The organism is Ruthenibacterium sp. (assembly GCF_017421385.1).
In the GTDB taxonomy this organism is placed as follows: Bacteria; Bacillota; Clostridia; order Oscillospirales; family Ruminococcaceae; genus Ruthenibacterium; species Ruthenibacterium lactatiformans.
In genome coordinates this window covers 113260-170212 of sequence record NZ_JAFOIN010000081.1, presented here as the reverse complement: position 1 = coordinate 170212, position 56953 = coordinate 113260, and the positions used below count along the sequence as shown (strand labels likewise).

Annotated in this window: 52 protein-coding genes (2 of these 52 running past the window's edge); 25 read left to right on the top strand and 27 right to left on the bottom strand. The window is 59.3% G+C overall.

All coding sequences use genetic code 11. The features are described 5' to 3' along the window. Window positions 1–1277, top strand: the 3' portion of a protein-coding gene (locus IIY41_RS09865; RefSeq protein WP_009324110.1) for an MFS transporter. The gene continues 34 nt to the left of window position 1, outside the view; 1277 of the gene's 1311 nt are visible here — the last part of the coding sequence; its start codon lies off the left edge, out of view; its stop codon occupies window positions 1275–1277. Between the two features lie 85 nt (window positions 1278–1362). Next, window positions 1363–2313 carry a GNAT family N-acetyltransferase gene (locus IIY41_RS09860; RefSeq protein ID WP_205485768.1) on the top strand — a complete coding sequence of 317 codons (951 nt, stop codon included), beginning with the start codon at window positions 1363–1365 and terminating at the stop codon, window positions 2311–2313. A 290-nt stretch (window positions 2314–2603) separates the two neighbouring features. On the opposite strand, the gene IIY41_RS09855 is transcribed toward IIY41_RS09860, so the two are convergent. From IIY41_RS09855 to IIY41_RS09840, 4 genes are all read right to left on the bottom strand, one after another. Beyond that, window positions 2604–4160 carry an IS1182 family transposase gene (locus IIY41_RS09855; protein ID WP_154522292.1) on the bottom strand — a complete coding sequence of 519 codons (1557 nt, stop codon included), beginning with the start codon at window positions 4158–4160 and terminating at the stop codon, window positions 2604–2606. 215 nt (window positions 4161–4375) lie between these two features. Further along, on the bottom strand, window positions 4376–5668 hold the full coding sequence (locus tag IIY41_RS09850; protein WP_055080207.1) for a type II restriction enzyme: 1293 nt from the start codon (window positions 5666–5668) through the stop codon (window positions 4376–4378). Beyond that, a complete protein-coding gene (locus IIY41_RS09845) occupies window positions 5661–6497 on the bottom strand; it encodes a DNA adenine methylase (RefSeq protein ID WP_055080208.1) in 837 nt (278 codons plus the stop codon). Before IIY41_RS09845 ends, IIY41_RS09850 begins: the two co-directional genes overlap by 8 nt. Before the next feature lie 411 nt (window positions 6498–6908). Beyond that, a complete protein-coding gene (locus tag IIY41_RS09840; RefSeq protein ID WP_287400543.1) occupies window positions 6909–8117 on the bottom strand; it encodes an MFS transporter in 1209 nt (402 codons plus the stop codon). 145 nt (window positions 8118–8262) lie between these two features. Between IIY41_RS09840 and IIY41_RS09835 the strand changes: the two genes are divergently transcribed. After that, window positions 8263–9192, top strand: a complete 930-nt coding sequence (locus tag IIY41_RS09835) for an L-lactate dehydrogenase (protein WP_055080209.1) — start codon at window positions 8263–8265, stop codon at window positions 9190–9192. A 545-nt stretch (window positions 9193–9737) separates the two neighbouring features. Here the strand turns inward: IIY41_RS09835 and IIY41_RS09830 are convergent. From IIY41_RS09830 to IIY41_RS09820, 3 genes are all read right to left on the bottom strand, one after another. After that, entirely contained in the window at window positions 9738–10382 is a 645-nt protein-coding gene (locus tag IIY41_RS09830; protein ID WP_287400541.1) for a cytidylate kinase-like family protein, read from the bottom strand. Further along, window positions 10370–11704, bottom strand: coding sequence for an MATE family efflux transporter (locus IIY41_RS09825; protein ID WP_287400539.1), 1335 nt, complete (start codon window positions 11702–11704; stop codon window positions 10370–10372). Before IIY41_RS09825 ends, IIY41_RS09830 begins: the two co-directional genes overlap by 13 nt. Window positions 11705–11965: 261 nt before the next feature. After that, on the bottom strand, window positions 11966–12133 hold the full coding sequence (locus IIY41_RS09820; protein WP_009324104.1) for a hypothetical protein: 168 nt from the start codon (window positions 12131–12133) through the stop codon (window positions 11966–11968). Between the two features lie 80 nt (window positions 12134–12213). Here IIY41_RS09820 and IIY41_RS09815 point away from each other — a divergent pair, with 80 nt between their 5' ends. Further along, entirely contained in the window at window positions 12214–13275 is a 1062-nt protein-coding gene (locus IIY41_RS09815) for a hypothetical protein (protein ID WP_287400537.1), read from the top strand. 115 nt (window positions 13276–13390) lie between these two features. After that, on the top strand, window positions 13391–14380 hold the full coding sequence (locus IIY41_RS09810) for a S66 family peptidase (protein WP_117460024.1): 990 nt from the start codon (window positions 13391–13393) through the stop codon (window positions 14378–14380). A 29-nt stretch (window positions 14381–14409) separates the two neighbouring features. Here IIY41_RS09810 and IIY41_RS09805 read toward each other — a convergent pair whose 3' ends face one another. Then, the gene (locus IIY41_RS09805) at window positions 14410–15222 is read right to left on the bottom strand and encodes a MerR family transcriptional regulator (protein ID WP_117460022.1); all 813 of its coding nucleotides are present in this window, start codon (window positions 15220–15222) and stop codon (window positions 14410–14412) included. 83 nt (window positions 15223–15305) lie between these two features. On the opposite strand from IIY41_RS09805, the gene IIY41_RS09800 reads away from it, so the two are divergent. Further along, window positions 15306–15959, top strand: coding sequence for a GNAT family N-acetyltransferase (locus IIY41_RS09800; RefSeq protein WP_009324100.1), 654 nt, complete (start codon window positions 15306–15308; stop codon window positions 15957–15959). 123 nt (window positions 15960–16082) lie between these two features. Here the strand turns inward: IIY41_RS09800 and IIY41_RS09795 are convergent, their stop codons facing one another. From IIY41_RS09795 to IIY41_RS09780, 4 genes are all read right to left on the bottom strand, one after another. Further along, complete coding sequence (locus IIY41_RS09795; protein ID WP_055080216.1) at window positions 16083–16844, bottom strand: MerR family transcriptional regulator; 762 nt, start codon at window positions 16842–16844, stop codon at window positions 16083–16085. A gap of 146 nt (window positions 16845–16990) precedes the next feature. After that, entirely contained in the window at window positions 16991–17617 is a 627-nt protein-coding gene (gene udk / locus IIY41_RS09790) for a uridine kinase (RefSeq protein WP_009324098.1), read from the bottom strand. Window positions 17618–17721: 104 nt separating this feature from the next. After that, window positions 17722–18171 (bottom strand): NanQ anomerase/TabA/YiaL family protein, encoded by a 450-nt coding sequence (locus IIY41_RS09785; RefSeq protein WP_050005201.1) that lies wholly within the window; start codon window positions 18169–18171, stop codon window positions 17722–17724. 139 nt (window positions 18172–18310) lie between these two features. After that, window positions 18311–19711, bottom strand: a complete 1401-nt coding sequence (locus IIY41_RS09780; RefSeq protein ID WP_009324095.1) for an ROK family protein — start codon at window positions 19709–19711, stop codon at window positions 18311–18313. Between the two features lie 268 nt (window positions 19712–19979). Between IIY41_RS09780 and IIY41_RS09775 the strand changes: the two genes are divergently transcribed. Then, complete coding sequence (locus IIY41_RS09775) at window positions 19980–20612, top strand: flavin reductase (RefSeq protein ID WP_009324093.1); 633 nt, start codon at window positions 19980–19982, stop codon at window positions 20610–20612. 105 nt (window positions 20613–20717) lie between these two features. Here IIY41_RS09775 and IIY41_RS09770 read toward each other — a convergent pair whose 3' ends face one another. The 5 genes from IIY41_RS09770 to IIY41_RS09750 form a co-directional block, all read right to left on the bottom strand. Next, window positions 20718–22061 (bottom strand): MATE family efflux transporter, encoded by a 1344-nt coding sequence (locus IIY41_RS09770; protein WP_117460010.1) that lies wholly within the window; start codon window positions 22059–22061, stop codon window positions 20718–20720. Window positions 22062–22203: 142 nt separating this feature from the next. After that, window positions 22204–23301, bottom strand: a complete 1098-nt coding sequence (gene mnmA, locus IIY41_RS09765) for a tRNA 2-thiouridine(34) synthase MnmA (protein WP_040910102.1) — start codon at window positions 23299–23301, stop codon at window positions 22204–22206. Window positions 23302–23408: 107 nt separating this feature from the next. Beyond that, entirely contained in the window at window positions 23409–24701 is a 1293-nt protein-coding gene (locus tag IIY41_RS09760) for an O-acetylhomoserine aminocarboxypropyltransferase/cysteine synthase family protein (protein ID WP_009324084.1), read from the bottom strand. 696 nt (window positions 24702–25397) lie between these two features. Next, window positions 25398–27110 (bottom strand): M23 family metallopeptidase, encoded by a 1713-nt coding sequence (locus IIY41_RS09755; protein WP_287400529.1) that lies wholly within the window; start codon window positions 27108–27110, stop codon window positions 25398–25400. Window positions 27111–27134: 24 nt separating this feature from the next. Next, entirely contained in the window at window positions 27135–28436 is a 1302-nt protein-coding gene (locus tag IIY41_RS09750; protein ID WP_154522265.1) for a M23 family metallopeptidase, read from the bottom strand. 590 nt (window positions 28437–29026) lie between these two features. On the opposite strand from IIY41_RS09750, the gene IIY41_RS09745 reads away from it, so the two are divergent. Both IIY41_RS09745 and IIY41_RS09740 read left to right on the top strand, forming a co-directional pair. Continuing rightward, window positions 29027–29269, top strand: a complete 243-nt coding sequence (locus IIY41_RS09745) for a DUF1653 domain-containing protein (RefSeq protein ID WP_009324078.1) — start codon at window positions 29027–29029, stop codon at window positions 29267–29269. A 13-nt stretch (window positions 29270–29282) separates the two neighbouring features. After that, window positions 29283–30446 (top strand): aminotransferase class I/II-fold pyridoxal phosphate-dependent enzyme, encoded by a 1164-nt coding sequence (locus IIY41_RS09740; RefSeq protein ID WP_009324077.1) that lies wholly within the window; start codon window positions 29283–29285, stop codon window positions 30444–30446. A gap of 79 nt (window positions 30447–30525) precedes the next feature. Here IIY41_RS09740 and IIY41_RS14100 read toward each other — a convergent pair whose 3' ends face one another. After that, complete coding sequence (locus tag IIY41_RS14100; RefSeq protein WP_353806321.1) at window positions 30526–30576, bottom strand: hypothetical protein; 51 nt, start codon at window positions 30574–30576, stop codon at window positions 30526–30528. Beyond that, the gene (locus IIY41_RS09735) at window positions 30561–31499 is read right to left on the bottom strand and encodes a hypothetical protein (RefSeq protein ID WP_287400526.1); all 939 of its coding nucleotides are present in this window, start codon (window positions 31497–31499) and stop codon (window positions 30561–30563) included. Before IIY41_RS09735 ends, IIY41_RS14100 begins: the two co-directional genes overlap by 16 nt. Window positions 31500–31767: 268 nt before the next feature. Between IIY41_RS09735 and IIY41_RS09730 the strand changes: the two genes are divergently transcribed. The 10 genes from IIY41_RS09730 (at window position 31768) to IIY41_RS09685 (ending at window position 42023) form a co-directional block, all read left to right on the top strand. Next, complete coding sequence (locus tag IIY41_RS09730) at window positions 31768–32862, top strand: bifunctional chorismate mutase/prephenate dehydratase (protein WP_009324075.1); 1095 nt, start codon at window positions 31768–31770, stop codon at window positions 32860–32862. Between the two features lie 69 nt (window positions 32863–32931). Beyond that, window positions 32932–33948, top strand: coding sequence for a 3-dehydroquinate synthase (gene aroB, locus IIY41_RS09725; RefSeq protein WP_287400524.1), 1017 nt, complete (start codon window positions 32932–32934; stop codon window positions 33946–33948). Next, the gene (gene aroC, locus IIY41_RS09720; RefSeq protein ID WP_287400522.1) at window positions 33945–35066 is read left to right on the top strand and encodes a chorismate synthase; all 1122 of its coding nucleotides are present in this window, start codon (window positions 33945–33947) and stop codon (window positions 35064–35066) included. The genes aroB and aroC overlap by 4 nt, the downstream gene beginning before the upstream one ends. Next, on the top strand, window positions 35051–36301 hold the full coding sequence (locus IIY41_RS09715; protein ID WP_050005193.1) for a shikimate kinase: 1251 nt from the start codon (window positions 35051–35053) through the stop codon (window positions 36299–36301). Before aroC ends, IIY41_RS09715 begins: the two co-directional genes overlap by 16 nt. Then, window positions 36282–36725: a type II 3-dehydroquinate dehydratase gene (aroQ, locus tag IIY41_RS09710; protein ID WP_287400521.1), complete on the top strand. Its 444-nt coding sequence runs from the start codon at window positions 36282–36284 to the stop codon at window positions 36723–36725. Before IIY41_RS09715 ends, aroQ begins: the two co-directional genes overlap by 20 nt. A gap of 108 nt (window positions 36726–36833) precedes the next feature. Then, a complete protein-coding gene (gene aroF, locus IIY41_RS09705) occupies window positions 36834–37850 on the top strand; it encodes a 3-deoxy-7-phosphoheptulonate synthase (RefSeq protein WP_009324070.1) in 1017 nt (338 codons plus the stop codon). 252 nt (window positions 37851–38102) lie between these two features. Further along, on the top strand, window positions 38103–38528 hold the full coding sequence (locus IIY41_RS09700) for a hypothetical protein (RefSeq protein WP_287400519.1): 426 nt from the start codon (window positions 38103–38105) through the stop codon (window positions 38526–38528). Between the two features lie 292 nt (window positions 38529–38820). Then, entirely contained in the window at window positions 38821–40164 is a 1344-nt protein-coding gene (gene aroA, locus IIY41_RS09695; RefSeq protein WP_287400518.1) for a 3-phosphoshikimate 1-carboxyvinyltransferase, read from the top strand. Further along, window positions 40157–41020, top strand: coding sequence for a prephenate dehydrogenase (locus IIY41_RS09690; RefSeq protein WP_155200804.1), 864 nt, complete (start codon window positions 40157–40159; stop codon window positions 41018–41020). The genes aroA and IIY41_RS09690 overlap by 8 nt, the downstream gene beginning before the upstream one ends. A 1-nt stretch (window position 41021) precedes the next feature. Next, window positions 41022–42023 (top strand): pyridoxal-phosphate dependent enzyme, encoded by a 1002-nt coding sequence (locus IIY41_RS09685; RefSeq protein WP_287400516.1) that lies wholly within the window; start codon window positions 41022–41024, stop codon window positions 42021–42023. 284 nt (window positions 42024–42307) lie between these two features. Here IIY41_RS09685 and IIY41_RS09680 read toward each other — a convergent pair whose 3' ends face one another. From IIY41_RS09680 to uxuA, 4 genes are all read right to left on the bottom strand, one after another. Then, the gene (locus tag IIY41_RS09680) at window positions 42308–43762 is read right to left on the bottom strand and encodes a putative bifunctional diguanylate cyclase/phosphodiesterase (protein WP_287400514.1); all 1455 of its coding nucleotides are present in this window, start codon (window positions 43760–43762) and stop codon (window positions 42308–42310) included. A 24-nt stretch (window positions 43763–43786) separates the two neighbouring features. Then, window positions 43787–44572: a hypothetical protein gene (locus IIY41_RS09675; RefSeq protein ID WP_155200801.1), complete on the bottom strand. Its 786-nt coding sequence runs from the start codon at window positions 44570–44572 to the stop codon at window positions 43787–43789. Window positions 44573–44761: 189 nt separating this feature from the next. Then, window positions 44762–45613 (bottom strand): SDR family oxidoreductase, encoded by an 852-nt coding sequence (locus IIY41_RS09670; RefSeq protein WP_050005185.1) that lies wholly within the window; start codon window positions 45611–45613, stop codon window positions 44762–44764. 205 nt (window positions 45614–45818) lie between these two features. Beyond that, entirely contained in the window at window positions 45819–46865 is a 1047-nt protein-coding gene (gene uxuA / locus IIY41_RS09665) for a mannonate dehydratase (protein WP_009324061.1), read from the bottom strand. Between the two features lie 212 nt (window positions 46866–47077). Between uxuA and IIY41_RS09660 the strand changes: the two genes are divergently transcribed. From IIY41_RS09660 to IIY41_RS09650, 3 genes are all read left to right on the top strand, one after another. Next, entirely contained in the window at window positions 47078–47971 is an 894-nt protein-coding gene (locus IIY41_RS09660) for a helix-turn-helix domain-containing protein (RefSeq protein ID WP_009324060.1), read from the top strand. 6 nt (window positions 47972–47977) lie between these two features. Further along, window positions 47978–48835 carry an aldose epimerase family protein gene (locus IIY41_RS09655; RefSeq protein ID WP_050005184.1) on the top strand — a complete coding sequence of 286 codons (858 nt, stop codon included), beginning with the start codon at window positions 47978–47980 and terminating at the stop codon, window positions 48833–48835. A gap of 142 nt (window positions 48836–48977) precedes the next feature. Beyond that, the gene (locus tag IIY41_RS09650; RefSeq protein WP_009324058.1) at window positions 48978–49835 is read left to right on the top strand and encodes a CPBP family intramembrane glutamic endopeptidase; all 858 of its coding nucleotides are present in this window, start codon (window positions 48978–48980) and stop codon (window positions 49833–49835) included. 156 nt (window positions 49836–49991) lie between these two features. Here the strand turns inward: IIY41_RS09650 and IIY41_RS09645 are convergent, their stop codons facing one another. The 4 genes from IIY41_RS09645 to IIY41_RS09630 form a co-directional block, all read right to left on the bottom strand. Then, complete coding sequence (locus IIY41_RS09645) at window positions 49992–50708, bottom strand: P-II family nitrogen regulator (RefSeq protein WP_287400510.1); 717 nt, start codon at window positions 50706–50708, stop codon at window positions 49992–49994. Beyond that, window positions 50705–52240, bottom strand: coding sequence for a DUF1538 domain-containing protein (locus tag IIY41_RS09640; protein WP_055080229.1), 1536 nt, complete (start codon window positions 52238–52240; stop codon window positions 50705–50707). The genes IIY41_RS09645 and IIY41_RS09640 overlap by 4 nt, the downstream gene beginning before the upstream one ends. A gap of 247 nt (window positions 52241–52487) precedes the next feature. After that, complete coding sequence (locus IIY41_RS09635) at window positions 52488–52769, bottom strand: Dabb family protein (RefSeq protein ID WP_009324055.1); 282 nt, start codon at window positions 52767–52769, stop codon at window positions 52488–52490. A gap of 66 nt (window positions 52770–52835) precedes the next feature. After that, window positions 52836–54071, bottom strand: coding sequence for a DNA polymerase Y family protein (locus IIY41_RS09630; protein WP_009324054.1), 1236 nt, complete (start codon window positions 54069–54071; stop codon window positions 52836–52838). A 433-nt stretch (window positions 54072–54504) separates the two neighbouring features. Here IIY41_RS09630 and IIY41_RS09625 point away from each other — a divergent pair, with 433 nt between their 5' ends. The 3 genes in view from IIY41_RS09625 to hisS are tightly spaced (at most 19 nt apart) and all read left to right on the top strand, a layout consistent with a single transcriptional unit that may run on beyond the window. After that, on the top strand, window positions 54505–55044 hold the full coding sequence (locus IIY41_RS09625; RefSeq protein WP_055080231.1) for a hypothetical protein: 540 nt from the start codon (window positions 54505–54507) through the stop codon (window positions 55042–55044). A gap of 18 nt (window positions 55045–55062) precedes the next feature. After that, window positions 55063–55893, top strand: coding sequence for a putative ABC transporter permease (locus tag IIY41_RS09620; RefSeq protein ID WP_009324052.1), 831 nt, complete (start codon window positions 55063–55065; stop codon window positions 55891–55893). A gap of 19 nt (window positions 55894–55912) precedes the next feature. Next, window positions 55913–56953, top strand: partial view of a histidine--tRNA ligase gene (gene hisS / locus IIY41_RS09615; protein WP_287400507.1) — the 5' portion only. It continues 207 nt past the right edge of the window; only the first 1041 of its 1248 coding nucleotides appear in the window; it begins with the start codon at window positions 55913–55915; the stop codon falls past the right edge of the window.

Sequence of the window (56953 nt, the reverse complement as noted above, 5' to 3'; positions counted from 1 at the left end):
GCTATTCTCTGGCGATGTTCGGTTTGTCTATCGCAGGATACATGTACGTTACTTACGGCACCTTTTTTTACACCGAGACCATCGGCCTTTCCATGAAGCTGATCGCGCTGGGCAATGTGCTGTATGCGGTTTGGGACGCTTTCAACGACCCCATCGCGGGTTATCTGTCGGACCGCACACGCACCCGCTGGGGACGGCGCAAACCCTGGCTGCTGGTGAGCGTGCCTGTGTTCGTGCTTTCGTCCATCCTGTTTTTCAGCCCGCCCGCATCCCTGGGCACGGGCGTGGGGCTGGCCGTATATTTCACGGTATTTCTGATGCTGACAGAGACGGGCAACACCATCTCCACCGTGAACTACCACTCCCTGCTGCCCGAGCTGTACCGCGATGAAAAGCGCCGCAACCAGGCGAACGCCCTGCGGCAGGCCATGCAGCTGGTGGGCATGATCATCGGCGTTTCGCTGGTGCCCATGATCACTGCGGCCATCGGTTACCGCGCCACGGCGCTGGCGCTGGGGCTGCTCAGCGGCGCGCTCATCCTTTATTCCATACTGGGGTGCCGGGAGCGCAGTGAATTCAGCCAAAGCGAACAGCCCGGCCTGCTGGCTTCGTTGAAAGCTCTGGCCACCAACGCCAATTTCTGGCTTGTGTCCGTCTCCCACTTTTTCTACCAGTCCACCAGCGGGCTGTTGCTGGCGGGCATTCCGTTCTACATCAAGTACGCGCTGCAGCTGCCGGACAGCAACGCCACATTTCTCTCCGCGGCCGTGTTCGTCAGCGCCATCCCCTCGATGTACCTCTGGTACCGCCTTATCAACCGGCTGGGCACGCTTAAATGCTGGCGCATCGCGCTGGCGTGGCTGGGACTTTCGCTGGTGCCGATGTACTTTGTGCACAGCCTGCTGCCCGCATGCCTTGCCGGCGTATTGGTGGGTGTGGGCATCGCGGGCGTGACCGCCAACCTGGACATGGTGAATTCCGTGCTCATCGAGGACGACGCGGCCCGCTATGGCGTGCGCCGCGAGGCCACGTTCTTCGCGGGCATCAGCTTTATCACCCGTCTTTCCAGCCTGACGCGCAGCGGCGTTTTTCTTCTGCTGTTCACGCTGTTCGGCTTTGAATCCGGCGAAAACCCCGGCGCAATGCCCGGCACTGCCGCCCGCTTTATGATGATCGTCTTTCCCATCGCGCTGATGGCGCTCTCTGTGTGCGCCTCTCTGCTTGTGCGCTTCCGCGCTCCCGCCGCCAGGGCCGCAAAGCCCGCAGCAAAGCTGTAGATCCCTCCGCCGCCCGGCGCTTCTGCGCATTTCCGGGCGGCGCTTTTTCTTACCGCTCTTTTCTCCTGCGGGGAAATATGGTACAATGCCCCGCAGAAGAGGCAGCGGCGCACAGGGCCGCCGGGGAAAGGGGAAATGGAGCATGGACTATACGCTCGTCAAGCAGGTGCGGGACAATGCTCCCCTGCGGGAGAGTTTTTTCGCACTGGCCCGGCGTGTGTTCGGCCTTTCGTTCGAGGAATGGCACCGCGCGGGCTGGTGGACGGACCGCTACGTTCCCTATACGATGGTATACCGGGACGGCAGCGCGGCAGCCAACGTCTCGGTCAACCGCATCGACACGGTGTGGCGTGGCGAGGCGCTGCGGCTGGTGCAGCTGGGCACGGTGATGACGGCTCCGGAGCACCGCGGCAAGGGCCTTGCCCGCAGTCTGATGGAAGCCGTACTGGACGACTGGGGCCGCACCTGCGACGGCGTTTATCTTTATGCCAACGGCACGGTGCTGGAGTTTTATCCCAAATTCGGCTTCGTCCCCGCGCGGGAGCATGTCTGCACACTGCCGCTGCCCGCCCGGGGCGCCGCTCCGGCGGAGGGCGGTTTTGCGCGGCTGGACATGGACACGCAGGCCGGGCGCGCGCTGCTGCTGCGCTGCTATGAGCGCTCCAACCCTTTCTCCGCTCTGCCCATGCTGGATAACCCCGGCCTGCTGATGTTCTATTGCAGCGGCTTTTTGAAGGACTGCGTCTATTACTCTTCCGCTTATGATCTGGCCTGTGTGGCCACGGAGGAGGACGGCGTTTTCACCTGCTGCGACTTTTTCGGCACGGGCCGCTGCACGCTGGAGCAGGCAGTGTGCGCCGCTGCCTCTGCCGCTTCGCCCGGCGCGGCGCGGGCCGAACTGGGCTTCACGCCCGCAAGCGCCGCCGCATACGCCCGCGCGCCCGTGCAGGGCGACGACCATTTGTTCGTGCTGGCGGGCGGAGCGAATATTTTTGCGGAAGACCGCGTGATGCTGCCGCTGCTTTCCCATGCCTGAACGCGGCGCCGCAAAACGCCAGAGAAGAGAGGAGGAGGCTAAATGCCAGCGCTACATAGGGAAGTAATTTGGCAGGTCAATGCAATATCAAGAGTTCTTAAAAAATCCTATACAGAAAGGGAGCGTTGCAGAATGAAGAATTCTGCGACGCTTCCTTTTTTGGGTCAGGGCCCTCGTTTTGGACAGGTTCTGTGGAAAAAAAGGCGGGTATTTTGAGTATCTGGGCATAGCGAAGCAGACGTTACCGGGAAAAGTAACGCCAACTGTGGAAGAATTCAATTGTCCGGTTTCTACGCTATCTGGACATCAGAAAGATGGACGCCTAATCTGCCTTTTTCCTGCTTCATCCAGTATTTTTTTAGGTTAAAGCCCAGAGCCAGAAAGAACAATTCCGTCCGGACATTTGCCTTGCCTCTGGTCAAAAACCGGCGGAAGCCAAAGTCATTCTTCAACAGCGCAAAGGCGCCCTCAGACTGGATGGAGCGGCACATCCTCAGATGCACACCATGCTCGGTTCGGATGTTGCGCTCAGAGAAGGCACGCTTTTCCCAAAAGGTCTTTTTCAGCATGAGCTCCTTCGGCTGGTCTGTATCCCTGGCTTTACAGCAGGCTTCTCTGCTGGGACAACCTCTGCAATCCTCGCAGCGATACCATGCCGTTGTCACAAAGCTGCCGTCCTTCTCTTCTGTATATTCCCGACGTAGCAGGAGCTTTCTCCCCTGGGTGCAGGTGAAGCAGTCCTCTTCGGCATCGTAGGTCATATTTTCAATTCGGCCAATCTGCTTCTTGAATTTCTTGCTCTTCTTCTGTTCGTAATTGGAAGGCTTGATAAAGCTGGTCTGGCCGTTTTGCTCCAGATACAGGTAATTATCCAGGCTTTCATAACCGGCGTCCGCTGTCACTTCCTCATACTTTGCCCCATGCCGTTTCTGCATGGTACGAAGAAGGGGGATGAGCGTCCCAAAGTCTGTCCGGTTGGAAAACACATCGATTCCGGTGATGAATTCGCTGTTTACTGCCGCCTGGACATTATACCCTGGTTTCAATTGTCCGTTGCGCATATGGTCCTCTTTCATGCGCATGAAGGTGGCGTCATGGTCTGTTTTGGAATAGCTGTTGCGTCCGTTTCCCATAAGGGACAGAGCTTCTTCATACCCCTCCCACCGCTGCCGCAGTGCATCCAGCTCCTCCCACTGCTTCTGGGCCTCGCTCTTCTTTCGGCCGCTGCCGTGGACGAAGCTTGCCTCTGACGCCCGGGTTTCCAGGTAGCTGTTTAGAGCATTTAGGGATGTAACCCCAATGTACTTCCGCACCTTCTCCTCCAGCTTCGACAAGTGCTTCTCCACGCTTTTTCTCCAGCAGAAGGTGTAGCGTCCGGCTCGGCTCTCCAGCTTTGTGCCGTCGATAAACACCACGGAATGGTCTGTTGCGCCCCATTCCTTCAGCTTTCGGACATACTGGTAGAACAGGTCTTCCACCGCCTCTGCACACCGCCCGGTACGAAACCGGGCCCAGGTGCTGTGGTCCGGCACCGGTTCATCCTCCAGCAGCCACATAAAGTCCACACGGTACCGGCAGGCCTCCTCCAGCTTTCGGCTGGAATAAATCCCGCACTGATACCCATAGACCATTACCTTGAACATCACCCGTGGGTCCACCTTCGATTTCCTCCCTCGGGGAGAATAGGCGCAATACAGTTTCCTGTAATCCAGTTCCTCAAGCTGGGCGCTTGTCAGTCGCACGGGTGCGTTCTCCGGTAATAAAATTTCGTTGTGAATGGCAAGTACCAGTTGACCATTCCGCTCATATACGGTAAACTGGTCTTGCGTTGTTAGGTTTTTCTTCACAAATTAATCTTAACGCAAACAACGAGGTTAGGAAACCCTTTCGGGCTCCTATCCTCGTTGTTTTTTTCAATGCCTATTTTGCAACGGGCCCTTTTGGTTTAATGTCATACTATATATTGTATTTGTAGCAGTGTTTTACCCTTTGCATTTTGTCCTGTCGCTTAAATCCGCTGTACAATATTAAAAGCTATCAAGATATTCTTGCGGTTAATAGATCATTCGTTAATTAGTTCAACAATCCAGTTTATCCAGCCTTTAATAGTGGATGAACGTCGTTCATATGTACTACTGCTATTCACATTATACAAATTGGATTTTTTCATGATTTGTATAATTTCATTTTTGTTCGGCATAGTCCCGGTCTCAAAATATCTTTTTAGGGTATCAGCAAACACACCATGCGATAAAATACAAGTACAAAACGCAAGTTGTCTTTGCTTAAAACTCATATTCAAAATTTTACGTCCTATATCAGACAACCTATACAGCGCTTCGCCGTTTCCCCTGCGCTTATCAATAAGCCCCAGATACCGGGCAGCATCCGTATAATAATTTGTTTGTCTTGCATCAAATGCATATTGTTCCGTTACATCATTTCTGCTTAAATCTTGGTCGTTGAGCAACTCGCATATATTGATAACACGGTCGAATTTATCGGCCTGCGGAAATGGTAACTGCGGCTCTACTTTGCAAATTGAGGAGTGTAGAACCTGTTGAATATCGTCTGTTGTAATTGTAGTGTCCTCTACGGTATAGTTACGCTGCTGGACAAGGACAATAGAACTATAATTGCCTGGATCTGCAAACTTATATTCGTAAATATGGTAAATTCCGTTAGAATACACCAAAAAAAGCGGCCTCACGGGTTTAGTTACACGGTTCTTCCACACTCTGTATGGATAATACAACTGGCGCACTAAAAAATCGTCAGATAAGTCGCGCTTTGCTTCAAACAAGGCGAGACTGCGAATACCCTCATACGCCGCATCAATTTCAATCTGCGAATTGTTCACAGTAACTGTATAGGAAGAATCATTTCCCAGATTGTTAATGCTAAAGTCGAAAACACCCGACCCCATTCTGCCAGAAACCGTAGACACAATTTCTTCATCGCCTAAAAAGTCGGCAATGATACCCGCCACAACAGCACAGTTCAATGCAATGGCTTCGCTTGGTATATTACTACTATCCAAACTCTGTATGTACGCAGGCAACGACACTTTCGTTACAGAAAAATTATTTGGCTCAAATGTATGGTATGCGTCAAAATGGGCAATAACATAATCTCCACGAGTAACGGGCAGAATGGAGAGCTTGTTGTCGGAAAATATCTGCGGCAAATTAATTGTATGGTCGAATTTTGACATTAGACGCGGTTCACGAACTTCTTTAATTTGCTTGGAAGATATTTGAAATTGTCCTGTTCTTTCGATGTGCTTTAGAATATCATACTTTTTAAATAATTGTTCCCATGCAATATCATTAAGGCCTTTCTGACGCTCACTCATAATTACGCACCACCACTTCGTCAACATCTCCACGCTTTGAAGCTATGGCATTAACAGCGCGCTTTGCCTGTACAACTGTAATATTATATGCAGCATACTGCTCCATAATAAAGCCCGTTGCGGAATTGGAAAGCATAAATTTTATGCCGCGGACAGATAGTTCGTCACAGCATTTACGCAATCTAATTTGGTCTGCGCGGGTAAAGCCACATTTAGAATATCCTGTAAAACTGGAGGTTTCTGAAACCGGGTCATATGGGGGATCGAGGTATACAAAAGCTCCTTTTGGTAAGGTTTTCAGAACATCCTCGTAATCAACTGTTGTCATACTAATATCGGCTGTGTTAAAATATGCACTGACTGCACGCAGGACAGGCGCATTAACGATATTGGGATTTCGGTAATTACCAAACGGTGAATTAAACTCCCCTGCGTTATTCACACGGTAAAGTCCATTAAAACAAGTTTTATTTAAATACAGCACTCTCGCCGCTTTTTGGACTTCGGATAGCTTTGCATAATACTCTTTATCACGATCCCAGTCTCTCACGGCATAAAAATATTCGGAAGTGTTTTCGTACTTTTCCAGTTCTGCAATCAATGCTTCCACGTCATTCTTTATTACAGTATAAACACGAATCAACTCCGGATTTATATCATTTATACATGCAACACTTGGTTGGAGATGGAACAACAACGCTCCTCCACCAATAAAAGGTTCACAGTATGTTGTAATTCTGCTTGGCAACAACGGGCGAAAAGTTTCTAAAAGCTGTCTTTTGCCTCCCACCCATTTCAAAACAGGGACTACTAGCTTATTTTTTTTCATGTTGTCAGCCCCTTTCATAGAATTTCATACAAATATACATTATATGTTGTACCATTCTCATTTAAAAAAGTCAATTGCCACGCCGAAAGTTCACAATTGTCTCTCCTACCTTGCCTGTTACAATATAAAAAATATGTCTTGGTTATATAATCCTCATTAGCATTGGCGCGGGTTGTATCGTACAAAATGTCATTACACTGTGCGAGGTGACACTCATTATGTATTGTGTCCTAATTAGTCTCGTTATGTCTCATACTGTAACAAACCGGAAAAACATATTGACGGTTTCATAGAGAAACATGGTGCAGCATCATATCTTTGGTGCTGCACCATGTTTTCTAATAAAATACTTTCTCATCAGGCGCTCTCAAAAGGCATCTCCCTTTTCCCCCTCTCCCGTTACAGGCGCTCTTACAGGCGTTCGCCCTGGGTGGGCTTTAAAAACCATAGGCACACAAAGCCCGCCGCCGTGGCCGCAATGGCAATGAAATGCCGCACGGCCTCGCCTTCAAAGCAGCGGGCCAGCAGCGGGAAGCCTACGCTGCCCACACTCATGCCCAGCGCCAGAAAGCCGTAGTTGATGCCCGCGTTCTTCTGGCCGAACAGGTCTGTTCCGGCCGCGGGAATGACAGCGGCCTCGCCGGAATAGCAGAACGTAAGCAGACTGTACACCAGGATCACCCACCAGCTGCCTGCATAGATGAACCACACCGAAAATCCGCACAGCGCAGCCAGCAGAAGCATGTCGGTATACCGCCGTCCGATCTTATCGCTGAGCCAGGGCATCAAAAGCCGTCCTGCCGCCGAAAAGACCGAGCCCACCACGATGCAGGCCAGCGCCGCCGTCTGCGAAAGCCCGCGCTCCTGTGCCAGCTCCACGATGATGGGGCTGAACAGCAGCACGGCCGGCGTTGCAAGCCCCACTACGGCGAACATCAGCCAGTATTGGTTTGTTTTGAGCATTTCTTTTACGCTGTAGTCCCGCGGCCTTTTGGGTGCCGGTCCTCCGCCGCGCTTCTGCTTCGCTGTTTCCCGGAGCGGCTGCTCCGGGTTTTCCAAAATAGCCGCGCCCGCGCCGCACACCGCCAGCATCAGAAGGCCCAGCACCCAGAACGCGGTGCGGATGCTCCAGGTGCCGATGAGAAAGCGGCCCAGAAACGTGAGCACCGCGCCGGACGCGCCCACCGCGCCGCCAATGACGCCTGTGGCCAGGCCCTTGCGGTCCGCATACCACTTCTGCGCGCAGGACATGACCGAAGGATACAAAAACGCACAGCCCAGCCCCACAGGCATGCTGAACACACCGTAAAAGAACCACGGATTTTCCCCCGGGATGAAGCCCGCGCCGCAGAAGCCCGCCGCCAGCAGCACCGCGCCTGCAAGCCCGGCCGTGCGCGGCCCCTTTTTGTCCTGTAAAAGGCCGCCCAGGATACACCCAATGCCGAAAAAACAAATGGTGAGGCTGAAAATCATGGCCGCGTTCTCTTGCGAAAGGGAATAGCCCTCGCACACGCCGCGCTGAAACACGCCCCAGGCCGCGGGCACGCCCGTCAGGACCTGGATGGCCGCGCCCGCGGCGAGGATCACCCATCTGTGCTGCTTTAAAAACGCCTGCATCATTCCAACTCCTTTGCGGGCGGCGCACGCGGCCCCGCCTCCGGGATAGTATGCGCACAGGCCCGGGGGATTATTTCTCTTTTCTCCGCTTGACGAGGCTCTGGTTTGCGTGTAAGATTTTTTCATAACAGAAAAAGGGATGGGACATATGAAAAAAACGACGAAAATCGGCATCATCGGGGCCGGGCATGTGGGCAGCCACGTGGCCAGCAGCCTGATGACCCAGGGCCTGTGCGATGAGATCGTGCTGCTTGACACAGACGAGGGCAAGGCGCGCCGCCATGCCGACGACATCGCGGACAGCGTGGCCTATATGCCGCTGCCCGCAAAAATATACGCGGGCGGCTATGAAGCGCTGGCGGACGCGGATATCGTGGTGCTCAGCGCGTGCAGCACCATTTTTGAACAGGACCGCCTTCTGGAGCTGGACGCGACGGTCAAGGTCATTGCGGAGATCGCCCCGCAGCTTACCGCCAGTGGTTTTTCGGGCATCGTAGTCTCCATCTCCAACCCCTGCGATGTCATCGCGCAGTATTTTGCCCGCATCACCGGGCTGAACGTGGTGGGTACGGGCACGGCTCTGGACTCCGCCCGGCTGTGCAGACGTCTGGCGGCGATGCTGGGCGTTTCGCCTCACAGCGTCTGCGCCTATGAGCTGGGCGAGCACGGCGACAGCCAAATCGCGGCGTTCAGCGCCGCCACTGTGTGCGGCAAGCCGCTGACGGACTGGATGGCGGAGCAGCCGGACACCCGCGGCCAGGCGGATCTGTACGGAGCCTGGCGCTCTACCGTGGCGGCCGGCTGGGACATCGTGCAGGGCAAGGGCTGCACAGAATTTGGCATTGGTGCGGCGGCTGCGGCGGTCATCAAAGCCATTCTGCACGATGAAAAGGCCGTGCTTCCCTGTTCCACGCTGCTGGACGGACCTTACGGCCAGCACGGCGTGTACGCCAGCGTTCCCTGTATTCTGGGCGCTGCGGGTGTGGAAGAGGTCATCGAACTGACGCTGAGCCGCGGCGAGGCGGAGGGCTTTGCCAAAAGCTGCGCCATCATTCGGGAGCACTGCGAAAAGCTGTAAAAAGCAGCTTGCCGCCATTTGGCAAATGCCGATAAGAAAGGGTAAAAAACGAACCCGGCTTAACAGTCGGCAAACAAATTGCAAAACAAAAAAGCTAAGAGGGCAGCAGCTTTTCCCTCATGCCCGGCGACCATTCAAGGCAGCGTTTTTCCGCTTTGGGGTAAAGATATTCCTTTTGTTGTTTATTCCCTGCAGAAGCGGATCGGGCCAGGGCTCTTAATGTCCCGGATATCCTTACAGACAAGCGAAAAATCCCAAAGCCAAACGCTGTTTTTTAGGGCAGGAATATAAAACCGTTGGCCCGCCGCCTTTCGTATCAGAACCCCATTCAGAAATCCCTTCGGGACCAGAATTTTTTGGGCTTAAAAGCGTGGTACACGACCCTATAATAACAGACAGCGCAAGCATACTTTTGCTTGCGCTGTCCTGATTGCCGCATAAATAGGAATGAGTGGCTCTACTGTACCGGAAACCGTAGAGATTTACGTTTGGGATTAAACAAGGTGACCAGGACCCATTGTGCTTGTCCAGCCGTACTTACCTGCTCATTGGTTTTGACGTTTTCCAATGAATTCGCCGATGGCTGAAGCACATTTTTCAATGCCGACAGAACTATCTATGAGCAAATCGTAGTTATGTCGCTCGCCCCAAGTATTTCCGGAAATATTCTTGTAATAATTGGCGCGGGCGCTATCGGCACGGCGGATATTGCTTTCCGCTTTTTCAGGGCTGTCTCCATATGTTTCCATCACACGCTTTATTCGGAAATCTTTCGGCGCGTAAATGAAGACGTGAATGGCATTGGGATATTCCTGTAAGACATAATTCGCAGAACGGCCAACGATAACGCAGCTTCCGCTGTCGGCGATTTTCCTGATCGCCTTATCCTGTGCAGTGATTGCATTTTGAACGATTTCGGTGGAGAGATACAGATCTTTCATTACAGCGTTTTCATCCGCATTGATGTTTGAGATAAACTCCTTTGCAAGACCGCTTTCTTTTGCCGCTACCGCTACCATTTCCTTATAGTAACAGGGTATCCCCAGCTTATCGGCAAGCAGCTGTCCTATGAGCTTTCCTCCGGAGCCATGTTCGCGGGAAATCGTAATAACAGTACCTTTTTGAGTAGGCATTTGGGGAAGTGTAAATTGTTGAGCATTATTTTGCTCCATCTGATTTATCTTTTCCAAAGCCGGAGCATCACGATCGCCGTCACGACCATTGCCAAAGCATCCGCAATCGGAGCGGCCCAGAATACGCCGGTAACCCCCAGAAGACGGGGCGCAACCAGGGAAATCAAAATCAACAGTACATCACGAAGCGCAGATAAAGGAGCCGCCGCTTTCGCATGACCAATAGACTGAAGAAAGATCGCACAAACCTTTTGCAGGCAGGTAAACAGAATGAGCGAAAGATAGATCCGCAGACAGTTAATGGCAAAATCCAAATACAGTTCGCTGTCCGCACCAAACATAAGAATGAACATTTTGGGGGCTGCCTCAAACAGAGCCGTACAAACAGTACCGACAATTGCAGTCCACTTTAAAACCAGCTTCAAAAGCTGTTTTACTCTGTCATATTGTTTTGCGCCGTAGTTGTAACTGACAATCGGTTGTGCGCCCACCGCAATACCAATAGCGATATTCAGAACGATCTGAAACAGTTTCATAATGACAACGAATGCCGACAATGGAATATCCGCACCGTAAACGGATCGTGCGCCATACTTGACCAGCAGAATGTTGTTGATAATCGTAACAATTACGATAAATAACTGTGTGAGCAAGCTGGAAGTACCGAGGGACATCATTTTTCGGGTAAGTTTGAAATCAGGCCTAAAGCTGTCAAGAGAAATTTTAAATGTTTTGCTTTTTCTAAGATAAGAAATACAGATAATAAAGCTGACAAACTGACCGAAAACCGTTGCGACCGCCGCGCCTTGAATGCCCCAAACGGAAATGCAAAGCGGATCTCCGACAATATTGATAACCGCTCCGACAGTCATGGCAAGCATGGAATATCGCGGGCTTCCATCTGCACGGATGATCGCGGCCAAAGCGTTCTGTACCATGGCCAGCGGCATCATTGCATAAATGATAAACCCGTAGTTATGTGCCATTTGTATATTTTCATTCGTTGCGCCAATGAGCCACAACAAATTATCTCCACAGATATAGCTTATGGCGATAATGGCAATGCCGGAAACAAAAGTCCAAAGCAATCCGTTTCCCACGCTCCGATGAATGCTCTTTGTTTCATTTCTTCCAAGGGAAACAGAAAGAGAAGCCGCAATGCCATCACCAAAGAACAGCGACATGCCCCAGCCTACAACTGTAATCGGGAAAATAATTCCCGTTGCACCGTTGGCCACATAGCCGATCATGTTTCCGACAAAAATCTGATCTACAATGTTGTAAAGACACGAAATGATAAGCGAGCAGATACAGGGAATAGAAAATTGCCGAAGCAGCTTTCCCACTTTCTCATTGCCCAGATAATTACTGTTTTCCATTACATCCTCCTTGGCTCCTACGCTGTATTTTGGGAGTCTTTATCGGAGAAAAGCTTCCTGAAAACTACGAAGAACAAAAAAATAGAAGCGTAGAATCGTCGGTGATTCTACGCTTCTTTCGCTGTTCGACGCTGAAATTATACTATTAAAATCTCCAAAAGTCAATAAGAACAAATTGAAATAAATGCAATTTTCTTTTTGCCGAGTACCAAACAAACCACGGGCGGTGCGCATTGCACCGCCCGCGGTTTTCTGCCTGTGCTACAAATCGTCTGCGTCCTGCACGGGCCTTTCCGTTTCGTCCAGCGGCTTGCCCGTATAGCTGCCGCTGGGGTCCGTCCCGCTGGGCGGCTGCAGCACAATGGCCCGCACCGTTGGGTTCTGGATGCGCGCGGCAGCGTCCCGCTGGGGCTGCGTGTTCTTTTCCATACCGTTCTCCCTCCCGCTTTTTGTATATAAAGTGCGCCGGACGCCCAAGATATATACAAAAAACGGAAGGAGGCACGCACGTGAGCAGAGCAAAAGCGTTCTGGCTGGGGCTGGGCTGCACGCTGGCCGTGCTGCTGCCCATCTATCTGGCGGTAGCCGCCGTCATTTTTACGCGCAGCGCGCCCGCCGACACTGTACAAAGCGGCGTGCCCATTGCGCAGCCCACGCTGGGCGATGAAAAAAACTTTTTGCTGATGACCGGGCCGGAGCAGCCCGAGACCTTTGTGCTGCTGCGCTTCGATGCGCTGGAGGGCAATTTGTGCTCGGTGGCCATCCCCGGCGAGACCGTGGTGCTTGTGAACGGGCGGCCCGCCACGCTGGCAGATGCGGCCGAACAGGCGGGTCCGGCCCAGGCCGCGGCGGCTTTGATGGAAACACTGGACATTGAAATCGACAATTACCTTTACTGCACCGCGGACCGTCTGGTGGATCTTGCGGCGGGCTTCGGTACCGCGCGCATCCCGCTGGCCAATTACATGACGCCCGAGGCCCTGGGGCAGCTGCAATTGGACATCCCCGGGGTACAGACGGTCTCGCTGACGCCGCAGATGCTGGCAGACGTGCTGGCTGCGGGCGCGGCTACGCCGGACATGCAGGCACTGCTGCGCGCGGAGGGGTATCTTGCCTTTCTGCGCATCGGCGGCGACGCGCTGGCAGACACAGTACCGGATGCCGTGCGCGCGGTTCTGGCGCAGAGCTCCACCAACCTGACGGCCACCCAGATCTTCGACTATGAGCGTATTTTCGGTTTCCTGCGCAAGGAGCCTCCCCAATACCGCGCGGGCGTACTGCCCGGCACATGGGCGGACGGGCGCTATGAGCTTGCGGAAAATTCCGTCACTGTCGCGGCGGCCTACTTCAAGCGCGCCTCCTCGTACAGTGCGTGGAGCGGCGACGGCGTATCCGCCGCCCCGGACAGTGTGCCTCAGGGCGCGGCTGGAGACGCAGACGGACAGCCCGTCTCTCCGTCTGCGGCAGGCGGCGGGACAGGCTCCGGCAGCGCGGCGGCGGGCCCCGGCCCGGAAGAAGCAGCGGGCGTTCCGCCGGACGCCGGAGCGGGGCCGGAAGATGACGCCGCGTGACCCCCTGCGCCCGGGCCGCCTTGCCGCTCAAAAGCTCCCCGTGCTATAATATACCGGTTGATGCCTGCCGTCGGCGCGGCACACATTGCATTTTACCGAAAGAGAGGGAATGCTCATGATACCCGCAAAGCTCCGCCCGGGGGACACCATCGCGGTGTTTTCCCCCTCGTCCCCCGCCACGGCGACGGCCGCGGCGCGCTACCGGCGCGGCAAAGAATATCTGGAAGCCAAAGGCTTTCGCTTTTTGGAGGGTTCTCTGACAGGTCGGCGGGATTTTTACCGTTCCGGAACGATCCGGGAGCGGGCGGAGGAATTCAACGCGTTGGTCCGCGACCCGAACGTTCGGTGCATCATGGCGGCCATCGGCGGCAACAATTCCAACTCCCTGCTGCCGTATCTGGAGTATGAGGGCCTGTGCAAAGACCCGAAGATCATCGTCGGCTATTCGGATGTGACGGCGCTGCTGCTGGGCATTTATGCCCAGACCGGGCTCACGACTTATTATGGCCCCGCCGTGGTGGCCTCCTTCGGCGAATTCCCACCGTTTGTGGACGAGACCTATACATATTTTACCGACATTGTAACAGAACGGCTCACCCTTCCTCACACCCTGCCCACGCCCCCGCAGTGGACCGACGAATTTATCGACTGGAATTCCCAGGATAAAGCCAAGAAAGGGCGCGTCAATGCGCTGTTGACGCTGCACCCGGGAGCCGCGACAGGCACGCTCATCGGCGGGAATCTGAACACCATGCAGGGGATCTGGGGCACAAAATATTTTCCGGAGATCACGGACGGAACGATCCTGATGATCGAAGATTCCCTCAAGGACGCGGCCACGGTGGAGCGGAGCTTTTCACTGCTGAAATGCGCCGGCGTTTTTGAACGCATCTCCGGGCTTATTTTGGGCAAGCATGAAAAATTCGACGATATGGGCACGGGCCGCCAGCCCTATGAGATTCTTCAAGAGGTGATGGGAGATGTAGATTTTCCCGTGCTGGCGGAATTTGACTGCTGCCATACCCACCCCATGCTCACGGTCCCCATCGGCGCAAAGGTCCGGCTGGATGCAGACGCGCAGACGGTCACGCTGCTGGAGGAATAGCGCTCCAGCCCCGCTTTGCCGCCTTGCGGTTATACATTTTCCTGTATCAAAATCATGACCTTTGTAATGTATTCGTCTGGGGCTGAGATCATGAATTCATTCATCCCTACCTCGTAGGCATATCCGGAAAGCCTCAGGCCATTTTGTTCTGCATATTCGGTCATTGCCTCGTACAGCAGCGGCAGCCTGCTCCAAACGCCTTTCTGATATCCGCACAAATAGTTCCCCTTTGGGCGCGTCAGGCTGTCCGCCGCAGACGCGCTGCTCAACGCGGGCGTATAGATTCCATCATAAGCCTCAAAGTTTCCGCTGTACACCTTGTCCAGCGAAATAAAACCGCCGATGCCCATACGGATCTGCTCTATGCTCCATTTCTCTTTGGCATGGGCGAACACCCGCTGCATGTCGTCCTCTGCAAAGTCATAGGGCAGTACCAGAAGCCTCTCGGCCCTGCACGCTTCTATTCTGATCTCCCGTTCCCGCAGCTCTCCGCAAAAAGCGGCCTGTTCCCTTTTTGCGCGCAGTACCTTTTGGGCGTGCCGCAGCTTTTTGATCTGCCGGCCGATCTCTTCTTCCTTGGCGGACGCTATTTCAAGAAAGCGGGCGGGTGTGGGCGCTTTGCAGTACGCTGCAATCTCATCGATGCTCATGTTCAGCTCCTTGAGCATGCGGATGTATTCAAAATCCAGGCTTTGGGCGGCGTCGTAAAAGCGGTAACCGTTTTCTCCCTTTGCCCGCGGGCTGAAAAGGCCGATGTCATCATAGTAGTGCAGCGTGCGCTTGTTCACCCCGTGCAGCTTTGCAAACTGGGCCGTTGTCAGGCTTTTAAAACTTTTCTTCATTTGTGCAGCTCTCCCTGTTGACTTTACAGTTACTGTATCCTTTATCTTATAGGATACCGAGATATAAAACAAGGAGGCCCTTCATGCCGCTGCAATTGAGAGAATATCAAAAAAATGACTTTATCGCTTTAAAAAACATCATCCGCAAAACCTGGCGCTACGACGAATTCAGCAGCCCAAAAACCGCGTCCCGGCTGGCCGACGTATTTTTGAGCAGTTGTCTGACCAATTACACATTCTCCCGGGTGGCCGTGCTGAACGGCAAACCCGTGGGCATTATTCTGGTAAAGGATATCGCGCGTCACACGTGTCCGCTTCCAAACAGATTCCGGCAGCTTCGGGCCGTTCTGTCGCTCTATCTCACCAAAGAGGGCCGGGCCGTATCCAAAATTTTTGAAAACGTCACGGGGATAGACAGGGAATTGCTGCGCGAAAGCGGCAAGAACTATCCGGCGGAGCTTGCATTGTTTGTGGTGAGTCCCTCGTGCCGCGGACAAGGCGTAGGCAAAGCGCTGTTTCAGGCGGCTCTCGATTATACCGGCCAACAAAAATTAGACGAAATTTATTTGTTCACCGACACAAGCTGCAACTACGGCTTTTACGAACACCAGGGCATGCGGCGCCGCTGCGAAAAGGAGCATCTGTTCCATATCAACGGGAAAGCCGCTTCCACGCGCTTTTTTATTTACGACTGCAAACGAACAAAAAGCCTGCACGGCAAAGGTGCCTCCACGTAAACAGACGCGCCGTGCTTTCAAACAAAGCGCCCCGGACGCGGCCGGCATCGTTCAGCCGGGCGCCCGGAGCGTTTTTTGCCGCTTTGCGGTTGCTTTTATGCCGGCCTCTGCGGCCGCACCGTCTCAGCAGCCCGTGAAAGCCGCCACCGCGTCCCGCAAAAAAGCCGCGCAGCCCGGCGTTTCAGCGTCGTAGTAGGCAGTGAAGCGTTCGTCCGCCACATACATTTCTGCCAAGCCGAGGTGTGCCTTGGGCGTGTACTTGGGCCAAGTGAAGCACAGCCACTGCTTATGCAGCCCGGCGATGCGCCGCCCCTCGGGCCCGTCCGGCGCTTCGCCCGCGCGCACCGCGGCGGCCAGAGCGGCGTTGATCCGCGCGCTCAGCTTCTGCATCTCGCCGTACTGCTCGGGCGAAAGCCCCATCAGCTTCGCGTTGGAGGCATCCACGGCCGTGTCTCCGTATTTGCCCCTTGCCTCTGCGCCGTATTCGGCCTCGTTTTCCGCCACGAGCTTCTGTTTGAAGCCCTCAAATTTCTCTGCGTCTGTCATCGCACATTTCCCTTCTTCCGTCAAAATGGTTTTGTCCAGCGTGGCCAGCAGGGCGTCCATCTGCGCGCGCCGGCAAAGCAGCGCGGCGCGATGGCTCTGCAAAGCGGCCAGCCGTCCGGCGGAGGCGTCCGCCATCAGCGCACCGATCTGTTTGAGCGGCACGCCAAGCGCCCGGTAGAACAGGATGCTCTGCAGCGCATCCACCTCATCCGGGCCGTACATCCGGTAGCCCGCTTCGGTGACGCGGGCCGGGCGCAGCAGGCCGATCTCATCGTACCAGTGCAGCGTGCGTACGCTCACGCCCGCCAGCCGTGCAAGGCCGTTTACGGTGTATTCCATGGCTGTTCCTCCTTTCTGTCCGGGAGGCAGGCGGCGGTGTGCCGCCGCATCCATGCCTCCCAAAAGCTACAATACACTATGACGCACCGTCAGAGTCAAGCAAAAATTTTGCCGAGGCGGAAAAAATCCGTCCCGGCCTGTCCCGTTCAAGGCTCCTGCTGGCCGCGGATATGGTGTTCCACCCGCTGGATGATCATATCCAGTGCAACCAGATTTTTGCCGCCCTCGGGCACGATGATGTCCGCACAGCGCTTGCTCGGCTCCACAAACTGCTCGTGCATAGGCTTGACGGTCGTAAGATATTGCTGCACCACGCTCTCCAGCGTGCGGCCGCGCTTCTTCACGTCCCGCACCACGCGGCGCAGAATACGCACGTCCGCGTCGGTATCCACAAATATCTTCACATCCATCAGATCCCGCAGCTTGGAATCCGCAAAAATGAGAATGCCCTCAAGGATGATGACGCTTGTGGGCGCAATGAGCAGCGTGTCCTCGGAACGGTTGTGCACCGTAAAGTCGTACACCGGGCAGGCGATCGTCTCGCCCCGGCGCAGCGCCTGAACCTGCTCCACCATCAGATCTGTATCGAATGCGTCCGGATGGTCGTAATTCAGCCTGCAGCGCTCCTCATAGGGCAGCTCATCGTGGCGCTTGTAGTAATTGTCGTGGCTGATGACCGAAACGTCGTCGCCGAAGCGCTCCTTCAGCCGCTTTGTCAGCGTCGTTTTGCCGCTGCCCGTGCCCCCCGCTATGCCGATGATAAAGCTCTCCATCCCGCAATGCCTCCCGTTCTTTTTCGTGCCGCACGCCAAGCGCCATTCCGGCGGCCCCGCCGGACCAGCTCCAAACAACCTGCGGCTGTTTTGCACCCTCCGGTTCAGTATGCGATCTTGAACACCGCTTTTTTCACCTTATCGCAGCCCTGCGCCTTAATGGCAGGCTTATGCGGCTCCTCCACCATAAACACTGCGAACCGGCCCTCTCCCAGTACCAACGCGGCGCTGGCGGCTCCGTTCCATAGCGCAAAATCCTTTTCCTCGTCATAGGGCTCTGCTTCCTCCACATCGCCCAGCGCCACCTCGCACAGCTCCGCACCCTCCAGGTCCATCTGAAGATCCATATAGCGGGAATGCGTCTCGAATGCGCGTCCCTCGCCGGGCGTGGGCTCGGCCTCCATCACCGTGACGTACACGTCGTCCCCGTCGATCTCCGTGCGGCCCAAAGGCAGCGCGGAAACGTCGTTGTCCTCAATAAAATCAATGGCTTTGTCCAGGTTTGGGAACAGGCCCGTGTACTGGTTCAGATTTTCCAGCGTATCGTACAGCATAAATATCCTCTTTTCTTTTGAACGGCGGAGCGGCCGCCGGCGCTTCCTTCAGCATTTCACATCCGCTTTTCCCAATTATAACAAACCGCGCGGAGGAAATAAATCCTTCGCGCGGTTTTTATTATGCGGCAAGCCGGAATTATTTCAGCTCCGGCAGGCTGGCAGCCGCGGCGCTCTGGCCCACGCGGCGCGTTTTTTCGTCGGGTGCTTCGGGGCGGAAGGCCACGTCCGGGTATTCCTCGTCCATTACGCGGGAGGCCGTTTCCATAATGATGTCGCCGCCCTTGCCGCTCATCACGCGGCCCATCATCTGCACGTGGCGGATGTCGTAGAACATGGCGTACAGGCCCAGCGTGTGGCCCAGGTATACGCCGATGGATTCGTACACAGCCTTGGCGCGGGCGTCATCCGCGGCCATCAGGGCCTGCACTTCCTTGAGCTTTTCAGCCGGAGACGCGCCCGTCAGCTCGATGCCCGCGCGCGGGGCCAGCTTGATGACGCCGTCCTGGCTGAAGTATTTCACGCCGCAGCCGATGTCGCCGCTCCACTCATCCTCCATGGCGTCCGGCTGGCCGTCCACGGGAGCAAAGGCAAGCTCGTTCAGCCAGCCGCAGATGTTGCCCTCGGTATCCACATAGCCCACAGCCTCGCTGGTGCCCATGGCGATGCCCATGATGCCGTTTTCGCCCAGGCCCATGGCGCCCGCCAGCGCGCTGACGTCGCCGTCGTTGGCCACCACCACGGGGATGTGATAACCAAGCTGGCTGGAAAGCTGCTCGGCCGCACGGGTGTAAATGTTCTTGACCTTCTTGTCGAACTCGTCCTTACCCACCTTCAAAAACAAACTGGCGACCATGCACTTGTTGTCGATGTACACGCCCGCGGAAGACACGCCGATGGCGTCCACATGGCCGCCCTTTTCCAAAATCTTGGCCGCGGCTGTGGACAGCGCCGCCATGATGCCTTCAAAGTGGTAATCGGGGTTGGAGATCGTCTTGGGGAACCATACGACTTCCTCGCTGTAAATGGGCTCGCCGTCCAGCACGGCGGACACCTTGCGGTCCGAGCCGCCGGCGTCGAAGCCGATGCGCCCGCCGTCCAGGTGGCGGCCGATGGATTCGGCGCGCTGCACTGCCTCGGGCTTTTTGTCGTAGGGCAGGCTCTCGACGATGAACTCCGTCTCGTACACCTGCTCCATAAAGCCCTTGTCAAAGGCGCGGGAGCCGCCCTCGCTGTACGCGGCGCGGATGGCCGCGGCCACGTTGTCGTCGCCGCAGATGCTCACCTTGAAGCCGCCCCAGCTCCACAAAAGGAATTTGACCAGACGGTCCACATAATACGCGTCGGCCTGCTCCATTTCCGGCGTGCCGTAGATCTTGGTCTCGTAGGTGCCGATCTGGCCGCCCGAGCGTTCCACGGCGATGCACAGGGGCTTCGCCGCGCCCTTCTGGTAATTTTTGAAGAACAGGCCCAGGGGCACAAAGCCCTTGTCCAGCTCCGGCACGTTTTTGACGGGGATGTCCACATTCAGGAAATTCATGCGCGCACACTCCTTTTTTGTTGAAAGGCCCGCGTCAAACAGCGCCGGGCCGCGATTGTTTGCTTTCATTTTAACACAGACGCGCGCGGTTTTCTTGCGCTTGCCGTATTCGTTTTTTGCACTTTCAGTTTCGTTTGGCCCACAGCTTCTTTTTTGTGCAAAAATGTGCCATAATAAAAACAGGGAAATGCGCCCCGCGTCTTGACGGAAAAATTTTTCGCATTATAATGAAAACTATTATCAATAATGATTTCAGGGAGGCCCATCTATGGATTATCACGCATTCGATAAACTCAGCTACGGGCTGTACATCGTCTCCTCCGAAGCCGGCGGAAAAGCGGCGGGCTGCATCGTCAACACACTGGGGCAGGTGACCGTTTCCCCGGTGCAGGTGGCGGTGACCATCAATAAGGAGAATCAAACCACCCGGACCATTCTGGAGTCCGGCAAATTCTCGGCCACTGTGCTGGCCGAGAGCGCCTCGATGGAGCTGATCGGCCGGTTCGGGTTCCAGTGCAGCCGGGATGTGGACAAGTTCGCGGGCTTTGCCTGGGCGCGGGATATAAACGGCGTGCCCTATGTGACAGAGCAGTGTGCGGCGCGCTTCGCCTGCACCGTAGTGAACGAGGTGGACCTCGGCACACACATCCTGTTCGTGGCGCGCGTGGATGACTGGGCCGTGCTGGACGATGTTCCGCAGATGACCTATGATTATTACCACGCGGTAAAGAAAGGCCTCACACCGCCCAAGGCCTCCAGCTACCGTCCGCCCGAAGAAAAGGTGACGGGATGGCGCTGCACGGTGTGCGGCTATATCTATGAGGGCGAGACCCTTCCCGCCAACTACAAATGTCCCATCTGCGGCCAGGGTGCGGAAGTATTTGAAAAAATCACCGGTTGAGTTTTCCCGGGAAAACAATGTAAAACAGCGCGGCGGGCGCTTCCCTTACCGGAAGCACCCGCCGTTTTCTGCACCCGCATGGCCTGAAAGGGCCGGTGCGGGAGGTTACTTTTCTGTTTTGGCCAAACTGCGCCGCCAAACGCCCGAGCGGGTGTACAGCCAGCCCAGCGGCACCGAGATGGAAGGCGCTACGGCACAGGCCGCGTACAGCCCGTAGATGCCCCACAAATGATTGAACAGCAGGCTGAGCACCACCCGGAACACGATGCAGTTGGCAAAGCTGGACAGCATGGCAAAGGTGGAATGCCCCGCACCGATGGCCAGCGCGTGGTATACCATAAACACTGCGTAGAAGATCTGTCCCAGGATCTCGATGCGCAGGTTGAGCACTGCCGCATCCCGCACGGCGGCTTCATTTGTAAACACGGCGGCCATCTGCGGCGCAAACAGCTCCACCAGAACAATCATCGCCGCAGCCATGGCGCATGTGATCTTCATGGCAGTGTACATCACATCCTTTGCACGCTCGAACTTGGATGCGCCGAGGTTCTGGGCAATCATCGTGGTCGCACCGCTGGCCATGGCGGAGATGAACAGCTGGCAGATGTCCTTGATCTTGATGGCCACGCCGTTGCCCGCCGAAACATTCACTCCGTACTGATTGACAAGAAATGTTACCACCAGCCAGCTGAACCCGGCAATGGTCATTTGCAGTGCGCTGGGGATGCCCAGCCGAAGAATGAGCCGGAGCAGCGCGCCGTGCATACGGAAAAACGACAGCTTCGGCTGCAGCAGCCCGGTGCGCCGCGCCACCAGCACCAGCGCCATGCCGAAGCTGACGGCCTGCGCGGCAGTTGTGGCAAGCGCGGCGCCCGCGGTGCCCATGCCAAGCCCCGCCACGAACCACAGGTCCAGCACGGTGTTCACCACCGTAGCCACGCCGATGATGAGCAGCGGCGTGCGGGAATCGCCCACGCCGCGCAGCACGGCGGAAAGCGCGTTGTAACCGAATACGAACACCATGCCCACCGCACAGATGCGCAAATACGCCACAGACTGCTCCATGGCCGGGGCGCCCAACAGGCCCAGAAGCGGATATGCGCCCGCGTACAGGCCCACAGCCGTCGCCGCCCCAAGCAGCAGCGAAAGCGAGAGCAGCGTGCCCGACGCCTCGCCCAGCCGCCCTTGCTCTTTTGCGCCGTAATACTGGCCGATGATGATATTGCCGCCTGTTGTGATGCCGATGGCGATCTTAGTAAGGATGTTTAATATCTGTCCCGAATTGTTGATGGCTGAAATGGCCGCGCTGCCCGCAAAGTGGCCTGCGATGACCGTGTCCACCATGCTGTACAGCGCCTGCAGCAGGCTGCTGGCCACCAGCGGCATCGCATAGGCCAGCACCTGCCGCCATACGCTGCCGCGCGTCAGATCCCTCTCGCCGGACGCCAAGGCGTTTCCCCCTCCCCCGCGCGCTTGGCGCGCGGCCTGTTTTGTTCTTCCCGCACAGGGCGCCGCTCCGCCCCGCCGTTGTTTACCAGTATAACAAAAAAACGTGCGGCGTGCCAGTGCGGTACGCCGCGCGTTTTTTGTTTCAGACCGTGGAAAAAAGAACGCCTCCGCCCACCACCGTTCCTCCGTCGTACAGCACCAGCGCCTGTCCCGGCGCGGGCGCGCGCTGCGGCTCGTCAAAGCGCACGCGCAGTGTGTCGGGGCCTGTCTGCCACGCAGTGGCCCGGCGGGCGGGCTGGCGGTAGCGCAGCTTTGCCAGCAGGCGCACCGGACGTTCGCCCAGTGCGTCGCAGGCGATCCAGTTCAGCTCCCGCGCGTCCACGGTGTCGGTATACAGCGCACCGGCCCCGGCAACTGTAACGGTGTTGCGCGCCGGGCACACGCCGCGCACATACAACGGCTGCGGCGCAGCAATGCCCAAGCCCCTGCGCTGGCCCACGGTGTATCGGATATATCCCCTGTGGCGTCCCACGACGCGTCCGGCTTCATCCAGGATATCCCCCGGCGGACAGGGGCAGCCCGTGTGCCGCTCCACAAAGGCGGCATAATCGCCGTCCGGCACAAAGCAGATGTCCTGGCTGTCCCGCTTGCGGGCGTTGCCAAAGCCGTTTTCCAGTGCCAGCGCGCGCACCTCCGCTTTTGTCAGCGCGCCCAGCGGGAACAGCGTGTGCGCCAGCTCCCGCTGCGTCATGCCGTAGAGCATGTAGCTCTGGTCCTTGCCCGCGTCCAGCCCTGTCTGCAGCAGCATCCGCCCATTGGCGCCCCGGACAATGCGTGCGTAATGTCCCGTGGCCACATGGGTACAGCCCATGAGCTGAGCCCGGCGCAGCAGCGCGGAAAACTTGATGTGTTTGTTGCAGTCGATACAGGGGTTGGGCGTTTCACCCGCCAGATATCCCTGCACAAAGCGCCCGATCACATCCCGTTCAAAAGCTTCTGTGAAATTAAAGGTGTAGTGCCGGATGCCCAGCCGTCGTGCCACGGCGCGCGCGTCCTCCACATCCTCCAGCGAGCAGCAGGTGCGCGCGCCGTCCGGCGCGGCATCCGCACCCGCATACAGGCGCAGCGTCACACCCGTACAGGCCCAGCCCGCCTGTGCCAGCAGCAGCGCCGCAACAGAGCTGTCCACACCCCCGCTCATAGCCACAGCGGCACGCCGCGCGCCCGTTGCCTGTTCCATTGCGTTCTCCCTTCCGCGGGCTGTGCCCGCAACGCAAAAGCGGCGGCCCGGGGCCGCCGCTTTGCGTATTTCTTTGAAGCCCTCCGCGGCATAGAGCGGCTTCCGGTTCAAGCCTCCAGCGCCGCGGCAAGGTCCGCCAGAATGTCATCGATGTGTTCCGTGCCAATGGACAGGCGGATGGTATTTGGCCGGATGCCGCTTTGGGCCAGCTCCTCCGGCGTCATCTGGGAATGCGTGGTGCTTGCCGGGTGGATGGCCAGGCTTTTGACGTCCGCCACATTCGCCAGCAGCGAAAAGATGCGCAGTTTATCAATGAACGCCTGCGCCTCGGCCGCGCCGCCTTTGATCTCAAACGTAAAGATGGAGCCGCCGCCGCGGGGAAAATACTTTTCATACAGCGGGCGATATCCATTTTCCGGCAAAGAAGGATGGTTTACCCGCTCCACCTTCGGATGGTTCACCAGAAAATCGACAACACGAAGCGCGTTTTCCACATGGCGCTCCACACGCAGGGAAAGGGTCTCCAGCCCCTGCAGCAGCAGAAAAGCATTGAAAGGCGAGATGGCCGCGCCCGTATCCCGAAGCAGCACCGCGCGGATATAGGTGACCAGCGCCGCGGGCCCCGCAGCCTGCGTGAAGCTGACGCCGTGGTAGCTGGGGTTGGGCGCGCTGAGGGCCGGGAACCGGCCCGCGGCCGCCCAATCGAACCCGCCGCCCTCCACAATGACGCCGCCCAGCGACGTGCCGTGCCCGCCGATAAATTTTGTTGCCGAATGCACCACCACATCCGCGCCGTATTCAATGGGGCGCAGCAGGTAGGGCGTGGCAAAGGTGGAATCCACCACCAGCGGTATGCCGTGACGGTGGGCGATGGCGGCCAGCGTTTCCACATCCGCCACGTCGGAATTGGGGTTTCCCAAAGTCTCGGCAAACAGCAGGCGCGTTTCCGGCCGGATGGCGGCCTCCACGGCCGACGGGTCGCCAATATCCACAAATGTGGCCGTTACGCCCGAAAGCGGCAGCGTATGAGCCAGCAGATTGTATGTGCCGCCGTAAATGGTCTTGGAGGAAACGATATGCCGGCCAGCCGGCGCCAGCGCCCCGAACACATAAGCGATAGCCGCTGCGCCCGAAGCGACCGCAAGCGCGGCTGCGCCGCCCTCCAGCGCCGCTACGCGCTGCTCGAACACATCCTGCGTGGGGTTCGTCAGGCGGCCGTAGATGTTTCCCGCGTCCCGCAGGCCGAAGCGGTCGGCTGCATGGGCGCTGCTGTGGAACACATACGAGGCGGTCTGGTAGATCGGCACGGCGCGGGCGTCCGTGGCGGGATCCGGGTTTTCCTGCCCCGCGTGGAGCTGGAGCGTTTCAAAATGTACGTTCAAACCTTTAAAATCAGACATGGTAACAGCCTTCTTTCTGTGCAGGCCCGCGCCGCACGGCGCGGGCGGGTGTGCGGCGGTCATCCTCCCATGCACATTCGGCTGTTCCGCCAGCGGCACAGCCGCTGCTGAATGGTATCCCGGCTCATGCCCTGCGCCTCCATTTCCTATCATTTTAGTATGTTTTATAGGATAATGCATTCCTCCGCCTCTGTCAAGCGTTTTGGCCGCAATTTTTACGTTCCGTGAAAAATACAGATGGTTGCCTTTCCGCCCTTTTTCACTATAACCCTCCTGGAAACGGATGGTTCCCGCTTCCAATAGGAAAAGCGGAGGGAGCATGTATGCCTACGGATAACAGCAGGATGGTATTTTTCCCGAGCATGTTGGCCAAGTACTCGACCGTAGGGTTTGTGTGGCGGATGCTGCGCCGGCTTTCGTACAGTCTCCCTTTCCCTATTCAGGCGGACGGTTCGACAAACTGTGCCCTGCTTGTCGTGTGCAAGTGCCGCGCATTCGGGCAATGCGTCTGCCTTGCCGTCAGCATGCTTTTCTTTGCGCCGGTCTTTACGCTCATCCCCGGCTTCGGCCGCCCCGGCCTATCTCGGCCCGCAGCATCGAGCCCTTTTCAAATTCCATACAAACAGCCCTTGGCCGCGTCTAGAGTTCATCCGCGGCCAAGGGCGAGGCGCTTTCCGCAAACGGAAAGGCGGAGGTTCAACTTACGCCGAGATAAGGCGCTGGGTTCACCAGGCTTCCGTTCACTGCTACCTCAAAATGGCAATGGTAGCCTGTGGCGACGCCGGAAATGCCGATGGTGGCGATCTGCTGGCCGCGCGTAACGGTGGAGCCCGCGCCCACCAGCAGCGCCGAGCAGTGAGCGTAGCGCGTGGTGATACCGTTGCCATGGTCAATAAGCAGATAATTGCCAAAGCTCCAGTGGTAGCCGGCCTCGATGACCGTGCCGGAATCCGCCGCAAGGATAGGCGTGCCGTTGGGCGCACACAGGTCGATGCCGCGGTGGCCGCTGCCAAAGCGCGTGGTGATATAGGAGAGGCTTGGCACCGGGAACGTCATGGAGCCCGTGCCCACGACGCTTCCGCCGGCGGCTGTGGAAACACCGTACTGTGCCTCACGCGTGCCGATGGTATAGATGCGCGGTGTCATTTCCTCGGTGACGGTCACTTCCACGGGAACGGTGGAGATGACGCTACCGTTGACGCTGGTCTGCTCGGCCACCACATGCTGGGTGCCGTCGCGCCCGCGCTGGGAGATAAAGCGCACGCCTTTGTTGTACTGGTCGGATTCCACTTCCTCTGTGGTATATTCCAGGGTCTCGTCATATTCAATGAGGTCCGTCACCTTTACGCTCAGCACGTCGCTGGACTGCAAAGCCTGCAGCACCATCGTGGTATCCTGCACAGAGTTTGTGAAATAGGTGCCGGGCACCTGCTCGATGGGGTACAAAAATTCCACGCGCTCGTGGGTGCCGTCGTTATAAGCGGCCAGTGTGTCGTCCAAAAGCTGCTGCACCGCACGTCCGTCCTCCACAACACCGATAAGCTCCCCGTTCACGCGGATGCCCACGGCTTTCATGATCTTGTCTGAGGATGCCGCGATGATCTTGTCCACCAGGTCGCTGGCGCTGGTGCGGGCGGCGGGGTCCACGATGCGAAGCTCGAACACCGGATGCTCGTCCCATTCCACCTTGGCGCCCTCGGACGCCATCACGCGTTCCTGCACCATTTTTTCGGCGGAATCCCAAACGCCTTCATTTTCGATGAATACAAGAAAGTCGCCGCTGTAGCTCACGCCCAGCGAGAAGCTGGAGCCCAGCACCTCCTGCACGGTGAAAACCAGCACACACAGCGCGGCGGCGGGCATCAGGTAGCGCAGAGCGCCGCCGATCAGATGCCGGTAGGCATGGACGCCGTTTTTAAAATAGGCAAAACCGGCCCGCTTGCCGCTGCCGCCCGCCTGGGCTTCCGCCCGCGCGGCGTCGCGCATATGGCGCACGCCGCTGGCAAAACGGCGTGCTGGGGCCGTAAGGTCGTCCCAGATGCTGGAAAACAGCGCCAGCAACGGGCCGCCCACAAAGCGCAGCAGCGCGGCCGCGGCGCGCAGCGCCAGCCGGAACGCGCCGCGTATGCCGCGCCCCAGCCGGATGCAGGTGTATTCCGCCTGTGTGCCCACGCGGTAGAGCAGCTGGCCCACTGCATTGTAGGTGGCACGCAGGGGCGGTTTACCGCCCTTGGGGGGCAGCGCGGCCTCGTTCTGGCCCCGCTGCATGCGCACCACAAATTGCTGCGTCACGCGGACGGCAGCGCGGGGCTTTTCGGCCGAGCGCTCCTGTGTTGCGGCGGGAGACTGTGTTGTAACAGGCGCGGCGTCCGGCTGCGGGGCCGCGTTCAGGGGTTCGTTCGGTTCCATCCGGTATCTCCTTGTTCCGGCGGTTTATCGGGCAAAGTACAGCCCGCTGCTGCCGTTGAAAAGCTGGTCGGGGTCAATGCTCTGGTTGCCGATGCGCGCCTCGTAGTGCAGGTGCGGGCCTGTGGAATAGCCCGTGCTGCCCGCCTGCCCGATAAGCTGTTCTTTTTCCACGATGTCCCCCTGCTTGCAGGCAAGGGAATCCAGGTGGAAGAAATAGCTTTTGAGGCCGCCGCCGTGTTCGATGACAACGGTGTTGCCCGTCATTTGCAAAAAGCCGGCATAGACCACCTTGCCCCGGCCCGGAGCCCAGACCGCATCGCCCAGGTCGCAGTCATAATCGATGCCTGCGTGTCGTTCAGGGTAAGGCGAACCGTTGGTGTAGCGGTACAGGCCGTACTGGGTGTTCTGGGCGGTGGTGCCGCAGGGGCGGATGAACGTGCCGCTCCAGTAGATCTCCGCGTCCGCCGAGGCGTACAGCGGAAACATTACGTCTTTCCATTCCTGATTGGCGGCGGCGCTGTTCACCGTGGCGTCGGCCACGCTCTGGTCAATGGTCATGTTCTGCTTGGGAAAATCCCGGTGAACGACAGTCACAGTCTGCGTCACGTCGACGCTGCCGCACGTTACGCGCACGGTATAATCGCCGGGCTCCCGGTTGTAGTGCACACCGATGAACGCGGCCTTTCCGCCAGGCACGTCACAGAATTGGGCCAGGCTGAGATCTGTTTCGACGGATGGCTCCGGCCCGTCCAGAAAGCCCGTGAGTAGCACGGTGACCACTGCGCCCTGCTCCACCCGCGTGGAGGAAAATTCCACCTTGGGTTGTGCGCTGACGTTGACGCGGGCGCTGTACCGGAACACGCCGTATCCGTGGGCGGGCGCGCCGGGTTTATCGGCGGAACTGTGCCGGGGAACCGTTACGTCCGCTTCCAGCGTGTACTTGCCGTTGGCGGGGAACGCAACGGTCACCTGAGCCTCGTTATTTACGTCCAGCAGCACATTGCCGGATGCGTCCTTCACCACAAGATGCGTGGGCCGGTCCGCGGGCAGTGTTATATCCAGCGAGGCCTGCTCCCAAGTGCCCAGATCCTGCGTTTCCAGCGTGGCGGGCGCGGACGCGCTTTTGAACAGGACGCCGCCCATCACAGGGGCGTTCCATTCATAGCCGTTGACGGCCAGCGCCGTGCCGCCCGCGGTAACGGCAGGAGCGTCGAATGCTTCGGGGTCGGTATTATAGTAAAACCAGGCCACCGCCCCGCCCACGATGAGCGCGGCCAGTACGGCCACGAGCAGCAGCCAGAGAAGGATTTTTTTCAGTACGCGCATGATCAGTCCTCCTGTTGCGGGGAAAGTCCGGATAAACAGACGTTCCGCCGCCCTTCTAAAGCCCGCCGCTCCACTTATCGCGCTTGGCCGCTTAGAAAGATGGCGTTGAAGCCGCAGGCGGCTTCAAACAAAATTTCACTCGCTGAAATTTTGCATGGTTCAATGTTCTTAAAGCCCTGTGCGCCGGCACAGGGGCGTGTGCAATGCACACGCGCAGCCGTGTAAGCGGCAGCTTTGGGGGTTCGAAGCGGCCTCAACAAAACCGCACCTGCTGCGGTTTTGCATGGTTCAATGTTCTCAAAGCTCTGTGCGCCGGCACAGGGGCGTGTGCAGCGCACACGCGCAGCCGCGTAAGCGGCAGCTTTGAGGGTTATTATACCATATTTCTAAGCTCACACTTCGCGTATCGCTCGTGTTCACTAAGAAACATGGTATCTATGCCGCTAGGCTCATGCTTCGCCTGTGGCTCGCATTCGCCAAGCGGACATATTATACCATATTCCTGCTGTGAACGCAAAAAGAATGGCACGGGCGGCGGCTTTGTGCTATACTTTTGGCATATCTTCAGCGCAAAAAAGGGAGGGACGGATATGGAGCCATCCGTAAAACCGGGCCGTTACCGGCACTTCAAGGGAAACGAGTATGAGGTGCTGTTCTGTGCCCGCCACAGCGAGACGCAAGAGGAAATGGTGGTATACCGTGCGCTGTATGGTGAGCGCGGGCTTTGGGTGCGTCCGGCCGCTATGTGGAATGAAACGGTGGAACGGGACGGCAAAGCGTCTCGGCGGTTCGCCTATATTGGCCCGGCGGACGGCCGGACCCCCGGGGAATAGGAGTGGAGAGAGCATGAAAGATTTCAGAGCGCGGCGTTGGCAGCAGGAAGACCGCAACCCCATGATGACAGTATTTGAGAAGGCGGGCAGATATCCTGATATCATCGACCTGTCCATCGGCGATCCGGACCTGAAAACGCCGCAGAAAATCATCGACCTGGCGTTTGCAGACGCGGGCGCGGGCCATACGAAATACACCGACCCCTGGGGGGACCCGGAGCTTCGGGAGGAGATTGCCCGGTTTTACGCCGAAGAATACGGCGTGGCGCTGGGTGAACGGGAAATTTTTGTCTCCACGGCCGGGTGCGTTGCCATGTACCTTGTTATGGAGGCCATCCTGGACCCCGGCGACGAGGTGCTCATTTTTGATCCGTACTTTTCAGCCTATGCCACACAGGTACGGCTGGGCGGCGGCGTGCCGGTGTTCGTGCCCTGCCGCGAAGCGGACGGCTGGCAGCCGGATATGGAGCGCGCTGCGCAGTATCTGACGCCGCGCACCAAGGCGCTGGTCATCAATACACCCAACAATCCCACGGGTGTGTGTTATTCCCGACCGACGCTGGAGGCGGTGGCGCGCTTTGCCCGGAAGAACGACCTGCTGGTGGTGGCGGATGATATTTACACCAGCTTTTGTTACAGCGAGCCATTTTTGCCTGTTTTGACGCTGCCGGGCATGAAAGAGCGCACGGTGGCCATCAACAGCTTCAGCAAGAATTTTGTGATGACGGGCTTCCGCGTGGGCAACATTGTAGCGCCGGAGCCCATTGCGCGGGCGGTGAAAAGCATCAACGACAGCGTGGTATATTCCGCGCCCGCGCCCTCCCAGCGCGCCGCGCTGCACGCGCTGCGCCGCCGCAAAGAGCTTGCTGCGCAGATTGTGCCGGAATTTTCCGCGCGCATGGCCTATGGCGCACAGCGCATCCGGGAGCTGCCGGGGTTCACGCTCAGCCCGGCGGGGGGCGGCATTTACCTGTTCCCCGGTGTGGGGCCGACAGGGCTTACAAGCGCCGAGGCCTGTGAGCGTATTTTGGAAGAAGCCCATGTGCTGATGCTGCCCGGCTCGGCCTTCGGCGACGCGGGAGAAGGGTATCTGCGCATCGCCTGCACCGTGGGGTTGGACAAAATGGAGGAGGCCTTCGGCCGCATGGCGCAGATGCCCATGCTGCAGGGCCGCTGAGATAAAGCAAAAGCGCCCCCGCGCGGCCCGTAAAAAACGGCCGCGCGGGGGCGCTTGCAAGATGCATGAAGTACGGGCGTCAGGAAATTGGAGTTCCGCAGCCGGGACAGAACGCTACGCCGGACGGCAGGCGCTGGCCGCACAGCGGGCAGAAGACGGGGACGGCGTCGGGCGCGGCTCCCGAGCGCTCGGTGCCCGGAGGCCCGGCCGAAGCGGTGGGAACCGGGGGGCTCCCACCGTGGTAGCCCCAAAGGGCTCGGCCGCCGGCGGCATGGCCTGCGCCGGGACGCAAGGAGCGCTTTTTTTGCGCATGTTACGGATTACCCATGCGATGAGCCCCAGACAGGCTGCCGACAGCACGCCGACCAGCACTTTGTAGAGCGGGTCGTCCCCATTTAGCCCGGCGGAAGCCGTCCGGGGAAGTGGGGCCGGGCCGGTAAAGCGCAGGCCGCCGGCGACTTTCTCAACAAAATCGTATTCCGAAGAAGTGAGCGTGTCACCGTACAGGGCAATTCCTGTTAAGTAATAGACATCGGCGCCGCGAATGGTGATGTATTGACAGGAATGCGTTGTTATGCCATCCTTGGAACCTAGAATATTGGCGCGGACAAAGCGGATGCCCTGTTCAGAGGAGTAAACGCTACAATCGTCGGCCGTAATATTATCCAGTTGTTCGTAGATGGCTTCTACAAAAGCGCACAATTGCGCATCCTCGGAGTTTTCCCAATCGACCAGGCTGTTGGAAGGGAGTTGAACGCGGACAAGGGTAAACTCCAAAGGAGGTTTAAAAAGAACGGCGTCCAGATACAGATCGTTTTTATTCATGTTTTCGAGTATGGCTGCGCCGTCTACGTTCAACGTTTCGAAAATGGCGTCGTCCACGGGTGTTTCGCGCGTAAGGATGAGGCTGCCGGCGGGCAGCGACAGCGTGACGGGCACGCCGGGAACCTCCACTGTGTCGTCCTCCTGCGCGTAAGCCGGCACCGCGCTGAGCACACAGAACGCCAGCGCCGCCGCAAGGGCGCGGGTGTGTTTTGCAAGACGAATCTTCATTCTTTCCGTTCCCCCCTTTTTTTCATGATCGCGTGGGTTTGAGATCATTATAGCATATCGGTCGGCGGCGCCGCCCTGGCCGTTTGAAAAATTGCCGAATTGCCGGGATAAAATCTTGTTTTTTGTGTGGTTTGTATAGCGCTGCCGGGCGGATAATGCTATAATACATCTGTATATACGCTTTACGGGTTGCAGGACGCCGGACATTTTATATCCGTTTTTACCTGGATTTTGCCCGAAAAATCGAAGCAACGGGGAGGTGCTGCCCATGGAGCAGCAGGAAAACGAGCTGGAACAGGCGCGCAGAGAGATCGACGCGGTGGACGCGGAGATGGCGGCGCTGTTCTGCCGCCGTATGGACGCCGTGCGCAGGGTGGCCGCATACAAGCAGGCCCGGGGCCTGCCTGTTTTGGACGCTTCCCGGGAGGAGGCCGTCGTGGCCAAAAACTGCGCCCGGCTGCCGGACGAGGCCTACGCTGAATATTACGAGGATTTCATCCGCCACACCATGGGCCTGTCCCGCGCGTTCCAACGCGCGGTGCTGGGCATGGGGACCGTGGCCTATCAGGGCGTGGAGGGCGCGTTCAGCCACATTGCCCTCACCCGCCTGTTCCAGCATGTACGGGCGCAGGCGTATCCCACCTGGGCGGAGGTGTTCGACGCTGTGGCCGGCGGCGACGCGGCCTACGGCGTGCTGCCCTTTGAAAACAGCCATGCGGGCGACGTTTCCGAGGTGCTGGACCTGTGCTATGCCCACAGGGATATCTGCGTGTGCGACGTATACGACCTGCCCGTCAGCCAGAATCTGCTGGGCGTTCCGGGCGCGCATTTGTCGGACGTGAAAAAGGCTGTGTCCCATCCGCAGGCGCTGCAGCAGTCGGCAAAGTTCATCCGCAGCCTGGGGCTGGAAACGCAGGCCTTCCAAAATACTGCCGCCGCGGCAAAAAGCGTAGCCGAGGCGGGAGATAAAAGCGTGGCGGCCATCGCTTCGCTGGAGACGGCGGCGCTGTACGGCCTTTCGGTGCTGGCGGAGAACATCAATACCAGCGAGACGAATACCACGCGCTTCATCGTCATCGGCAGGAGGATGAACGCTGCGGGCAACCGGTTCAGCCTGTTGTTCACTGTGGACCACCGGGCGGGCCGGCTGGCCCGTGTGATGCAGCTCATCGGTGCGATGGGCTTCAATCTGGAGTGCATCAAAAGCCGTCCCATGCCCAATGTGCCGTGGGAATATTATTTTTATGTGGAGGTCGTAGGCGACCTTTCGGCGGAAAAATCGAAAGAGCTGCTGGACACGCTGTCCGGCGTGTGCAGGACCGTGCGTGTGCTTGGCGTATATGACCGCCAGGCGGCACGGTAAAACAGCGGGAAAACAGTTTTCAGCCGCGCACAGCGCGGCGCAGAAAAACGCGGGTGTGAGGATATGAGTATGAAATTGACGATGCGCCTTGGCGTGCGCAGCTATGACATCATTATCAAGCAGGGCGGCCTTTCGCGCGTGGGGCAGCTGATCAACCTGAACCGCCGCGTGCTGGTGGTAAGCGACACCGGAGTTCCGGAGGCATACCTGAAAACCGTACTGGCCCAGTGCCGGGAGGGCGTGCCCGTAGTGCTGCCGCAGGGCGAGGGGACCAAGAGCCTGGAGTGCTTCGGCCAATTGCTCACCGTGATGCTGGAGCACGGCTTTACCCGCGGCGACGCGGTGCTGGCGCTTGGCGGCGGCGTTGTAGGGGACCTTGCGGGCTTTGCCGCGGCCAGCTATATGCGGGGCGTTACGTTCATCAACTGCCCCACCACGACGCTTTCGCAGATCGATTCCTCCATCGGCGGAAAAACGGCCATCAACCTGGCGGGCACCAAAAACACTGTGGGCGCTTTTTACCAGCCCAGCCTTGTGGTGGCGGACCCGGACACGTTGAAAAGCCTGCCCGAGCGCCATTTCATCAACGGCCTTGCAGAGGCCGTGAAGGCGGGGCTGATCGCGGACGAGGGCCTGTTTGAGCTGTTCGAAACAGAGGACGCCCACGAGAAGATCGAGGAGATCGTCTACCGCAGCCTGGTGATGAAGAAGAACGTGGTGGAGCGGGACGAGCGGGAGGCCGGCCTGCGCGCCACGCTGAACTTCGGCCATACGCTGGGCCACGCTATTGAAAGCGCAAACCATCTGGGCGGGCTGTACCACGGGGAATGCGTGGCGCTGGGCATGCTGCCCATGATCGAGGACGCCTCGCTGCGCCGCCGCACGCGGGCCGTGTATAAAAAGCTGGGCCTGCCGTCCCGTATCCGCTACGATGGCGATGAAATATTTGAATTTATCCGTCACGACAAAAAGACCGGGCCGGACGGCGCCATCACCGTGGTAAAGGTGCCCCGCCTGGGCGAATGCAGGCTGGACAAGGTTCCCTTGGAGGATCTGAAGGCCATCATCGGGGGGGGCGTGCGATGAGCGACACATACGGCAAAAGCGTCACGCTCACGATCTTCGGCGAGAGCCACGGCCCCGCTGTGGGCGCCACAGTGACGGGCCTTGCGCCCGGCGTGCCCGTGGACATGGAATTCATGCGCGGGCAGATGGAAAAACGCCGCGCCAAGGGAAAAATATCCACTTCCCGCACAGAGGCGGACGCGGTGCGCGTGCTTTCGGGCGTATACAGGGGCGCGGCCACGGGTACGGCGCTGACGCTTGTGATTGAAAACACCAATACCCGCAGCGGCGATTATACAAAAACAGAGGAGCTGCTGCGCCCCGGCCACGCGGATTACACCGCCCACATGAAGTACGGCGGCCATCAGGACGCGCGGGGCGGCGGGCATTTCAGCGGGCGGCTCACGGCCCCCGTTGTGGCGGCGGGCAGCATCTTCACAAAACTGCTGCAAACAAAGGGCGTCGCCATCGCCACACATCTGGCGCAATGCGCGGGCATTGACGACGCGCCCTTTTCCGGCGACCCGGCGCGGCTGAAGGAGCAGCTGGACGCACTGAACGCCGCGGATTTTGCGGTGCTGGACCCGCTGCGCGCCCGCGCCATGACGCAGGCCATTGAGGCGGCTGCCGCCGAGGGCGATTCCGTGGGAGGGATTCTGGAAACGGTTGTCCTGGGCCTGCCCGCGGGCCTGGGCGAGCCATTTTTCGGCAGCGTGGAAAGCACGCTGGCCGCGCTGCTGTTCAGCATTCCCGCCGTCAAGGGTGTGGAGTTCGGCCTAGGCTTCGGCTTTGCGGGGCTGACGGGCAGCAGGGCCAACGATGCGTTCCGCATGCAGGGAACCCGCGTCGTCACGGCTACCAACCACAACGGCGGCGTAAACGGCGGCATCAGCAACGGCATGCCGCTGGTGCTGCGCACGGTGGTAAAGCCTACGCCCAGCATTTACAAGGTGCAGCAGACCGTGGACTTTGCCGCAAAGCGCAATGCCACGCTGCAGATCAGCGGCCGGCACGACCCGTGCATCCTGCACCGGGCGCGTGTGGTGCAGGACAGTCTGGTGGCCTTCGGCCTGGCGGACCTGTGCGGCCAGCACTTCGGCACGGCATGGCAGGAGGGCGCGGCATGGAATATGGATTGATCGGCGGGCGGCTGGGGCACAGCTATTCAAAGCCCATCCACGAGGCGCTGGCGGGCTACGATTACCGCCTGTGCCCGCTGCCTACGCCGGAGGAGGCCCACGCGTTCATGCGCGCGCGGGATTTTAAGGCGATCAACGTCACGATCCCTTATAAGGAGCTTGTGATGCCCTACTGCGACGTCATCGACGACGCGGCCCGGGCCATCGGCTCGGTGAACACCATCGTCAACAAAAACGGACGGCTGGAGGGCCACAATACCGATTTTGCGGGCTTTACCTGTCTGTTGCGGCGGAACGGCATTTCACTGCGGGGAAAAACCGTGATGCTGCTGGGTACGGGCGGCACACAGAAGACCGTGCTGGCTGTGGCAAGGGCCGAGGGGGCGGCGCAGGCCGTGCTCGTCAGCCGCCGCAGAGCCGGGAACGCCATCACCTACGAGGAGGCCGCGCGGCGCGCGGACGTGCAGGTGATCGTAAACACCAGCCCCGTGGGCATGTATCCGAACAACGGCGAATGCCTTGTGGCGCTGGAGAATTACCCACGGCTGGAAGCTGTGCTTGACGTTATTTACAATCCGTTCCGCACCGCTCTTTTGCAGCAGGCCGAAGCCCGCGGCCTGCCCGCCGTCAACGGCATGCTGATGCTGGTGGCCCAGGCGAAGTACGCGGCGGAGCATTTTCTCGGCAGGCCGCTCCCGGACGCGGAGATCGACCGCATCGACCGGGAGCTGCGCGGAAAGCTGTCCAACCTGGTCCTGGTGGGCATGCCCGGCAGCGGCAAAAGCAGCCTGGGAAAAGCCTGCGCCAAGCTGCTGGGCAAGCGCTTTGTGGATATGGACGACGTTCTGGTGGAACGCATCGGCGGGCCCATCAGCAGCATCCTTTCCCCGGGCAATGAAACGCCCTTCCGCAACCTGGAAAGCGCTGTGGCGGCGGAGCTGGGCAAGGAAAACGGCCAGGTGATCGCCACCGGCGGCGGCGCGGTGCTGCGGGCGCAGAACGTGCGCGCTCTGCGTCAGAACGGCGTGGTGGTCTACATCGACAGGCCGCTCGGGCAGCTCGCGGTGGGAGGGGCGCGGCCCCTTTCCCAAAGTGCGGAGGCGCTGGCCGCCATGCATGCGGCACGTGCGCCACTGTACGCCGCGGCGTGCGATGCGCGTGTGGAAAACGACGGCCCCTTTGAAAGCGTGGCCGAAGCCATAAAGGAGCGTTTTTATGAAATTCTTGATCATTAACGGGCCGAACCTGAACATGCTGGGCATCCGCGAACCGGACCTGTACGGCACGCTGACCTATGACGGCCTGGTGGAATACGTTGCGGCCGAGGCGCGGCGGCTGGGCGTGGATGCGGAGTTTTACCAGTCGAACCACGAGGGGGACCTTGTTACGGCCATTCAGCAGGCGTATGGGCGCATGGACGGCATCGTCATCAACGCCGGGGCTTATACGCATACCAGCATCGCCATTCTGGACGCGCTTAAGGCTGTGTCCGTCCCTGCCGCCGAGGTGCATATCTCCGACGTGGCAAAACGGGAGGATTTCCGTCAGGTGAGTTATCTGGGCATGGCCTGCTGCTGTAAATTCGCGGGCGAGGGCAAGCAGGGCTATGTTCACGCCATGGAAAAACTAATTGAAATAATCAGAAGCAAAAATACTTAGAGTATAAAAAATCATACAGCGTGCCGCACGGAAACGGCACGCGGCGGCGCTGGGCCGCACCTGCCGCGCGGCGCGCGGTAATCCAACAAGCAGAGGGGAAAGAAAGCAATGATCATCAGCACAAAACGGGGCACTCCGGCGGCGGAACTGGATAAGATCATCCGCGAGTTTGAGGCGAAGGGCCTGTCCGTCACCATGATCCGCGGCACGGATTACAATGTGTTCGGCCTGGTGGGCGACACGACGGTTATCGACGAAAAACAGGTGCGGGCGAACCCGTATGTGGAAAACGTGCAGCGTGTGTCCGAGCCTTACAAAAAGGCGAACCGCCTGTTTCACGAGGCGGACAGCATCATCGACGTGGGCGGTATCAAGGTGGGCGGCAGCGAAAAGATCGCCGTCATCGGCGGGCCGTGCAGCATCGAGAGCGAGGAGCAGGCCGTGCGCATTGCCCGCGAAGTGAAGGACGCGGGCGGCTGCATGCTGCGCGGCGGCGCGTACAAGCCGCGCACCTCTCCCTATGCGTTCCAGGGCCTTGGCACAGAGGGCATTTTGGCCATGGCGGCGGCGCGTAAAGCGACCGGTATGCCCATCGTCAGCGAGCTGATGAGCGAGGACAAGATCGATGAATTTGAGGAATATGTGGACCTTGTGCAGATCGGTGCGCGCAATATGCAGAACTTCCAGCTTTTGAAGGCCGTGGGCAAAATGAAAAAGCCTGTGCTGCTCAAGCGCGGGCTTGCCAATACCATCGAGGAATGGATCATGAGCGCGGAGTACATCATGGCCGGCGGCAATGAAAACGTCATTTTCTGCGAGCGCGGCATCCGCACGTTTGAAAAATACACCCGCAACACGCTGGACCTTTCGGTGGTGCCCATCCTCAAGCAGAAATCCCATCTGCCTGTCATCATCGACCCCAGCCACGCCACGGGCGACTGGCGCCTTGTGGAAAGCATGAGCCTTGCGGCCATTGCGGCCGGGGCGGACGGCCTGATCATTGAAGTGCACGACAACCCCGAAGCCGCCTGGAGCGACGGTGCCCAGAGCCTGAAGCCGGAAAAATTCCGCGCCGTGGTGGAAAAGGGACGTAAAATCGCCCAGGTCATTGGGCGGGATATGTAAACACGGAAAGCCCCCTAAGCTCCTCAACGGCAAATAAGGGCTGGTTTTCCGCCGCGTCCTTGTCGGCCTTAAACCGGCCTCTGTTTTGCTTCGCAAAACCGGGCCCGCAGACATTGCCCCCTGCTGGAGGCAATGCGCGCGCCTTCCCGGCAGGCCTGCGCCTGCCGCGGCCCCGCGCCGGCGTAAAAAACACCGCCTCTGGAATGAAGATCTTTGCGCGGGAATGAAATTTTATCGAAGGGAGCAGGGTTCGTGGGAAAGCTGTGCGGGCTCTTTGCGCTTGGGGCAATGGCCGGCGGATTGGGTTATTTCCTTTATCTGAACGGATTTTTGGTAATAAATGCTAAGACAGCGCTGCTTTATATCGGTTCGCCCCGGTTCGGAATGAGACGGAATTTCATAAAAGCGAATTTTTCATCCTGCAACGGAGTCGTCAAAAGGGTGATTTGCCTTCGGAAGGCGGGGCGTTATTCGTTCACCTTTTTGTCGAGCACGACAAAAGGGACGGTTTTTGTTGAAATTCAGGGCAGAGAGAGGAACGTTATTGCAACGCTGGATCGTGATAACCCGCGTACCGTTATCGAGACGGATCAAATGAAGAGATACCGTGTTGCAACCAGATTTGTTCAAGCCGATGGAGAATGTACGCTTTTCTGGAATAAGGAAGAAACGCTTTGAATTCCCGTTTTTAAACGGCCCGGAGAAAGCGTCGTGGGGTTGCTCTGCCGCATCGCCAACGACACAGCCCGAAACAGTCCCGCCGCGCCTCAGGCGCGGCGTCAGACTGTCGAAAAAGGCAAAGAAGCAAAAGAAGAATCCGGGGAAAAGCTGGCGGTGGCAAAGCCATGCATCTTTGCGCAGCAAAGTGCAAGCCACGCGGCGAATGCCGCCAAAAAGGGGTGGCGAACCCCTTTTTCATTTAAAATAAATCCGCCCCGTGCGCGGCGGATTTTAAACAGGAGGTTTGCCCATGCGCGCGATTCTGTACCCAAGTGAGATATCCGGCCGCGTGGCCGCGCCGCCGTCCAAAAGCATGGCACACCGTGCGCTCATCTGCGCGGCGCTGGCCAAAGGCGAAAGCCGCGTGTTGAACCTTTCCGCCTCGCAGGATATCACGGCAACGCTTGCCGCCATGCGCCTGCTGGGTGCGTCCGCGGCGGATATGGACGCGCCGGAGTGCAGGCGCGGCGCCGCGGCGGCCTATGCCCATTGGAGCGGTGAGCGCACTGTCTCCGGCCCGGGCTCCCTTATCCTAAAAGGAACGGGCGGCCTGCCCTTTGCGCCGGTGTCCGGCCCGGTGGATTGCTGCGAAAGCGGCAGCACGCTGCGGTTTCTCATCCCACTCTTTTCCCTCACGGACGCGCCGGTACGCTTTACCGGGCGAGGGCGGCTGATGGAGCGTCCGCAGGGCGTATATGCGCGGATGTTTGCGGAGCGGGGCCTCGGCTTTGCGCAGGACGCAGACGGGATTACGGTGCGCGGCGCGCTGTCCGCCGGGGAATATACGCTGGCGGGAAACATCAGCAGCCAGTTCATCAGCGGGCTGCTGTTTGCTCTTCCGCTGCTTTCCGGCGCCAGCGTCATTCGAATCACGCCTCCGTTCGAGAGCCGCAGTTATGTGGACCTGACGCTGCGTGCGCTGGCCGATTTCGGCGTGCGGGCCGCGTTCACGGATGAAAACACCATCGCCGTGCCCGGCGGGCAGACGTACCGCCCCTGCGCGTACACGGTGGAGGGCGATTATTCCCAGGCCGCGTTTCTGGCGGTTTTGGGCGCGGCCCGGGGCGGCGTGGCCGTCACGGGCCTGCGGGAGGATTCTCTGCAGGGCGACCGGGCCATACTGGACATCCTGGCGCGCTGCGGCGCGCGCATCACCCGGACGGACGGCGCGGCGCTGTTTGAAAAAAGCGCTTTGCGGGGGACGGAGATCGACCTTGCGGACTGTCCCGATCTGGGGCCGGTGCTGATGGTGCTGGGCGCGCTGTGCAAAGGTGAGACGGTCATCCGCAACGCCGCGCGCCTGCGCATGAAGGAAAGCGACCGTATCGCCGCCATGGAGCAGGAGCTGCGAAAAATGGGCGCGGAGCTGTTTTCCACACAGGACACCGTGACCGTGCGCGGCGGCGCGCTGCATGGAGCGGACGGTTTATACGGCCACAACGACCACCGTGTGGTGATGGCGCTGGCCGTGGCCGCGTATGCGGCGGGCGTGCCCGCCGCCATCGGCGGGGCGGAGGCAATAAACAAGAGCTGGCCGGACTTTTTTGAAACGGTCCGCGCGCTGGGCGGAAAGGTGGAACTGACGGATGAATAAAGAGCGCAATATCTGCATCGTGGGCCTGGGGCTCCTGGGGGGCAGCTACGCCATGGGCCTGACGCGCGCCGGGTATACCGTCACGGCTGTGGACGTGCGGCCCGAGGCCATCCGTTACGCGCTGGAAAAGGGCATCATCGCCGCGGGCGCGGTGGAGGGCTTTGCGCCGCTGCTGGCCGGGGCCGATGCGGTGGTGCTGGGCCTGTATCCTCACGCGCTGGTGGATTGGCTTCGAAACAACCAGAAGCACCTCAAGCCCGGCGCGCTGCTCACGGATGTGTGCGGCGTAAAGAGCGGTGTGGTGGAGGAGATTCAGGGCTTTCTGCGCCCGGACGCGGAGTTTATTGCCAGCCATCCCATGGCGGGCAAGGAAGTGAGCGGCGTGGAGCACGCGGATTGCGCGATCTTCAAACCCGCGAATTTCATCATCGTGCCCACGGAAAAAAACACGCCCCGGGGCCTTGCCTTTGCGCGCGGCCTGGCCGAGACGCTGGGCTTTGCCCACATCGCGCAGCTCACCTGCGCCGAGCACGATAAAATGATTGGTTATGTCAGCCAGCTTACCCACGCCATCGCCGTCAGCCTGATGAACGCCAACGACAACACCCATCTGGCCGAGTACACCGGAGATTCCTTCCGGGACCTGACGCGCATCGCGAAGATCAATGAAAATTTGTGGAGTGAGCTGTTTTTCCTGAATAAGGAAAACCTGATCGCGGAGATCGACCAGTTTTCCGCCAGCCTGGAGGGGCTGAAACGTGCGCTTGTGGAAAATGACGAGACGGAATTGAAACGGCTGTTCGTGCAGTCCACTGCGCGGCGCAGGCTGTTTGATAAAAAACGGGAGGCGCGCTGAGATGAAGCTGGAGCAGATGCCGCGTTATCCGCTGCTGTGCGGCTTTACGCCGCTGCAGCGCATGGAGAATCTGGAGCAGGCGCTGGGCTGCGGCCCGCTGTACATCAAACGGGATGATCTGACGCCGCTGGGGCTGGGCGGCAACAAGACGCGCAAGCTGGAATTTCTGTTGGGAGACGCGCTGGCCGGGGGGGCGGACACGCTGGTGACCGTGGGCGGCGTGCAGACGAATCACGGCCGTCTGACGGCCGCCGCGGCAGCGAAGGCGGGCCTTGCCTGCACGCTGGTCCTGGACGGCGCGCGGCCGGAAAAGCTCTCCGGCAATCTGCTGCTGGACTGCCTGCTGGGCGCGTCGCTGGTGTACACGGACAGACGGAGCACATCGGCGGTCATAGAGGAAACGCTGGCTGCGCTGCAGGCCGCAGGCAGGGCGCCCTATTTCATCCCGGAGGGCGGCAGCAACGCCGTGGGCAGCGCCGGATACCTTGCCATGGTGCCCGAGCTTCTGGCACAGGCGGACAGCCTGCCGGTTCCCCCCGCGCGGCTGGTGTGCACCATGGGCAGCCTGGGGACGTTCGCGGGGCTGTGGCTGGGAGCCAGAGCCTTCGGCGCGCCGTTTTCCGTCACGGGCGTGGCGGTGAACCCCACAACAGGATACACGAGGGAAAAGGCCGCGGCGCTGGTGAATGAGATGAGCGCGGCCTACGGGCTGGACATTGCCGCCGCGCCGGAGGATATGGACATCATCTACGCCGACGCGGCTCACGATTACGCAGGCCCGGGCTACAACGTACCGGACGCAAAGACGCGCGGGGCCGTGGAGCTGCTGGCCCGCACGGAAGGCATTTTTCTGGACCCGTGCTATACGGCCAAGTCCTTCCGGGGCTTTTGCGATATTGCGCGGGAGCTGGACGGCGGAGCCATATTTGTACATACGGGCGGCACGCCCGCTCTGTGGACGCAGGAGCATCTGGACGCTTTTGCGGCGGACTACTGGAATTGAATCAGACACGGCAGAGTCATAACCACCAGCTAAGCTGGTGGCTTGAGCAGGCTCTATAAGAGCCTTTTACCGGCAGGCGTCTCAAGACGCACCGAATCCTCTTTCGTCTGCATCTCGCGCTCTGCCGCCCGTAAACGGGCAATTCGCTTTCCCGATCGCTTCACTCGACGCTTGACGCTAAAGCCTTTTTACGGGGTTCCTCCATCGGCATAGCCGGTGGTTTCCTTACTCAACAAAAGCGCCCCGGCACATGTGTGTGCTGGGGCGCTTTGTTTTGAAAGGGATCAGACCTGCGTGACTTCGCCGCCGTGCCGCGCGCGCATCCACGCTTCCAGTTCTTCGGCGGGCATAGGGCGCGCATAAACGTAACCCTGCACCAGGTCGCAGCCTATGCTGCGCAGAAAATCCACCTGTTCCGGCGCTTCAATGCCCTCGGCCACCGTCTCAATGCCCAGCTTGCGGGCAAGCTCCACGATGGATTCCACCACGTCGTGGGCGCGCTGGGAATCGTCCAGGAAAAAGCTGCGGTCCAACTTCACGGAATCCACCATGAAGGACTTGAGCAGCCCCAGCGACGAGAACCCGGCGCCGAAATCGTCCAGCGAGCAAAGGAAGCCAAGCTCATGCATGCGCCGGATGGCCTCTTTTACGTTCAGGATATCGCCGACAGTGAAAAAGATAGATTCCGTCAGCTCCAGCTCGATCAGGCCGCCGGGGATCTGGTACTGGTCCCGGATATCCGCAAACCGCTGCAGAAAATCCGTTGTCTGGAAATGCCGGCGCGAGAGGTTCACCGCGACGGGAAACACCGGCGCGCCTTGCGCCAGGCGGCCCGCAAGCATGGCGCAGACCTCCTCGAACACATACAAATCCAGCCGGCAAATGTCGCCGCTGCGCTCGAACACAGGGATAAAATCCGAAGGGTAGATAAACCCCTTCTGCGGATGCTGCCAGCGCACCAGTGCTTCGGCGCTGGCTACCTGCCCGTCCCGCAGACGGACCTTCGGCTGGTAATACACCTTGAAGTCCCGGTTTGCCAGCGAGCTGTCCAGCAGGTTGACAAGCTCCTTTTCAAGATGCATCCGCGCGGTGATGCCCGCGTCGTAGAACGCGCAGCGCCCGTTCTCCGCAGGCTTGCTTTTGCGGGCGGCGTCCGCGCGGTCCTGCATTACAGTGATATCGAGCCCTGGCTCCTGTACAAGGTAGGCGCCCGCCGGCAGCGTCAGATAATAGGGCGTCTCCCGCTGGGCGTTGAAAGCGTTGACGTCGGCGCGTATTTCCTCCAGCCGGGCAATGACGGCGTCCTCCCGGTGCTCGTGCAGGCACAGGAAAAAGTGTCCGGCCTCACCGCGCGCGGCGGCCTCGTCCGGCCGGATATGGCGTCCCAGCACCTGCATCACATGGCGCAGCGTATCGTTGCCCTCTTTGGGGCCGAAAATCTCATTGATGAGGCGGTAGTCCATCAGGTTCAGCGAAACAACGGTGAAGGCGCCAAGCTTTGCGCCATCCAGAACACGGCGGCAGGAATACTGAAAGCGCGCGTTGTTCATGCCGCCCGTCACCGGGTCCACAAAGGCGATGTGCTCCAGCTGGCGGCGGTGGCTGTAATAGATGCCGCACATAACGGCCAGGATCAGCGAAAACAGTACGATGACCGCGGTACTGAGCCGGAAGGTATGCTGGATGTATGCATCGGTATCATGGGAGATGATGTCGGCGGGCAGGATTGTGAGAAGCACCCAGTCAAACGTTTCCAATGGATCTTAGGACATGATCACGTCCACGCCGTCCGGGGTGGTAAATACGATTACTCCGCTCACATTTGCCTGCATATTGGCCTGCATCTCTCTTACGGCAGAGGCCAGCTCCGGATCCTTGTTTGCGACAAACAGGTCGTCCAGGGCGAAGAAAAAGTCCAGGTTTGTGGGAGAGATGACTACGTTGCTGTCGCGGTCAATAATACAGGAAACGCTGTTGCCGTCAAAGCCGTCGGTCGCGATCAGTGCCTGCATGTTGGCTTTGTCGCGCTCTCCGGCCAAAACGCCGAAAATGCTTCCCTCGTAGACGATGGGAACGGTATAAAGGATGCGCTGGTTTTCCAGAAAGGAAACGCCGCGTTCCCCTGCCGCGGAAGCCTCGAAGCCCGGCAGGCCGCTGAAATTATGCGTGGAAGCATCGGTGCAGATGCCCTCCCCCTCTACATCGCACAAAACAAGCTGCGTAAAACCAAGCATCTGTGCTCTCTGCTTTAAAAAATCCATGCGATGCTCAGCTCCGTCTATCCGCACAAGGCTGTCCGTTAACATTTCCAGCGTCTGCATCACATTGGCAAGCTGTGCGTCGATATTCTGAGCCATCTGGAAAGTCACATCGCTCACATAGGCCTTTGTTCTACGGTCCACGGCAGTCTGCAGGCCGTTGGCGTTTACCACAGAGAAGATGCACACGGCGGCGATGAGCACCGCCAGGAATACGATCAGCAGGCCATAAAGCGAACGGCGGAGCCAATTACGGGAATTGTGCCGGACAGGCATGCTCTGACGCCCCATAATCGTGAACCCTCCTTTGGCCGCACGGCCTGAAATATACAGCAGCGGCGCAGCGCCGAATATACTATAACTGTATAATATTTCAGTCAAAAAGACAAGCAATTGGCAGCTTTTTTATATAGAAAAAGTAAAAAGCAGCACCAGCGCAGAAATAAACTGCACTGGCGCTGCAAAAATAACCAGCCGGACTCAGACGCCGGAATAGGCGGAGAAACCGCCGTCGATGGGGATGACGACACCCGTGATGAAGGAGGCTGCCTTGTTGTTCAAAAGGAACAGCAGCGCGCCGTCCAGCTCCTCGCTTTCACCGAAGCGGCCCATCGGGGTGGCGGCAAGGATCTTGCCGGTGCGCGCCGTGGGCGTGCCGTCCGCGTTCCACAGCAGAGCGGCGTTCTGCTTGGTGGAGAAGAAGCCCGGAGCGATGGCGTTGCAGCGGATGCCCACTTTGGAGAAGTGAACGGCCAGCCACTGGGTGAAGTTGGAAATGGCGGCCTTCGCACCGGAGTACGCCGGGATCTTCGTGAGCGGAGTGTAGGCGTTCATGCTGCTGATGTTGATGATGTTGCAGCCCTCGCGGCCCACCATCTGGCGCGCGAACGCCTGCGTCGGGATCAGCGTACCCAGGAAGTTGAGGTTGAACACGAACTCCACGCCGGAAGCGTCCAGGTCAAAGAAGCTTTTGGTGTCGGCGTCGATGTCGCCTTCTTCAAAATATTCCTTATCGGTGGTGGCTCGCGGATTATTGCCGCCCGCGCCGTTCACCAGAATATCGCATTTGCCAAAGTCCTTTTCCACGGCGTCCGCCACTTCATAGCAGACGGCCTTGTCCAGCACGTTGCACTTGTAAGCCTTGGCAACGCCGCCCTCGGCGGTGATCTCATCCGCGAAGCTCTGCGCGGCTTCCTCGTTCAGGTCCAGCAGGGCGACCTTCGCGCCCGCGCGGGCCAGCGTTTTGGCAAACGCGCTGCACAGCACGCCGCCCGCACCGGTGACAACGGCAACTTTGCCGGAAAGATCGGTATCCAGTACATTTTTGTTCATGGGAATGACGCTCCTTTCAAAATTCAAATGGCGGGCGGCATGCGGCCGCCCGGCGTTTTGGCGGAATCAGCAAAAGCTGCGGGTTTCCTGCGGCCCATTCCGCAGGCTCCAGACAACCTGCTGGCGCAGCGGGCCGCGCGGCCTGTACGCCGGTTCGGCGGGAGTGCAAGCCCCGCCGGGCCGGAAAACATCCGAAGAAGCCGCCTTATTTGCGGTCCTTCTCGCAGGCTTCAAACAAGCCGTTGATATAAGTGGCCCCAAGGGCGCGGTCAAACAGGCCGTAGCCGGGCTTGCCCGTCTCGCCCCAGATCATGCGGCCGTGATCCGGGCGGACATAACCGTCGAAGCCCGTCTCCACCAGCGCCTTAACGATCTCGTAGATATCCAGGCTGCCGCAGCCGGACAGATGAGCGCGCTCCTCAAAGCTGCCGTCGTCCATGATCTTGACGTTGCGGATGTGCATGAAACCGATGCGGCCCATGGCGCTGTATTTGCGCACCATCTTGGCCACGTCGTTGGATTTGGCGCAGCCCAGGCTTCCGGTGCACAGGCACAGGCTGTTTGCGGGGCTGTCCACCAGAGCCAGGAAGCGGTCCAGGTTTTCCTCGCAGGTGATGATGCGGGGCAGGCCGAAGATGGGATAGGGTGGGTCGTCCGGATGAATGGCCATCACAACGCCGCACTCCTCGGCCACGGGAATGACCTTCTTGAGGAATTTCTCAAGGTTTTTCCACAGGCCTTCCTCACCGATGGCGCCGTAGGCGTTGATGAGTTCGCGCACCTCCTCCTGGGAGTAGCTGGAATCCCAGCCGGGCAGATGGATGTCGTCCTTCAGCGGGTCAAGGCCGTTCATCTGGTCCCAGTACATCACCAGGCTGGTGGAGCCGTCCGGCGCCTTTTTGTCCAGCTGCGTGCGCGTCCAGTCGAACACGGGCATAAAATTATACGTGACGCACTTTACACCGTACTTGGCGCAGCGGCGGATGTTTTCGCAGTACACGTCCAGCAGCTCGTCCACATTGTTGCGGCCGAGTTTGATGTCCTCGTGCACGGGGATGCTTTCGACAACATCGAACACAAGGCCGTGGGCCTCGCACTGGGCCTTCATCTTGGCCAGGCTCTCCTCGGGCCACACCTCGCCGGGCTTCACATCGTACACAGCGGAAACGATGCTGTGCATGCCCGGGATCTGCGAGATGTACTCCAGAGAAATGGGGTCGGATTCGCCATACCAGCGGAATGACATTTTCATAGAAAAAACCTCCCGTTTTGTTTTCGATACACTGGGGTGCGCAAAGCCGCAGAACGCGGCATTTTGATACTTTTAGTGTACCATACGGATTTACAATAAAAATTGTTATTATTGCTTGACGCATTGCGAAACTTGTCTTAAACTAAAAGCAAAGGACCGCTGGGGGACAGCGGCGGCACCGTCCATATGCGGTGCGGAAGGAGGGCTGCCGGTTGGCGGGCAAGGCACAGAATTTTACGCAGCGCCAGCACATGCTGCGCCCCGGATACGAGATCTTCCGCTACTGCGATTCCGAGCTGGGCGAGGTCTCGCTGCACCATCATGATTTTTACGAGATCTACCTGTTTCTGAACGGCAGTGTGGAATACAGCATCGAGAGCCGCATCTACCGCCTGCTGCCCGGCGACATCCTGCTCATCGGCCCCATGGAGCTGCACCAGCCCCGCATCGCGAAGGACCACGGCCCCTATGAGCGGATGGTGCTCTGGCTGGACAAGCGGTATCTGGAACAGCTCAGCACCCCCCAGACGAGCTTGACGCGCTGCTTTGACGCAAGCGCGCCCGGCCACACCAATCTGCTGCGCCTGCCGCCTGCCCAGCGGGCGGAGAGCCAGACGCTGATGGAACGCCTCGCGGCGGAGAGTGAGGGTGCGCAGGCCGCGGCCTATGGCAGCGATGTGGTGGCGCGGGCGTGCCTGCTGCAGCTTTTGGCCGGGCTGAACCGCTTTGCGCTGGCGGCCCCGGCCCGCCACGAGGTGGAGGACAAGGCGGGCCCTGTCGTGGCCGAGGTGCTGCACTATATCAACGAGCATTACCCGGATGAGCTGTCGTTAGACCTGCTCTCCGCAAAATTTTTTATCAGCAAATACCATCTTTCCCACGAATTCCACCGCCTGGTGGGTACCAGCGTATACCGGTACATCATCCAGAAGCGCCTTGTCATCGCAAAACAGATGCTGGCGAACGGCGTGGCGCCCACGGACGTATACGGCCATTGCGGCTTTGGGGATTACGCCAATTTTTACCGGGCGTTCAAAGCGGAATATCATATCAGCCCGAAACAGTTTCTGGGCCGGGCTGGAAATGAAAATACATTTGGAGGTTGACGCAAAATGTTTACTGTGACAAAAACCACTCAGGGCGCGTATACAGCCTATGTCCTGGCCGATACCGGCGCCGGCACCACCGCCACCGTCGTGCCCGAAAAGGGCGGCATGGTGACGAGCTTCACCAAAAACGGAGATGAATATTCCTGGCTGCGGGAGCCGAACTTCTCTCAGCCGGAGCGCCCGCGCTGCGCCATGCCCGTGCTGTTTCCCATGTGCGGGCGCGCGCCGCAGGACGCGAACACCTTCGGCGGCAAAAGCTATCCTATGATCATCCACGGCATCGTCCACTCCATGCCCTGGCAGGTGGTGGAGACGGGCGAGACGGACGGCGCATCCGTCACCGTGCGCGTCACGGACAACGCCGAAACGCGGGAAAGCTATCCTTTTGCGTTCAGCGTTACCATCCGGTATGTGCTCAGGGGCGGCGAGCTGCGCTTTGAGCAGACCTATGAGAATACCGGCAGCACGGACATGCCGTTCTCCTTCGGTTTCCACCCCTATTTCCGTGTTTCCGATGTGCGCAACCTGGAGTGGGATATCAAAGCCGGCCTGACGGCCGACCCGGACACGGGCAGAGACACGCCGTTTGAAGGCGTGGATTTCCCCTATGACGACGAGCAGACCACCCGCTATTACAAGGGCGTGCAGAGCCCCATGCGCTTTACAGACAAAGAGCTGGGCCACACCGTCACCGTGAAGTTTGACGGGAACTTTAAAAACGCCGTGCTGTGGAGCCAGTGCCCGCTGGGCTTCGTGTGTATGGAGCCGTGGAACGGATTCCCCGGCAGCCTTACCACCCCGGAACACGAGACGCTGGCCCCGGGCAACGCACTGAGCGCCGTTATGAGTATTGAAATTTAAGGCGATACCGTTTGCAAAGCAGCAGCCGCATGCCGGAAGTGTATTTCGGCACGCGGCTGCTGCTTTATGCATCGGCGGCCCGCTGAAGAAACCGCGCCGCCGCCGTCGTTTCGTCAGCAGAACACGAAAGGGAGCGGAACGGATGGAACAAACGGGAAAATTTTCAAACGGGCGGGCGGCGCTGGGGCTTCTGGCGCTGGTGATTCTGGCGGCGGCGCAGCTGGGCGCGCAGCTTCTGGCAAGCTTGCCGCTGATGGTGGGCGCACCGGTGTGGCTGGGCAATGTACTGGCCGGCGTGCTGTATGCGGCGCTGGGGGTGGCGGGGCTTTTGCTGCTGTGCGGAAAGGGCCTGCGCGTGACGCCGGAGGAATGCCGTCTTGCACCAGTGCGGCTGCGCCCTGTCTGGGCGGCGAGCGCGGTGCTGATGCCCGCGCTGGCGGCGGGCGCGCTGCTGTGTCAACCGGGACATTGGCAGGCTGGGTCTGCGGAGGACGCCGCGGCGGTGGCGGCGGGCGCGGTATTTTTCTTCGGCGCGGGCACGGGCATCGTCGAGGAGGCCGTGTTCCGCGGCGTTCTGATGACGGCCGTTGAGCGCCGCTGGAACAAAACGGCTGCGGTGCTCGGCCCCTCCCTGGCGTTTGCCCTGCTGCACGTCCTGGGGCGGGAGCTGAGCTTTGCGGGCATACTGCAGCTTCTTGCGGCGGGCACTGCGGTGGGCGTGCTGTTCTCGCTGGTGGCTTATGAGAGCGGCACGGTGTGGTGCGGCGCAGCCATGCACGCCGTATGGAATATGGTAATGATCGGCGGCGTGCTGCACATCGGCCCGGAGCCCGACGGATATGCGCTGCTCAATTATGTGCTGGACTCCGCTTCTCCGCTGGTAACGGGCGGTGATTTCGGCGTGGAAGCGTCTCTTCCCTCCATTGCGGTCTATCTGGGCTTCAGCGCGCTGGCGCTGGTGCGGCTGAAGCGGAGCAAGGCGTTTGCACACACTGCGTGAACAGCGCCCGGCCCGGGCTTGCCCTTCAGCCGGGGAGTGGCTGCGGGCCAAGTGGCAAAAAAACAACCGTCCCGGCACACACTGCCGGGACGGCTCTTGGCTATTTGTCCGGAGCGAAGGAAAACACCCGCCGCTCCGCGGGAATGCGGCGCGCCTTTATTCGGCCTGCCCGGCCAGCCTGGCCAGGTCCAGGCCTGTCACATCGCTGACAGGCACGCTGAACGCGATGCCGCGTTCGCCCGTACGGGCGAACGCCTCGTTGCAGATGGCCTTCATGATGGACTGCTTTTGGGCAGCGGCCGTCAGGATAAGCACTACGTCTTTTTCCGGCTGGATGGTGATGTGCAGGAATTTTTCGGCTTCCTCGCGGCTCAGGCCGCGCGCACGCGCCACAGTGCCGCCGCGTGCGCCCGCCGTCTTGGCCGCGGCCATCACGTCGTCCGCCATGCCGTGCTCCACCACGGAGATGATAAGCTCGAACTGGTTGTTTTCCGTCATCGGGGGAACCTCCCTTTCCACGTTGATCTCGGCGCGCACCCGGCCGCCGTCTGTTTGGCGGTTTGCCGCCGCGCTGATGCCGGAAAGCGGTACGGTGAATGCAATCCCCTTACCCGGCCGGGAAAAGCCAAGCGCCAGCGTCAGGTCCGCCAGCAGCGGCGCCACCAGAGCACCCGGCACAAGGCTGAGCACAATGTCCTTCTCCGGCTCGTCCAGCCCAAGGTAATCCATCACCTCGGCGCTGGCGGTGCCGTGCCCCAGCATCACCAGCTGCACGGCCACGTGCCGTGCCCGGCAAAGGTCCACTACGCGGTCGCCCTTGCCGCGGTCCACGATGGTCACCATGCAGCGCACGGGTGAAATGAAATCTGTCATGTTGCGTCCTCCCCGGCCGATACGCCGAATTCGATGATCTCCTCGTCCTGCACCGCGTGCACTTCGGCCGCTGCCGGCGCACGGCGCGTCTTGAACTGGTACACAAGGCCGATGATCTGGATGGTGATGAGCGGCGTCATGGCGACCATGGCCACGATGCCGAAGGCGTCTGTCAGAATATTGCCCCCCACGGCCTCGCACGCGCCCATGGCAAAGGGCAGCAGAAACGTGGCCGTCATGGGGCCGGAGGCCACGCCGCCGGAATCGAAGGCAATGGCTGTAAAGATCTTGGGCACAAGAAAGCTGAGGCCGAGCGCAAGCGCATAGCCCGGCACCAGGAACCACAGCAGAGAAACGCCCGTCAGCACGCGTACCATCGAAAGCCCCAAAGATACCGACATGCCGATGGAAAGCCCTGCCATCATCACCTTCTGCGAGATGGCGCCGCCGGTGATCTCCTCCACCTGCTTGTTCAGCACCAGCACAGCCGGCTCAGCCTTGACGATATAATAGCCGATGAGCATGCCCAGCGGCACAAGCACCCAGTTATAAGGCAGCTCGGCCAGCTGCTTTCCGATGTAGTTGCCCGCGGGCATAAAGCCCACGTTCACGCCCGTCAGGAACAGCGTCAGCCCCACCAGCGTGTACAGCATGCCCACCAGGATCTTTACCAGAGCCTTGCGGCGCAGCTTCAGGAAGAAGACCTGAAACACCACGAAAAACGCGAGGATGGGCGCCAGCGCCAGCAGGACCTCTTTCGCGTAATCCGGCAGGGCGTGGCCGAATTCCAGCCAAAGCTCCCGCGTGCTGGCAATGTCCGGAATGGACAGCGGCGTATAGCCGGCCCCTTCGGGGTTGTAGATCATACCCAGGATGAGCACGGAAAGGATGGGCCCGATGCTGCACAGCGCCACAAGGCCGAAGCTGTCGCTCTCGGCGTTTTTGTCGCCGCGCACGGCTGTCAGGCCCAGACCCAGCGCCATGATGAACGGCACTGTAATGGGGCCCGTCGTCACGCCGCCGGAATCGAATGCCACGGCCAGGAACGCGTCGGGCACGAACGCCGCCAGAGCGAATACCACAATGTAGAAGCCGATGAGCAGCCACGAAAGGTTCCATCCGAACAGGATGCGCAGGAACGACACCACCAGGAAGAACCCCACGCCGGCGGCCACCGTGAAGATGAGCACGCGGTCCGGCACCGCGGGCGTCTGGCGGGCCAGTACCTGCAGGTCCGGCTCGGCCACGGTGATGATCACGCCGATAACAAAGCAGGCCGCAACGATGAGCCACAGCCTTTTTGAGCGCGTGAGCTGTGTGCCCACCTGCTCGCCGATGGGCATCATGGCCATGTCCGCACCCAGCGTGAAAAAGCCCATGCCCAGAATGAGCAGCGCAGCCCCGGCCAGGAACAGCATCAGCGTGGAAAGTTCCATGGGCACCACCGTCATGCCCAGCGCCAGTACGATCAGGGTGATCGGGATGACCGCGCTCAGCGATTCGTGGATCTTGAGTTTCAGTTTCTTGTTCATATCTCGCCACCTTTCCATGCGTCCGGGAATAATACCATATGTATTAATATTATCATAAGGAAAGGGCGAAAGATGTTAAGAAAGTATAAAGATAATGAAACCGGTAGGAATTCCCCTTTGTTCGCGGGAGCGAAAACATAAAATCCCCCGCAGCAGGCGTCGTCCTGCATTCAGGGGATTTTATCCGTTCTATGTTTTTTACCGCATCTGGTCAAAACTGCGGCGGGCCGGATGTGAGGGCGGATCCTTATACCTCGTAATCACAGCACACGCGTTCGCAGATGACGCTGTGCACGAACTCCTTGACCTTGCAGTGGGCCGGATGGTCCGCGTATACGGCCAGCGCCGCGCGGTCCTCCAGCTCAGTGTACAGCGCCACGTCGTAGCCGTTGAAGCCCACGCCTACCTCGGCGCGCAGCAGTCCGGGCACAACGCCCACCAGTGCCTCCAGCTTTTGCTTCATGATGGCACCGTTCTCCGCCACCTTGTCCTTGTCGGTCAGGTTCCACATTACGATATGTTTAACCACTTTTTATTTCTCCTTTTAGTATAATTATTGCACACTGCCCGTGCAGCGTTTGTTTTCAACAGCATATCACGGTTTTTCTTCGATTTCAATGTCCTCCAGGCCAATATCGTTTTTGATGACGTTGCCCGGGGCGATGGAGGTCTTGCCGTATTTTCTGCGGATGGCGTCCAGGCTCTGTTCCAGCCGTTCCCGTTTTTCGTTCCGGGGACGCTCCGGCTCCAGCAGTGAGAGCTGGTGTCCCTCGCGTCCGTCCGTCAGGTTCAGCGCCGTAACCGTGAGCATGCGGATGGGCGCGTCCAGGCTCCAGTTGGCTTTTACCAGCTCCAGGGCCGCCCCGCCGATCTCTCGCGCCAGATGGGAGGGCCAGGGCAGCGGCTTCTGGCGGGAGATGCTTTTCAGGTCCGGGTTTTTGATGAGCACCTGCACGGCAGCAGCGTAAAGGCCGTGGGCGCGCAGGCGGGTGGCCACTTCGTCCGCCAGCGCATAAAGCCCGGCGCGCACGTCGGCTTCGCCCACCAGGTTGCGCTTGAACGTCAGGCCGTTTCCCACGCTTTTTATCTCCGGACGCTCGTCCGCGGTACGCACGGGAGAATTCTCCTCCCCTCTGGCGTAGGCGCCCAGCTCCGGCCCCAGCTTGCCCAGCGCCGCGCGCAGGTCCTCGTCCTTCGCCGCGGCCAGCTGCCCGATGTTCCGGACGCCCAGCCCTGCCAGTGTGTTTTGTGCCGAGCGCCCCACGTAAAGCAGCGTGTTTACGGGCAGCGGCCACACGATACGCCGGAAATTTTCCGTGTCGATGACCGTCACAGCGTCCGGCTTTTTATAATCCGACCCCAGCTTGGCAAATACCTTGTTGAAGCTGACGCCCACCGAGATGGTGAGGCCGGTCTCGGCCTTCACGGCCCGGCGGACGGCGTCGGCCACTCCGGCGGGAGAGCTGCCGAACAGCCGCCAGGTCTGCGTCATGTCCAGCCAGCTTTCGTCGATTCCGAACGGCTCTATACGGTCTGTATAACGGGCATAGATGGCGTTGACGGCACGGCTCATCTCCCGGTACTGCCCGTGGTGCGGGGGCAGCAGCTTCAGGCCGGGGCACTTGCGCAGCGCGCTCCAGACGGTTTCGGCCGTCTGGACGCCGTACCGCTTTGCGGGCTCGTTTTTCGCCAGGATGATGCCATGGCGGTCGTCCGGGCTGCCGCATACGGCCACGGGCACGCCGCGCAGCTCCGGGTAGCGCAGCAGCTCTACCGAGGCATAAAAGCTGTTGCAGTCGCAGTGAAAGATCACGCGCTGTTCTTCCGGCAAATCCGCCGCCCTCCTCTCAGGAACAGTACTGGACGATTCACAGCTGGCACCTTCAGCACGCAGCTGTCCGTTTGCGCGCCCGCCTTGCGCAGGCGCAGGGCCGTGCGTCCGGCCAAAGGCACGGGCGGCGTCTTTGCGGCTGTGCCGCCCCGCCCCCGCTTGTAAATTTTCCGCTCTGCTTCACAAAAATCCCCGTCAATACACAAACCGCGGCGGCCGGAGCCGGACAGCCTGCGCCCAAGACGCGGACTGCGGTTTTTGTTTCGTGCGGCGCAAAATTTTCCTGTGCGGTCCCGCGCTCCGAATTGTGCGGCGCCGGCCCAGGTTCCTTTTGCTTATTATAACATTTTGTAGTATAATACAAAATACATAACGGCGCATCCCGCGCCGTGGAAAAAACAGGTAAAAGCCGCATTTGAAAGGAGCTTTTGACATGGACAGCAATGTGAATAAAATTCTGCAGAATATCGTGAACACCGCCACCCTGGCCGCCGACGAGGCAAAGGCCGCGGTGCACAGCGCCGGAAAGGCCGTTGCCGGAAAATATGATGAAGTGAAGATGAACATCGAGCTTGCCCGCCTGTCCGACGAGCAGGAGGACGTATTCAGCGACATTGGCCGCATGCTGTTCCTCATGCATACGGGTGCCGTTAAAGATACGGTAATGAGCGACGAGGGCGAAAAGTCCCCGCAGCAGGTCATCGACGCGCTGCTGGTCTCGGCGGAGCAGGTACAGCAGGAGATGGACGTCATCACCGACAAGCTCACCGTGTGCCGCAACGAGAAAGTCTGCCCGTGCTGCGGCCGCATCTGTGGTGAGCACGACGCGTTCTGCGCGGTGTGCGGCACGCGCCTGTCCGAGGAAGAGCCGAAGGAGGAGAAAGCGCCCGCGGCAGAGCCGGAAATACAGCCCGCAGCCGCCGACGCCCCCGCGGCGGAGCCGGAAGCAGAAGCGGAGCTGCCCGCGGAATAAGCGCGGCGGAGAAAACAAATGACGTATACGATCTACGAATTGCTGTGCTTTTTTGTCATCTACTCGGTGCTGGGCTGGTGCCTTGAGGTATGCTTCTGTACCATCAATACGGGCCAATTCGTCAACCGCGGCTTTTTGAACGGGCCGGTGTGCCCCATTTACGGCTTCGGCATGGTGATCGTGCTGGTGGCTCTGACACCGCTGGCCCACAGCCTTCCGGTGCTTTTCGTGGGCGGCGCGCTGCTCACCAGCGCGCTGGAGCTTGCGGCCGGCTGGATATTGAAAAAGGTGTTCCACACCAGCTGGTGGGATTACAGCGACGTCCCGTTCAACCTGGGAGGGTATATCTGCCTGAAGTTCAGCCTAGCCTGGGGCGTGGCCGTGGTGGCCGTTATGAAAGGCGTCCAGCCCGCGGTGGCGGCACTGGTGCGCGCCGTGCCCCGCACGCTGGGCATTGTGCTGCTGTGTGCGGCAGGCGCAGCCTTTGCGTGCGACCTGGCGGTGACGGTGGCCGGCATCCTCAAGCTGAACCGCGACCTTGGGCATATTGCCGAGGTGGCGCGCCTGCTGCACGCAGGCAGCGACCGATTGGCCGAGGGCCTGGGCGACACGGCGCTGGCCGTGGACGGCAAGCTGGATGCAACAAAGCTGGACGCCGCCGCCCGCATCGACATCGCCAAAGCGGAGATCCTGGACCACCGCAACGCCGTGGCCCGCCGCCTTTTGAAGGCGTTCCCCAACATGCGCCCGGCCGAGCATGAAGCGCTGGAGCAGCTGAAAAGCTGGGTCGAGGAAAAAAATGCCGCTCTGCGCGCGCAGGCGGAAAAGGTAACCGGCAAAAAGAAGTGAAGAAGGAGCTTTATCCCACATGAAAACCACCCCGTTGAAAGGCATGAAAGACATCCTGCCGCGCGAGCAGCGCATCCGCGACTATGTGCAGGGCGAGATCTTAAAGACCTACCGCGCCGCGGGCTTCGAACGCATCTCCACGCCTATTATGGAAGACATGGAGAACCTGGACAAAAGCGACGGCGGCGACAACCTGAACCTGATCTTCAAGGTGCTCAAGCGCGGCGACAAGCTGGAAAAGGCGCTGGCCTCCGGCAGCGAAAAAGAGCTTTCCGACATGGGCCTGCGGTACGATCTGACGCTGCCGCTCTCGCGATACTACGCGGCCAACCGGGAGCAGCTCCCCGCGCCGTTCAAGGTCATCCAGACAGACCGGGTGTACCGTGCCGAGCGCCCACAGAAGGGCCGCCTGCGTGAATTCGTGCAGTGCGACATCGACATCCTGGGCGACGAAAGCCCCAATGCCGAGGTGGAGCTGATTGATGTGACGGCCCGCGCGCTGCTGGCCATCGGCTTTTCCGATTTCACCGTGCATATCAACGACCGCCGCCTGCTGCGCGGCATGCTCGAAAGCTTCGGCTTCGCGCCGCAGGCGCTGGACACCGTGTGCGTCACGTTCGACAAGCTGGATAAGGTCGGCCCGCAGGGCGTGGCGGCGGAGCTTGAGGAAAAGGCGATGCCCGCCGCGGCGGTGCAGGCGCTGGAGGCCTTTTTGGAAAAAGGCGCATTCTCGCTGGATGATGTATCCGCGCTGTGCGCGGACAAGAGCCTGGGCGGCTCGGTGCGTTATGTGTTGGATACCGTGGGCAGGCTGTCCGGCGGCCGGTATGCCGTCGAGTATACGCCTCCGCTGGTGCGCGGGCAGGGCTATTACACGGGGATGGTGTTCGAAGTAACGTGCGCCGCGTTTTCCGGCGCCATCGCGGGCGGCGGACGCTACGACGACATGGTGGGTAAGTTCCTCGGGCAAAAGGTGCCCGCAGTGGGCTTTTCCATCGGGTTTGAGCGCATCTGCTCCATCCTGCTGGACCAGGGCTACGCTGTGCCGGACGAAAAGCCG

What these genes read in the sequence shown, in the direction of transcription:
- IIY41_RS09860 (WP_205485768.1), top strand. Translation starts at nt 1,363, where the DNA reads ATGCCCCGCAGAAGAGGCAGCGGCGCACAGGGCCGCCGGGGAAAGGGG.
- IIY41_RS09850 (WP_055080207.1), bottom strand. Translation starts at nt 5,668, where the DNA reads ATGAGTGAGCGTCAGAAAGGCCTTAATGATATTGCATGGGAACAATTA.
- IIY41_RS09845 (WP_055080208.1), bottom strand. Translation starts at nt 6,497, where the DNA reads ATGAAAAAAAATAAGCTAGTAGTCCCTGTTTTGAAATGGGTGGGAGGC.
- IIY41_RS09840 (WP_287400543.1), bottom strand. Translation starts at nt 8,117, where the DNA reads ATGATGCAGGCGTTTTTAAAGCAGCACAGATGGGTGATCCTCGCCGCG.
- IIY41_RS09835 (WP_055080209.1), top strand. Translation starts at nt 8,263, where the DNA reads ATGAAAAAAACGACGAAAATCGGCATCATCGGGGCCGGGCATGTGGGC.
- IIY41_RS09825 (WP_287400539.1), bottom strand. Translation starts at nt 11,704, where the DNA reads ATGGAAAACAGTAATTATCTGGGCAATGAGAAAGTGGGAAAGCTGCTT.
- IIY41_RS09820 (WP_009324104.1), bottom strand. Translation starts at nt 12,133, where the DNA reads ATGGAAAAGAACACGCAGCCCCAGCGGGACGCTGCCGCGCGCATCCAG.
- IIY41_RS09810 (WP_117460024.1), top strand. Translation starts at nt 13,391, where the DNA reads ATGATACCCGCAAAGCTCCGCCCGGGGGACACCATCGCGGTGTTTTCC.
- IIY41_RS09805 (WP_117460022.1), bottom strand. Translation starts at nt 15,222, where the DNA reads ATGAAGAAAAGTTTTAAAAGCCTGACAACGGCCCAGTTTGCAAAGCTG.
- IIY41_RS09800 (WP_009324100.1), top strand. Translation starts at nt 15,306, where the DNA reads ATGCCGCTGCAATTGAGAGAATATCAAAAAAATGACTTTATCGCTTTA.
- IIY41_RS09795 (WP_055080216.1), bottom strand. Translation starts at nt 16,844, where the DNA reads ATGGAATACACCGTAAACGGCCTTGCACGGCTGGCGGGCGTGAGCGTA.
- udk (WP_009324098.1), bottom strand. Translation starts at nt 17,617, where the DNA reads ATGGAGAGCTTTATCATCGGCATAGCGGGGGGCACGGGCAGCGGCAAA.
- IIY41_RS09785 (WP_050005201.1), bottom strand. Translation starts at nt 18,171, where the DNA reads ATGCTGTACGATACGCTGGAAAATCTGAACCAGTACACGGGCCTGTTC.
- IIY41_RS09780 (WP_009324095.1), bottom strand. Translation starts at nt 19,711, where the DNA reads ATGAATTTCCTGAATGTGGACATCCCCGTCAAAAACGTGCCGGAGCTG.
- IIY41_RS09775 (WP_009324093.1), top strand. Translation starts at nt 19,980, where the DNA reads ATGGATTATCACGCATTCGATAAACTCAGCTACGGGCTGTACATCGTC.
- mnmA (WP_040910102.1), bottom strand. Translation starts at nt 23,301, where the DNA reads ATGGAACAGGCAACGGGCGCGCGGCGTGCCGCTGTGGCTATGAGCGGG.
- IIY41_RS09760 (WP_009324084.1), bottom strand. Translation starts at nt 24,701, where the DNA reads ATGTCTGATTTTAAAGGTTTGAACGTACATTTTGAAACGCTCCAGCTC.
- IIY41_RS09755 (WP_287400529.1), bottom strand. Translation starts at nt 27,110, where the DNA reads ATGGAACCGAACGAACCCCTGAACGCGGCCCCGCAGCCGGACGCCGCG.
- IIY41_RS09750 (WP_154522265.1), bottom strand. Translation starts at nt 28,436, where the DNA reads ATGCGCGTACTGAAAAAAATCCTTCTCTGGCTGCTGCTCGTGGCCGTA.
- IIY41_RS09745 (WP_009324078.1), top strand. Translation starts at nt 29,027, where the DNA reads ATGGAGCCATCCGTAAAACCGGGCCGTTACCGGCACTTCAAGGGAAAC.
- IIY41_RS09740 (WP_009324077.1), top strand. Translation starts at nt 29,283, where the DNA reads ATGAAAGATTTCAGAGCGCGGCGTTGGCAGCAGGAAGACCGCAACCCC.
- IIY41_RS09735 (WP_287400526.1), bottom strand. Translation starts at nt 31,499, where the DNA reads ATGAAGATTCGTCTTGCAAAACACACCCGCGCCCTTGCGGCGGCGCTG.
- IIY41_RS09730 (WP_009324075.1), top strand. Translation starts at nt 31,768, where the DNA reads ATGGAGCAGCAGGAAAACGAGCTGGAACAGGCGCGCAGAGAGATCGAC.
- aroB (WP_287400524.1), top strand. Translation starts at nt 32,932, where the DNA reads ATGAAATTGACGATGCGCCTTGGCGTGCGCAGCTATGACATCATTATC.
- aroC (WP_287400522.1), top strand. Translation starts at nt 33,945, where the DNA reads ATGAGCGACACATACGGCAAAAGCGTCACGCTCACGATCTTCGGCGAG.
- IIY41_RS09715 (WP_050005193.1), top strand. Translation starts at nt 35,051, where the DNA reads ATGGAATATGGATTGATCGGCGGGCGGCTGGGGCACAGCTATTCAAAG.
- aroQ (WP_287400521.1), top strand. Translation starts at nt 36,282, where the DNA reads ATGAAATTCTTGATCATTAACGGGCCGAACCTGAACATGCTGGGCATC.
- aroF (WP_009324070.1), top strand. Translation starts at nt 36,834, where the DNA reads ATGATCATCAGCACAAAACGGGGCACTCCGGCGGCGGAACTGGATAAG.
- aroA (WP_287400518.1), top strand. Translation starts at nt 38,821, where the DNA reads ATGCGCGCGATTCTGTACCCAAGTGAGATATCCGGCCGCGTGGCCGCG.
- IIY41_RS09690 (WP_155200804.1), top strand. Translation starts at nt 40,157, where the DNA reads ATGAATAAAGAGCGCAATATCTGCATCGTGGGCCTGGGGCTCCTGGGG.
- IIY41_RS09685 (WP_287400516.1), top strand. Translation starts at nt 41,022, where the DNA reads ATGAAGCTGGAGCAGATGCCGCGTTATCCGCTGCTGTGCGGCTTTACG.
- IIY41_RS09675 (WP_155200801.1), bottom strand. Translation starts at nt 44,572, where the DNA reads ATGGGGCGTCAGAGCATGCCTGTCCGGCACAATTCCCGTAATTGGCTC.
- IIY41_RS09670 (WP_050005185.1), bottom strand. Translation starts at nt 45,613, where the DNA reads ATGAACAAAAATGTACTGGATACCGATCTTTCCGGCAAAGTTGCCGTT.
- uxuA (WP_009324061.1), bottom strand. Translation starts at nt 46,865, where the DNA reads ATGAAAATGTCATTCCGCTGGTATGGCGAATCCGACCCCATTTCTCTG.
- IIY41_RS09655 (WP_050005184.1), top strand. Translation starts at nt 47,978, where the DNA reads ATGTTTACTGTGACAAAAACCACTCAGGGCGCGTATACAGCCTATGTC.
- IIY41_RS09650 (WP_009324058.1), top strand. Translation starts at nt 48,978, where the DNA reads ATGGAACAAACGGGAAAATTTTCAAACGGGCGGGCGGCGCTGGGGCTT.
- IIY41_RS09645 (WP_287400510.1), bottom strand. Translation starts at nt 50,708, where the DNA reads ATGACAGATTTCATTTCACCCGTGCGCTGCATGGTGACCATCGTGGAC.
- IIY41_RS09640 (WP_055080229.1), bottom strand. Translation starts at nt 52,240, where the DNA reads ATGAACAAGAAACTGAAACTCAAGATCCACGAATCGCTGAGCGCGGTC.
- IIY41_RS09625 (WP_055080231.1), top strand. Translation starts at nt 54,505, where the DNA reads ATGGACAGCAATGTGAATAAAATTCTGCAGAATATCGTGAACACCGCC.
- IIY41_RS09620 (WP_009324052.1), top strand. Translation starts at nt 55,063, where the DNA reads ATGACGTATACGATCTACGAATTGCTGTGCTTTTTTGTCATCTACTCG.